The organism is Nitrosomonas communis (assembly GCF_900114745.1).
GTDB lineage: Bacteria > Pseudomonadota > Gammaproteobacteria > Burkholderiales > Nitrosomonadaceae > Nitrosomonas > Nitrosomonas communis_A.
Map to the genome: position 1 here is coordinate 1 of NZ_FOUB01000012.1, position 57,671 is coordinate 57,671.

57 protein-coding genes, 1 tRNA gene and 2 pseudogenes (1 of these 60 running past the window's edge) are annotated in these 57,671 nt (G+C 44.2%); 24 read left to right on the forward strand and 36 right to left on the reverse strand.

All coding sequences use genetic code 11. The features are described from left to right. From BM122_RS06515 to groES, 9 genes are all read right to left on the reverse strand, one after another. On the reverse strand, window positions 1-201 hold a 201-nt coding region (locus tag BM122_RS06515; protein ID WP_143083342.1), incomplete at its 3' end, for a transposase. A 90-nt stretch (window positions 202-291) separates the two neighbouring features. Then, a complete protein-coding gene (lon, locus tag BM122_RS06520) occupies window positions 292-2,712 on the reverse strand; it encodes an endopeptidase La (protein ID WP_074904572.1) in 2,421 nt (806 codons plus the stop codon). Between the two features lie 164 nt (window positions 2,713-2,876). Beyond that, window positions 2,877-4,163 carry an ATP-dependent Clp protease ATP-binding subunit ClpX gene (gene clpX / locus BM122_RS06525; protein WP_074904573.1) on the reverse strand — a complete coding sequence of 429 codons (1,287 nt, stop codon included), beginning with the start codon at window positions 4,161-4,163 and terminating at the stop codon, window positions 2,877-2,879. A 91-nt stretch (window positions 4,164-4,254) separates the two neighbouring features. Continuing rightward, window positions 4,255-4,833: an ATP-dependent Clp endopeptidase proteolytic subunit ClpP gene (gene clpP, locus BM122_RS06530; RefSeq protein ID WP_082110549.1), complete on the reverse strand. Its 579-nt coding sequence runs from the start codon at window positions 4,831-4,833 to the stop codon at window positions 4,255-4,257. A gap of 48 nt (window positions 4,834-4,881) precedes the next feature. Further along, window positions 4,882-6,198, reverse strand: coding sequence for a trigger factor (gene tig, locus BM122_RS06535; protein WP_074904574.1), 1,317 nt, complete (start codon window positions 6,196-6,198; stop codon window positions 4,882-4,884). A gap of 92 nt (window positions 6,199-6,290) precedes the next feature. Then, window positions 6,291-6,376: transfer RNA gene (locus tag BM122_RS06540), tRNA-Leu, on the reverse strand. A 61-nt stretch (window positions 6,377-6,437) separates the two neighbouring features. Beyond that, window positions 6,438-7,196, reverse strand: coding sequence for an SDR family NAD(P)-dependent oxidoreductase (locus tag BM122_RS06545; protein ID WP_074904575.1), 759 nt, complete (start codon window positions 7,194-7,196; stop codon window positions 6,438-6,440). A gap of 248 nt (window positions 7,197-7,444) precedes the next feature. Further along, window positions 7,445-9,091 carry a chaperonin GroEL gene (gene groL, locus BM122_RS06550; protein WP_074904576.1) on the reverse strand — a complete coding sequence of 549 codons (1,647 nt, stop codon included), beginning with the start codon at window positions 9,089-9,091 and terminating at the stop codon, window positions 7,445-7,447. A gap of 55 nt (window positions 9,092-9,146) precedes the next feature. Next, entirely contained in the window at window positions 9,147-9,437 is a 291-nt protein-coding gene (gene groES, locus BM122_RS06555; RefSeq protein WP_074904577.1) for a co-chaperone GroES, read from the reverse strand. Between the two features lie 166 nt (window positions 9,438-9,603). Between groES and bioA the strand changes: the two genes are divergently transcribed. Together bioA and BM122_RS06565 are read left to right on the forward strand one after the other, a co-directional pair. Then, complete coding sequence (bioA, locus tag BM122_RS06560) at window positions 9,604-10,914, forward strand: adenosylmethionine--8-amino-7-oxononanoate transaminase (protein WP_074904578.1); 1,311 nt, start codon at window positions 9,604-9,606, stop codon at window positions 10,912-10,914. 26 nt (window positions 10,915-10,940) lie between these two features. Further along, window positions 10,941-12,344: an MBL fold metallo-hydrolase RNA specificity domain-containing protein gene (locus BM122_RS06565; RefSeq protein WP_074904579.1), complete on the forward strand. Its 1,404-nt coding sequence runs from the start codon at window positions 10,941-10,943 to the stop codon at window positions 12,342-12,344. 237 nt (window positions 12,345-12,581) lie between these two features. Here BM122_RS06565 and BM122_RS06570 read toward each other — a convergent pair whose 3' ends face one another. Together BM122_RS06570 and BM122_RS06575 are read right to left on the reverse strand one after the other, a co-directional pair. Further along, entirely contained in the window at window positions 12,582-13,031 is a 450-nt protein-coding gene (locus BM122_RS06570) for a GNAT family N-acetyltransferase (protein WP_074904580.1), read from the reverse strand. A gap of 18 nt (window positions 13,032-13,049) precedes the next feature. Then, complete coding sequence (locus BM122_RS06575; RefSeq protein ID WP_074904581.1) at window positions 13,050-14,288, reverse strand: NnrS family protein; 1,239 nt, start codon at window positions 14,286-14,288, stop codon at window positions 13,050-13,052. Between the two features lie 152 nt (window positions 14,289-14,440). Between BM122_RS06575 and BM122_RS06580 the strand changes: the two genes are divergently transcribed. The 6 genes from BM122_RS06580 (at window position 14,441) to scpB (ending at window position 19,722) form a co-directional block, all read left to right on the forward strand. Continuing rightward, the gene (locus tag BM122_RS06580) at window positions 14,441-15,295 is read left to right on the forward strand and encodes a 3',5'-nucleoside bisphosphate phosphatase (protein WP_074904582.1); all 855 of its coding nucleotides are present in this window, start codon (window positions 14,441-14,443) and stop codon (window positions 15,293-15,295) included. 72 nt (window positions 15,296-15,367) lie between these two features. Beyond that, entirely contained in the window at window positions 15,368-16,000 is a 633-nt protein-coding gene (locus BM122_RS06585; protein ID WP_074904583.1) for an L-threonylcarbamoyladenylate synthase, read from the forward strand. Further along, entirely contained in the window at window positions 15,993-16,667 is a 675-nt protein-coding gene (locus BM122_RS06590) for a site-2 protease family protein (RefSeq protein WP_074904584.1), read from the forward strand. The genes BM122_RS06585 and BM122_RS06590 overlap by 8 nt, the downstream gene beginning before the upstream one ends. Before the next feature lie 103 nt (window positions 16,668-16,770). Then, the gene (locus BM122_RS06595) at window positions 16,771-17,973 is read left to right on the forward strand and encodes a tryptophan--tRNA ligase (RefSeq protein ID WP_074904585.1); all 1,203 of its coding nucleotides are present in this window, start codon (window positions 16,771-16,773) and stop codon (window positions 17,971-17,973) included. A gap of 272 nt (window positions 17,974-18,245) precedes the next feature. Next, window positions 18,246-19,055, forward strand: coding sequence for a segregation and condensation protein A (locus tag BM122_RS06600; protein ID WP_074904586.1), 810 nt, complete (start codon window positions 18,246-18,248; stop codon window positions 19,053-19,055). Continuing rightward, on the forward strand, window positions 19,021-19,722 hold the full coding sequence (scpB, locus tag BM122_RS06605; protein ID WP_083398368.1) for an SMC-Scp complex subunit ScpB: 702 nt from the start codon (window positions 19,021-19,023) through the stop codon (window positions 19,720-19,722). The genes BM122_RS06600 and scpB overlap by 35 nt, the downstream gene beginning before the upstream one ends. Window positions 19,723-19,871: 149 nt before the next feature. Here the strand turns inward: scpB and BM122_RS06610 are convergent, their stop codons facing one another. The 10 genes and pseudogenes from BM122_RS06610 to BM122_RS06645 all read right to left on the reverse strand — a co-directional run bounded on the left by BM122_RS06610 (window position 19,872) and on the right by BM122_RS06645 (window position 26,841). Next, entirely contained in the window at window positions 19,872-20,081 is a 210-nt protein-coding gene (locus BM122_RS06610; protein ID WP_074904587.1) for a restriction endonuclease subunit S domain-containing protein, read from the reverse strand. Further along, window positions 20,082-20,291, reverse strand: a complete 210-nt coding sequence (locus BM122_RS06615; protein ID WP_074904588.1) for a hypothetical protein — start codon at window positions 20,289-20,291, stop codon at window positions 20,082-20,084. 224 nt (window positions 20,292-20,515) lie between these two features. Then, entirely contained in the window at window positions 20,516-21,067 is a 552-nt protein-coding gene (locus BM122_RS06620; RefSeq protein ID WP_218152020.1) for a restriction endonuclease subunit S, read from the reverse strand. Between the two features lie 9 nt (window positions 21,068-21,076). Then, the gene (locus BM122_RS06625) at window positions 21,077-21,358 is read right to left on the reverse strand and encodes a hypothetical protein (protein ID WP_074904590.1); all 282 of its coding nucleotides are present in this window, start codon (window positions 21,356-21,358) and stop codon (window positions 21,077-21,079) included. Beyond that, entirely contained in the window at window positions 21,355-22,104 is a 750-nt protein-coding gene (locus tag BM122_RS06630) for a transposase (protein WP_074904591.1), read from the reverse strand. Before BM122_RS06630 ends, BM122_RS06625 begins: the two co-directional genes overlap by 4 nt. Continuing rightward, window positions 22,101-22,649 (reverse strand): N-6 DNA methylase, encoded by a 549-nt coding sequence (locus BM122_RS24895; RefSeq protein ID WP_256211925.1) that lies wholly within the window; start codon window positions 22,647-22,649, stop codon window positions 22,101-22,103. The genes BM122_RS06630 and BM122_RS24895 overlap by 4 nt, the downstream gene beginning before the upstream one ends. Next, window positions 22,640-23,422 carry a class I SAM-dependent DNA methyltransferase gene (locus BM122_RS24900; protein WP_371264898.1) on the reverse strand — a complete coding sequence of 261 codons (783 nt, stop codon included), beginning with the start codon at window positions 23,420-23,422 and terminating at the stop codon, window positions 22,640-22,642. Before BM122_RS24900 ends, BM122_RS24895 begins: the two co-directional genes overlap by 10 nt. After that, window positions 23,323-23,556 carry a type I restriction-modification system subunit M N-terminal domain-containing protein gene (locus BM122_RS24905; protein WP_371264899.1) on the reverse strand — a complete coding sequence of 78 codons (234 nt, stop codon included), beginning with the start codon at window positions 23,554-23,556 and terminating at the stop codon, window positions 23,323-23,325. Before BM122_RS24905 ends, BM122_RS24900 begins: the two co-directional genes overlap by 100 nt. 62 nt (window positions 23,557-23,618) lie before the next feature. Next, a pseudogene (gene hsdR, locus BM122_RS06640) lies at window positions 23,619-25,988 on the reverse strand (EcoAI/FtnUII family type I restriction enzme subunit R). Window positions 25,989-26,025: 37 nt separating this feature from the next. After that, complete coding sequence (locus BM122_RS06645) at window positions 26,026-26,841, reverse strand: inositol monophosphatase family protein (protein ID WP_074904592.1); 816 nt, start codon at window positions 26,839-26,841, stop codon at window positions 26,026-26,028. Window positions 26,842-26,888: 47 nt separating this feature from the next. Between BM122_RS06645 and BM122_RS06650 the strand changes: the two genes are divergently transcribed. Then, window positions 26,889-27,626, forward strand: coding sequence for an RNA methyltransferase (locus tag BM122_RS06650; protein WP_074904593.1), 738 nt, complete (start codon window positions 26,889-26,891; stop codon window positions 27,624-27,626). A 179-nt stretch (window positions 27,627-27,805) separates the two neighbouring features. Continuing rightward, window positions 27,806-28,549, forward strand: a complete 744-nt coding sequence (locus BM122_RS06655) for a 4-aminobenzoate synthase (protein ID WP_074904594.1) — start codon at window positions 27,806-27,808, stop codon at window positions 28,547-28,549. Window positions 28,550-28,615: 66 nt separating this feature from the next. On the opposite strand, the gene BM122_RS24910 is transcribed toward BM122_RS06655, so the two are convergent. The 3 genes from BM122_RS24910 to BM122_RS24920 form a co-directional block, all read right to left on the reverse strand. Next, a complete protein-coding gene (locus tag BM122_RS24910) occupies window positions 28,616-28,984 on the reverse strand; it encodes a LysR substrate-binding domain-containing protein (protein ID WP_256211926.1) in 369 nt (122 codons plus the stop codon). 109 nt (window positions 28,985-29,093) lie between these two features. Further along, entirely contained in the window at window positions 29,094-29,357 is a 264-nt protein-coding gene (locus tag BM122_RS24915) for a LysR substrate-binding domain-containing protein (protein ID WP_256211927.1), read from the reverse strand. 18 nt (window positions 29,358-29,375) lie between these two features. Next, window positions 29,376-29,528, reverse strand: a complete 153-nt coding sequence (locus BM122_RS24920; RefSeq protein ID WP_256211928.1) for a helix-turn-helix domain-containing protein — start codon at window positions 29,526-29,528, stop codon at window positions 29,376-29,378. 166 nt (window positions 29,529-29,694) lie between these two features. Between BM122_RS24920 and BM122_RS24925 the strand changes: the two are divergent. The 3 genes and pseudogenes from BM122_RS24925 to BM122_RS06670 all read left to right on the forward strand — a co-directional run bounded on the left by BM122_RS24925 (window position 29,695) and on the right by BM122_RS06670 (window position 32,561). Beyond that, window positions 29,695-30,551, forward strand: a pseudogene (locus BM122_RS24925) (hypothetical protein). A 230-nt stretch (window positions 30,552-30,781) separates the two neighbouring features. After that, window positions 30,782-31,924: a 5-methyltetrahydropteroyltriglutamate--homocysteine S-methyltransferase gene (gene metE, locus BM122_RS24930; protein WP_256211929.1), complete on the forward strand. Its 1,143-nt coding sequence runs from the start codon at window positions 30,782-30,784 to the stop codon at window positions 31,922-31,924. A 217-nt stretch (window positions 31,925-32,141) separates the two neighbouring features. Continuing rightward, entirely contained in the window at window positions 32,142-32,561 is a 420-nt protein-coding gene (locus tag BM122_RS06670; RefSeq protein ID WP_074904595.1) for a YqaA family protein, read from the forward strand. Window positions 32,562-32,606: 45 nt separating this feature from the next. On the opposite strand, the gene grxD is transcribed toward BM122_RS06670, so the two are convergent. The 5 genes from grxD to creA form a co-directional block, all read right to left on the reverse strand. Next, on the reverse strand, window positions 32,607-32,915 hold the full coding sequence (grxD, locus tag BM122_RS06675; protein WP_074904596.1) for a Grx4 family monothiol glutaredoxin: 309 nt from the start codon (window positions 32,913-32,915) through the stop codon (window positions 32,607-32,609). Window positions 32,916-33,054: 139 nt separating this feature from the next. After that, window positions 33,055-33,909, reverse strand: coding sequence for a peptide chain release factor N(5)-glutamine methyltransferase (prmC, locus tag BM122_RS06680; protein WP_074904597.1), 855 nt, complete (start codon window positions 33,907-33,909; stop codon window positions 33,055-33,057). Between the two features lie 41 nt (window positions 33,910-33,950). Next, on the reverse strand, window positions 33,951-35,030 hold the full coding sequence (gene prfA, locus BM122_RS06685) for a peptide chain release factor 1 (RefSeq protein WP_074904598.1): 1,080 nt from the start codon (window positions 35,028-35,030) through the stop codon (window positions 33,951-33,953). After that, window positions 35,027-36,280: a glutamyl-tRNA reductase gene (hemA, locus tag BM122_RS06690; RefSeq protein ID WP_074904599.1), complete on the reverse strand. Its 1,254-nt coding sequence runs from the start codon at window positions 36,278-36,280 to the stop codon at window positions 35,027-35,029. Before hemA ends, prfA begins: the two co-directional genes overlap by 4 nt. A 131-nt stretch (window positions 36,281-36,411) precedes the next feature. After that, entirely contained in the window at window positions 36,412-36,906 is a 495-nt protein-coding gene (gene creA / locus BM122_RS06695; RefSeq protein WP_218152021.1) for a protein CreA, read from the reverse strand. Between the two features lie 885 nt (window positions 36,907-37,791). Between creA and BM122_RS06700 the strand changes: the two genes are divergently transcribed. From BM122_RS06700 to mgtE, 4 genes are all read left to right on the forward strand, one after another. Beyond that, window positions 37,792-39,642 (forward strand): ribonuclease catalytic domain-containing protein, encoded by a 1,851-nt coding sequence (locus BM122_RS06700; RefSeq protein WP_074904600.1) that lies wholly within the window; start codon window positions 37,792-37,794, stop codon window positions 39,640-39,642. Between the two features lie 193 nt (window positions 39,643-39,835). Then, window positions 39,836-40,717, forward strand: a complete 882-nt coding sequence (locus BM122_RS06705) for an energy transducer TonB (protein WP_074904652.1) — start codon at window positions 39,836-39,838, stop codon at window positions 40,715-40,717. 83 nt (window positions 40,718-40,800) lie between these two features. Continuing rightward, window positions 40,801-41,625 (forward strand): shikimate dehydrogenase, encoded by an 825-nt coding sequence (gene aroE, locus BM122_RS06710; RefSeq protein WP_074904601.1) that lies wholly within the window; start codon window positions 40,801-40,803, stop codon window positions 41,623-41,625. A gap of 427 nt (window positions 41,626-42,052) precedes the next feature. Further along, window positions 42,053-43,495: a magnesium transporter gene (gene mgtE, locus BM122_RS06720; protein WP_074904603.1), complete on the forward strand. Its 1,443-nt coding sequence runs from the start codon at window positions 42,053-42,055 to the stop codon at window positions 43,493-43,495. Between the two features lie 176 nt (window positions 43,496-43,671). Here the strand turns inward: mgtE and BM122_RS06725 are convergent, their stop codons facing one another. From BM122_RS06725 to BM122_RS06755, 7 genes are all read right to left on the reverse strand, one after another. After that, a complete protein-coding gene (locus BM122_RS06725) occupies window positions 43,672-44,013 on the reverse strand; it encodes a hypothetical protein (protein WP_143083344.1) in 342 nt (113 codons plus the stop codon). Between the two features lie 346 nt (window positions 44,014-44,359). Then, a complete protein-coding gene (locus BM122_RS06730) occupies window positions 44,360-44,998 on the reverse strand; it encodes a hypothetical protein (protein ID WP_074904605.1) in 639 nt (212 codons plus the stop codon). A gap of 412 nt (window positions 44,999-45,410) precedes the next feature. Next, window positions 45,411-48,593 carry an efflux RND transporter permease subunit gene (locus tag BM122_RS06735; protein ID WP_074904606.1) on the reverse strand — a complete coding sequence of 1,061 codons (3,183 nt, stop codon included), beginning with the start codon at window positions 48,591-48,593 and terminating at the stop codon, window positions 45,411-45,413. A gap of 34 nt (window positions 48,594-48,627) precedes the next feature. Further along, window positions 48,628-50,166, reverse strand: a complete 1,539-nt coding sequence (locus BM122_RS06740; protein WP_074904607.1) for an efflux RND transporter periplasmic adaptor subunit — start codon at window positions 50,164-50,166, stop codon at window positions 48,628-48,630. A 9-nt stretch (window positions 50,167-50,175) separates the two neighbouring features. After that, entirely contained in the window at window positions 50,176-51,465 is a 1,290-nt protein-coding gene (locus tag BM122_RS06745) for a TolC family protein (protein WP_256211930.1), read from the reverse strand. A 330-nt stretch (window positions 51,466-51,795) separates the two neighbouring features. Then, window positions 51,796-52,131 carry a hypothetical protein gene (locus tag BM122_RS06750; RefSeq protein WP_256211937.1) on the reverse strand — a complete coding sequence of 112 codons (336 nt, stop codon included), beginning with the start codon at window positions 52,129-52,131 and terminating at the stop codon, window positions 51,796-51,798. A gap of 146 nt (window positions 52,132-52,277) precedes the next feature. Continuing rightward, window positions 52,278-52,874, reverse strand: coding sequence for a Maf family nucleotide pyrophosphatase (locus tag BM122_RS06755; protein WP_074904610.1), 597 nt, complete (start codon window positions 52,872-52,874; stop codon window positions 52,278-52,280). A 63-nt stretch (window positions 52,875-52,937) separates the two neighbouring features. On the opposite strand from BM122_RS06755, the gene BM122_RS06760 reads away from it, so the two are divergent. The 7 genes from BM122_RS06760 to acpP all read left to right on the forward strand — a co-directional run. Continuing rightward, window positions 52,938-53,462: a YceD family protein gene (locus tag BM122_RS06760; protein ID WP_256211931.1), complete on the forward strand. Its 525-nt coding sequence runs from the start codon at window positions 52,938-52,940 to the stop codon at window positions 53,460-53,462. Between the two features lie 19 nt (window positions 53,463-53,481). Continuing rightward, complete coding sequence (rpmF, locus tag BM122_RS06765) at window positions 53,482-53,664, forward strand: 50S ribosomal protein L32 (RefSeq protein WP_074904611.1); 183 nt, start codon at window positions 53,482-53,484, stop codon at window positions 53,662-53,664. A gap of 85 nt (window positions 53,665-53,749) precedes the next feature. Next, window positions 53,750-54,796, forward strand: coding sequence for a phosphate acyltransferase PlsX (gene plsX / locus BM122_RS06770; protein ID WP_177198065.1), 1,047 nt, complete (start codon window positions 53,750-53,752; stop codon window positions 54,794-54,796). A gap of 3 nt (window positions 54,797-54,799) precedes the next feature. Beyond that, window positions 54,800-55,756 carry a beta-ketoacyl-ACP synthase III gene (locus tag BM122_RS06775; RefSeq protein ID WP_074904613.1) on the forward strand — a complete coding sequence of 319 codons (957 nt, stop codon included), beginning with the start codon at window positions 54,800-54,802 and terminating at the stop codon, window positions 55,754-55,756. A gap of 3 nt (window positions 55,757-55,759) precedes the next feature. Next, on the forward strand, window positions 55,760-56,698 hold the full coding sequence (gene fabD / locus BM122_RS06780; RefSeq protein WP_074904614.1) for an ACP S-malonyltransferase: 939 nt from the start codon (window positions 55,760-55,762) through the stop codon (window positions 56,696-56,698). Window positions 56,699-56,731: 33 nt separating this feature from the next. Next, a complete protein-coding gene (gene fabG / locus BM122_RS06785) occupies window positions 56,732-57,472 on the forward strand; it encodes a 3-oxoacyl-ACP reductase FabG (protein ID WP_177198066.1) in 741 nt (246 codons plus the stop codon). 182 nt (window positions 57,473-57,654) lie between these two features. After that, on the forward strand, window positions 57,655-57,671 hold the start of the coding sequence (gene acpP, locus BM122_RS06790) for an acyl carrier protein (protein WP_046849580.1). Its footprint extends 229 nt past the window's final position; the window shows 17 of its 246 coding nt (coding positions 1-17); its start codon is at window positions 57,655-57,657; the stop codon falls past the right edge of the window.

The window sequence follows — 57,671 nt, forward strand, 5'->3', positions numbered from 1 at the left end:
TGACCAGGCATTGAATCTTTTATAGATAGAATTCCAGCAGCCGAACACCCTGGGCAGATCGCGCCACGGACAGCCAACCCGCATTCGATACAGTAGGCCTTCTACCGTCATGCGCAGATTGCGCTTGTTATAAATCGATTCTTGAAGCAGAATCTTCTCCAGCTTCGACCAGTACTCATCATTGAGCATCATTCGGGGCATCGCAAACTCGTTTTGTTGGTGGTGTAGGAACCCCAATATTACGAGTTTGTTTCTATCTATGAAATACTTATCTTAAAACGTCAACAGACCCTAGTGTTTGATTATAGTATTAGCGACATTATCTTCGCTCACGGGCGGAAGCGTATTCTGGATAGTTGACGGCATTATTTCAGGTCTATGTTCTAAAGCTAATTCCAAAACTTGATCTATCCATTTTACAGGCTGAATTTTGAGCTTGCTTTTTATATTGATAGGAATTTCATTTAGATCTTTAATATTATCTTCTGGTATTAGCACTGTCTTGATGCCACCACGATGAGCAGCTAATAATTTTTCTTTAAGTCCGCCTATAGGTAATACCTCCCCACGCAGCGTTATCTCACCTGTCATGGCAACAGTAGCGCGAACTGGTATTCCCGTTAACGCAGAAACCATAGCAACGCAAATACCGATACCTGCGCTTGGCCCATCTTTTGGTGTTGCACCCTCTGGCAAGTGAATATGGATATCTTTTTTTAGATAAAAATCTTCTGGGATACCAAGTATCGTGGAACGACTTCTAACTACCGACAAAGCAGCCTGAATGGATTCTTGCATCACTTCGCCTAATTTGCCTGTATTAATTGTCTTTCCTTTACCAGGTAATGCAACTGCCTCAATTGCCAGCAACTCCCCACCCACTTCCGTCCATGCCAGGCCAGTAACTTGCCCAATTTGGTTTTTTTCCTCTGCTCTGCCATAAGCATAACGATGGACGCCCAAGTAATTAACAAGATTGCGTGAATTAATCGTTACTTTCTCTTTATTCGCCTTTTTTATGCTTAATATGACTCTTACAACTTTGCGGCAAATCTTGGAAATTTCACGCTCCATCGCCCGGACACCAGCTTCCCTCGTATAGTGACGTACGATATCTCGTAGAGCAGATTCGGAGATTATTAATTCTCCTTCTTCAAGCCCATGATTTTTCATTTGCTTAGGTAATAGATATCGTCTGGCAATGTTAAGTTTCTCATCTTCTGTATAACCTGATAAGCGTATTACTTCCATACGATCAAGCAATGCTGGAGGAATATTTAATGTATTAGCCGTCGCAACAAACATTACATCTGACAAATCATATTCCACTTCAATGTAATGATCTACAAAAGTGCTATTTTGCTCTGGATCCAGCACTTCTAATAATGCAGATGCTGGATCTCCACGAAAATCCATTCCCATCTTATCGACTTCATCCAATAAGAAGAGCGGATTTTTGACGCCAACTTTAGTCATATTCTGTAGGATTTTACCTGGCATCGATCCTATATAAGTACGACGATGACCTCGTATTTCTGCCTCATCACGTACCCCTCCCAGAGACATCCGTACAAATTTTCGGTTAGTCGCACGAGCTATAGATCTTCCTAGAGAAGTCTTACCGACTCCTGGAGGGCCGACAAGGCAAAGAATGGGTGCTTTTAGTTTACTAACTCTTTGTTGTACCGCTAAATATTCAACAATTCTTTCTTTAATTTTTTCTAATCCGTAATGATCTTGCTCTAACACAGACTCTGCCGCATGAAGATCTTTACAAATTTTGCTTTTTAACTTCCATGGCAGCGAAACTAATGTGTCGATATAATTGCGAACTACCGTTGCCTCAGCAGACATCGGCGACATAAGACGCAATTTCTTTAGCTCTGACTCAACTTTCGCAAGAGCCTCTTTAGGCAATGAGGCAGCTTTAATTCTTTTCTCGATTTCTTCTAGATCAGCGCCCTCCTCGCCTTCTCCCAATTCTTTTTGAATGGCTTTAACTTGTTCATTCAAATAGTAATCTCGTTGACTCTTCTCCATCTGGCGCTTAACTCTTCCACGAATACGCTTTTCTACTTGAAGAATATCAAGCTCCGTTTCCAATAAACCAAGCAAATGCTCCAATCGCTGCTGCACATCAAAAATTTCAAGTATTTCCTGCTTTTTCTCTAATTTCAGCGGCAAATAGGCAGCAATAGTATCAGCCAGTCGTCCAGCTTCATCAATACCTGTAAGCGATGCCAGAATTTCAGGTGGTATTTTCTTATTTAATTTTACAAACTGATCAAATTGAGATATTAAAGCACGCCGAGCGGCCTCTATTTCTGGTGTATTAGTACATTCAATCGAAATCTGAAGTGCCTTTCCTGAAAAATAGGATTCCGAGTCAATAAATTCTAAAATACGTCCCCGATAACTCCCTTCTACCAGCACTTTAACAGTGCCATCAGGAAGCTTAAGCATTTGAAGAATGCTCGAAACACAGCATATGTTATAAAGATCTCGTGGTGCAGGATCATCCTTAGCCGCTGATTTCTGAGCTACTAGTAGAATATTCTTACCAGATTCCATAGCAAGTTCCAATGCCTTAATGGATTTTGGACGTCCGACAAAGAGTGGAATCACCATATGTGGGAAAACAACTACATCACGTAATGGTAATAATGGCAAAATCAATTGATTGGATTCGTTATCGTTAGCTTCCGAAGTCATATTTGTACTTTAAATTAAGCACCACTAGTCTATTATGGTGACATTCAAAAATATGGAATTAGATATATTAGAGTGTAAAGTAGTTCTTTCATGTGCCTTTAAATTTGATGTTTTATACCAACTTCACTCTAAATATATTTTTTTTACTTGGCCATCATCGTTCTTTAAGCTTGTTTTGAATTTTTAGTAATCTTTGGTTGCTCTGAGTAAATCAAAATTGGTTTGATGTCACTATTTACAGAGCCATGATCAATCACAACTTTAGAAACATTCTCAAGAGAAGGTAAATCATACATGATATCGAGTAATATCTCTTCCAAAATTGATCGCAAGCCACGTGCACCTGTTTTACGCATCAATGCTTTCTTAGCTATCGCTTTGAGCGCTTGCTCCCGGAATTCTAATTCAACACCTCCTTCCATGTTAAACAGTTTCCAGTATTGCTTGACTAGAGCATTCTTAGGTTCAGTTAAAATTTGGATTAGAGCATTCTCATTAAGTTCATCTAATGTTGCAATGACTGGCAAACGTCCAACAAACTCTGGAATCAAACCATACTTAATCAGATCTTCAGGCTCAACAGCTTTTAATACTTCATTAATCTCTTTATGATTATTACGGTTGATTATTTCAGCGCCAAAACCTATACCACCTTTTTCTGATCGCGACCGTATTATTTTATCGATGCCATCAAAGGCTCCCCCACAAATAAATAAGATATTGGTCGTATCTATTTGAATGAATTCTTGATTAGGATGCTTACGTCCACCTTGGGGAGGAACTAAAGCAATTGTTCCTTCTATTAACTTTAACAAAGCTTGCTGCACACCCTCGCCTGAAACATCTCGCGTAATAGAAGGATTATCAGATTTACGCGAAATCTTATCTATTTCATCAATGTAAATAATACCGCGTTGAGCCTTTTCTACATCATAGTTACACTTCTGCAATAATTTCTGAATGATATTCTCAACATCTTCTCCCACATATCCTGCTTCGGTCAGCGTTGTTGCATCTGCAATAATAAATGGCACATCTAATAATCTTGCCAATGTTTGTGCTAGCAGCGTTTTACCGGAACCAGTAGGGCCAATTAAAAGAATATTGCTTTTTGCAAGCTCAATATCATCAGTATCACTGATTTTAGTTAAATTTCTTAAACGCTTATAGTGGTTATAAACAGCTACAGAAAGAATTTTCTTAGCTGATTCTTGACCGATAACATATTGATCAAGAATCTTACATATTTCACGAGGTGTGGGTAAATTAGATTTGACTAATTTGGTAGTTTCATTAAGTTGCATTTCCTCACGAATAATGTCATTACAAAGATCAATACATTCATCACAAATAAATACAGACGGTCCCGCAATGAGCTTCCTCACCTCATGCTGACTTTTGCCACAAAAGGAACAATAGAGAAGTTTATCGCCATCGATTTTTTCAGACATAATTTGACTCCATGACCATTGAGCAATGCCACTTTAATAAAGAAATAAAACTATTCAAATCTAATTACACCTCTTCGGGCATCAGCCCCATTCATTTCTTATAATCTCTACTTGTTAATACAGCGTCTACGAGACCATATTGTACCGATTCTTCAGCGCTAAAAAAATTATCACGATCCGTATCTCTTTCGATAGTCTCTATGGATTGACCAGTATGCTTAGCTAAGATATCGTTCAAACGACTTTTCAGATACAAAATCTCTTTAGCATGGATTTCTATATCCGAGGCTTGCCCCTGAAACCCTCCCATAGGTTGGTGAATCATGACGCGAGAGTTAGGCAAACAAAAGCGCTTACCTTTTGCTCCAGCCGTCAACAACAAAGAACCCATACTTGCTGCCTGACCAATACAAAGGGTGCTGACATCCGGTTTTATAAATTGCATGGTATCGTAAATAGCCAATCCCGCAGAAACCAGACCACCAGGAGAATTGATATAAAGATTAATATCTTTATCCGAACCCTCTGATTCTAAAAACAAAAGCTGAGCTACAATTAAGTTTGCTGACGCTTCAGTAACAGGCCCTACAAGGAAAATAATCCTTTCTTTTAATAATCGGGAATATATATCATAAGCGCGCTCACCTCTCCCACTGGTTTCAATAACCATTGGAACCAAACCTAAACCTCTCGTATCCAAAATAGCTCTCTCTCCTGATTAAGCTGATGCTTGAGAATATCTCATCAAATCTTCAAAAGTCATCTCTTGATCAATTACTTTAACTTGCTCCAATGCCCACGAAACGACATTATCTTCCAATACTAATGACTCAATCTCTTTCAAACGCTCAGGTGATGAATAATGCCACTTAATCACCTGTTCAGGATTTTCATAACTCTGAGCATAATACTCTACATATTTCTTTGTCTGTTCCGGTTTAACATTCAAATTATGGAGTTTTACAATTTCAGCTAAAATTAAACCCAATTTCACTCGTCGCTCAGCTCTTTCAAAAAATATTTCAGGAGAGAGAGGAATATCCTTACCAGCTATCCCTTTTGTTGCAAGACTGTTTTTAGTATCCTGAATCAAATAGTTTACTTCTTGCTCAACTAAAATTCTGGGTACATTACATACCGTCGTATCGAGTAAGCCTTGCATGATTTGTTCCTTCAGTTTTGCTCGTGTCCTTTGCAAAACTTCACGCTCAAGACTTAATTGAATTTCCTCATACATTTTCTGTATGTCGCCATCTTCGACACCAAGTAATTTGGCAAATTCATTATCAATATCAGCCAATATAGGCACCTCAACCTTGTTAAGCTTGATATCAAATGTAACGGATTTTCCTGCAATTTCCTTATCGTGATAATCAGCTGGAAAATTCATCTGAAATGATTTGTCATCTCCTGCGCTCATACCGATAATAGCATCTTCAAAATCTTTTAAAATGTTTCCATCACCTAGAATCAAAGTAAAATCTTTTGCCGTGCCGCCATCAAATTCAACCCCATTGATCAAGCCTTTATAATCGATATTAACTCGATCACCCAGTGCTGCAGGTTGATCAGTCAATTCATATTTGGCTCTCTGTTTTTGCAAGATATGTAATGTTTTTTCAACTTCTTGATCACCAATTTTTACGACGGGCTTACTTACATTAAGTGCACTCAGATCCCCAAGCGTTATATCCGGATAGACCTCAAATGTTGCACTAAATTCATAATGAGCATTATTTTCTTCAGACTGCTTAGCCTTAAAATGCGGGGCGCCTACAATTCGTAAATTTTGCTGCTGAATCGCTTCTTGAAAGTGCTTTTGCAACATTTCCCCCAGCACTTCCTGGCGCAATTGCGCACCAAATTGTTGAGCCACTATTTTTAGCGGCACTTTACCGGGACGAAAACCCTGTATTTTTACTTTCCCAGCCAAGCGCTTCAGACGATCATCTAATTCCACTTGAATTTTTTCTTGAGAAATAGAAATATCAATATTTCTTTCCAGAGGATTGGGATTTTCAACGTTTGATTGCATTAAATCTTCCTAAATAACCGCTACTATAATTGCAAGACGAATAAATCGTTTTTATGTAGTTTAAACAGAAATGGACTCAATTTTGATTTATCTGGTGCGAAAGGGGGGACTCGAACCCCCACACCTCATCGGCGCCAGAACCTAAATCTGGTGCGTCTACCAATTCCGCCACTTTCGCGCATTACTCTGCTTCTTGTACTTTTTAATTATACCTTGTTATTCATAATATCACAGCCGGACTATTTTGCTTCTTGACAAGATATTATTTTACCGCTTACTCCCTTACTATCAGATCCCATGAAGAATAGATAAGCTCTCATCAAATCCTGAGGCTGAAGCAGTAGATGTTTTGTCTCACCCGGATGAGTTTTCATGCGCTGAGGTGAATGAACAGGGCCAGGAATGAGTGTATTAATACGTAAATTTGGCCATAATTCCCATTCTTCGGCTTGAATTTTAACTAATGCTTCTATACCCGCTTTAGCAACTGCAAATCCACCCCAGTAAGCAGAAGGTTCATGACCATGTGTATCTGATGTCATAATAACGCTAGCATCAGAAGATGCTTTAAGCAATGGCAAGCAAGCTCGAGTAAGCGTAGCAGGTGCAAGTAAATTAACTTGCATGATTACTTGCCATTGCTCAAGCGTATGGTTCTCCAATGGCATTGGGCCAAAAGTAAAAGCCGCATTATGCAATATTCCATCCAATCTCCCCAGTTGTGATTCAATTGCATCAGCAATGGCTTGAAAATCTTTCTCGGCCGCTTTCTCAAAATCAAAAGGGAAAATGACTGCCTCTTCTCTACCTAGTGCTTGGATGTCATCGTAGACATGTTCTAGTTTCTCAACTTTACGACCATGCAAAATTACCGTAGCACCATAAGCTGCGTAAGCTATCGCAGCAGCACGTCCAATCCCTTGCCCAGCTCCGGTAACTAAAATGACTCGCTTGCTAAGCAAATCTTTCTCGGCTTGATAATCCTTTAAATTATTCATTAAAAATGAGCAATAACTTGGAAAATGATTTATTTTATAACCATTTATGCAAAATTAATTGCAATACCCTGCTATTGTTTGTTAGACAGAAAGAGAAAAAGGTCAATTAATTCTGAAAAAGTTCTTTAATGCCGGACGAACAAATAATATATGAAGAGCTAATGTTTAAAAATTAAACGCTACAGCACCAGATTACTAAAGCAAAATCTGTCGCTGTAGCGATCCTATCACAAGCAGAAAGAATAGAGTTACATTTCCATACCACCCATACCGCCCATACCGCCCATACCAGGAGCGCCATGACCAGCAGCTTCTTCTTTCGGCATTTCCGCCACCATAGCATCAGTCGTCAGAATGAGACCAGCAACAGAAGCCGCGTTTTGCAACGCTGAACGTGTCACTTTGGTAGGATCCAACACCCCCATAGCAACCATATCCCCATATTCTCCTGTGGCAGCGTTGTAACCAAAGTTGCCGCTACCTTCTTTCACTTTATTTGCTACCACCGAAGGCTCATCACCACTGTTAGCCACAATCTGACGCAATGGTTCTTCTAATGCACGTAAAACTATTTTAATACCTGCATCTTGATCGTGATTTTCACCTTTCATTTCACTTATGGTGCCAATAACTCGCAATAATGCAACACCCCCTCCAGGGATGATTCCTTCTTCAACTGCTGCACGTGTAGCATGCAACGCATCTTCGACACGAGCTTTTTTCTCTTTCATTTCTACTTCGGTCGCAGCGCCTACTTTAATGACTGCTACCCCACCCGCCAATTTTGCCACCCGCTCCTGGAGTTTTTCCTTATCATAATCGCTCGTAGCTTCTTCGGTTTGAGTACGAATCTGGGCCACGCGTGCCTCAATATTTTTAGCACTACCTGCACCATCGATAATGGTAGTATTCTCTTTTCCGATCTCGATGCGTTTAGCTTGCCCCAAATCTTCCAGTTTAGCCTTTTCGAGTGACAGCCCAACTTCCTCAGCAATCACTGTGCCGCCTGTGAGGATAGCAATATCTTCCAACATTGCTTTACGACGATCACCAAAACCTGGTGCTTTAACTGCGCAGGTTTTAAGTATCCCACGTATATTGTTCACTACCAGTGTGGCCAGTGCTTCACCATCCACATCCTCAGCAATAATCAATAACGGTTTACCTGATTTGGCTACTTGTTCCAGCACTGGCAACAAATCACGAATATTGGAAATTTTTTTGTCATGCAACAAAATATAAGGATTTTCCAGCAGTGCGATTTGTTTTTCCGCACTACTAATAAAATAAGGAGAAAGATAGCCACGATCAAATTGCATACCTTCGACTACTTCAAGCTCATTTTGCAACCCTGAGCCATCTTCAACCGTAATGACCCCTTCTTTACCAACTTTTTCCATTGCCTCGGCAATGATCTTGCCTATTTCTGTATCAGAATTGGCTGAAATACTACCAACCTGCGCAATTTCCTTACTGGTGGAACATGGCTTGGAAAGTTTTTTCAAATCTTCAATGGTTACTGCAACCGCTTTATCGATACCGCGTTTTAAATCCATCGGATTCATACCAGCTGCGACATAACGCATCCCTTCTTTTACGATGGATTGCGCCAATACTGTCGCTGTAGTGGTGCCATCACCGGCCACATCAGATGTTTTGCTCGCGACTTCTTTGACCATCTGGGCACCCATATTTTCAAATTTATCTTTCAGCTCGATCTCTTTCGCTACTGAAACGCCATCTTTGGTGATCGTGGGCGCGCCATAAGAACGCTCCAACACCACATTACGTCCCTTTGGACCCAAAGTAACTTTAACCGCATCTGCTAGAATGTTAACCCCATTGACCAAATTATGACGGGCCACATCACCAAATCTTACTTCCTTTGCTGCCATAATCTTTCTCCTAATTTACAATTAATTATCTAATCGCTAGTAATCTTGAATCCAATTAACCTTCGATCACTCCCATGATGTCTTCTTCACGCATTACCAGGTATTCTTCACCTTTTATCTTGACGCTTTGGCCAGCGTATTTTCCAAACAGTACTTTGTCGCCCACTTTTACTTCCAGCGCGCGAATTTTCCCATCATCTCCCACCTTACCTTTTCCTACCGCAATAACCTCACCTTGATCTGGTTTTTCTGCAGCAGTATCGGGAATCACAATTCCAGAAGCAGTCTTGCGTTCTTCTTCCAACCGCTTGACAATAACACGGTCATGTAAAGGGCGAATATTCATAGTAGTTTCTCCTAATAGTGATTAAAAACATGAACATCAGTAAATTGATAATATTGACCTGGACACAGTAAGTCCTATCGAAGTGTTGGCAATAAACATAAGTATTATTAGCACTCATCACCGATGAGTGCTAATAATAGAATCTATTAATGGGAATTTCAAGTCAATGAGTGATAAAAATTTGTCAGATCGTAGTCAGCAAGCTGTTTGGCACCCTTGCACCCAAATGAAACAGCACGAAAATCTTCCACTTATATCTATTATAAAAGGACAAGGAGTCTGGCTATATGATTCCGATGGCAATCGCTATCTCGATGCAATCAGCTCATGGTGGGTCAATCTGTTTGGTCATTGCCATCCCTATATTAATAATGCACTGAATGATCAGCTCAGCAAACTTGAACATGTCATGCTTGCAGGTTTCACCCACGAACCAGTGGTATTATTATCAGAGCGTTTAAGTAAATTATCCCCAGGAGATCTGGGGCATTGCTTTTATGCCAGTGATGGGGCCTCGGCTACTGAGATTGCCTTAAAAATGAGCTTTCATTATTGGCAACAATATGGCTTGACCAAAAAAACTGACTTTATTAGCCTGCAAAATGGCTATCATGGCGAAACACTGGGGGCGCTTTCAGTAACCGATGTTGCCTTTTTTAAACAAATCTACGCCCCATTACTGCGACATACTCAACAAATGCCTTCGCCAGACTGGCGCAATGCATCGCCAAAAGAATCTCCCAAGGATTATGCTTTAAAAGTAGCTAATGAACTAGAAATCTATCTAGCTGAACATCATGAACACACTGCAGCTCTGATTCTTGAGCCACTTATTCAAGGCGCCGCAGGAATGGCCATGTATCATCCCGCTTACCTAAAGCGTGCCCGAGAAATTTGTGATCACTATCAGGTACATCTGATTGCTGACGAAATTGCTGTTGGATTTGGTCGCACGGGAACCCTGTTCGCTTGCGAGCAAGCTAGCATTACTCCTGATTTTTTATGCTTGTCAAAAGGATTGAGCGGCGGTTATTTGCCGCTTTCGGTCGTTTTAACAACGCCAAATGTATTCCAGGCCTTTTATCATGATAAGACTTCACAGGCTTTTCTGCATTCACATTCTCATTCAGGTAATGCTCTGGCGTGTCGCGCGGCTCTAGCAACACTCGATCTACTCGAGCAGAACAATATTATTGAAACCAATCGTGTCAAAGCGAGCTATCTCAACCAATTGTCACAACTGCTGCAATCTCACTCGAAAGTAAAAAACTTCCGCAACTGCGGCATGATTTGGGCATTCGAAGTGATTACTGATGACCCTGCCTTTACCAATACCTTTTTTAAAAAGGCTCTCGACAAACAACTATTACTGCGACCGCTCGGCAATACCGTATACTTCATGCCGCCGTATATCATCAATGAGGAAGAAATGACATGGCTAGTAAAAAGTGTTTCACTCATTCTTGATACATTTTGAATCAAAAAAAGGAAGAAAACTACCGTATGCAACTCACCTTTCTAGGCGGCGTCGGTGAAGTTACTGGTTCAAGCTATTTAATCGAAACAACTCGTACACGCTTTCTTATTGATTTTGGTATGTTCCAGGGAGGGCGTGAGGCAGATCGCAAGAATAGAGCTGCTTTCAATTTTGATCCAGAACAGATTGATTTTGTTTTGCTCACCCATGCTCACATTGATCACTCCGGCCTTCTGCCACGCATCAGTTCTTGGGGATTCAGAGGTCCAGTCTTTGCTACTGAAGCGACTGTCGACTTGCTTAAAGTCATGCTCAAAGATAGTGCCTATATTCAGGAAAAAGAGGTTGAATGGCACAACAAAGCAAAACGACGCAAGCGCCAACTCTCCGGTCACGAGAAAGCCCCGCTTTATACGGTAGCGCAGGCAGAAGCTTTCCTTAGAAAATTGCGTGATGTGAGCTATGATGCCGTCATTTCTCCCCACCCAACAGTACGCTGCAGATTCCGTGATGCAGGCCATATATTGGGTTCTGCCATTATTGAGCTATGGGTAGAATCCGGTAGAAAACAGAAGAAGCTGGTATTTTCGGGTGATCTTGGGCAACCTGGCCATCCTATCGTGCGCGATCCAACGCCCATTCAGCAGACCGATATCCTGCTGATAGAATCAACCTATGGTAATCGCCTTCACAGAACTATGCCGGACGCCATTGATGAGCTGGTGCATGCCATTAATGACACACTGCACCGCAAAGGCGGCAATATCATCGTGCCTGCTTTTGCTGTAGGACGCACACAGGAATTACTCTTTCTACTAGTGGATCTCCACCGTCAAGGCAGTTTAGGAGAAATGGATATCTATGTAGACTCCCCCATGGCACTTGCAGCCACAGATATTACTCTTCAACATATCCATTTACTTGACAAAGAAGCAACCGAAACACTGCAGTGGTTCAACAATAGTGGCCATAAATTAAAGATAAATTTCGTCCAAGAGGTTGAAGATTCGATCATACTCAACACAATACAGCAAGGTGCCATCATCATTTCAGCTAGTGGCATGTGTGAAGCAGGACGTATCAAATATCATCTCAAATATAATCTACCCAGATCTGAATGCACCATACTCATCACGGGTTTTCAGGCAGCGGGAACACTGGGGCGAAGATTGGTTGACGGTGTAAAGCAAATACGTATCTTCAATGAGGAAATACCTGTCCGCGCGAACATCTATACGATTGGAGGTCTTTCTGCGCACGCGGATCAGGCAGGCTTACTACATTGGTTGGAAAATTTCAGCAGCGTGCCAGAAAGAACCTTTATCGTTCATGGTGAACCGAGCAATGCTGCTGCTTTGGCGAAGGCTATCGAACAAAAGCTGAAGTGGCACGCCACCGTGCCAGAACGATTCACCTCAATTTTACTTTAGAACCTTGAGCTAAAATGCCCCATTCCAGGAAATATCGAACTGCCAATGGAATATCAACCATACACTCATGAAGCCAAAGGGTCAAGCGATGCCGCACTCTCGAAGCGTTAGTAAAATGCTTAGGTCGACCACTGCTCTCTAACCAAGCGCCATTTTGATAATATTTCCTTCATTTTTTCGCTTCCAAAGGTTATTTGGTACAGAAAGCAGTCTGGACGCAAAGCATCAGACTGAACGTTAAGGCGGACTACTGTGCGCATATATGTCAGGGTTATGAATCTCCAAGAACCATTCTGGTTTTTGCAATGCGACAAAACCATTTTGTTCATACAGCCCGTGTGCGTCTAGCGTTGCCAGCATCCAACGGCGTAGCCCCTGCAACTCCGGATGTTGAAGAATACAAGAAATCAGCCACTTGCCGAGGCCACGTCCTCTATAATCTGTCACAACAAACACGTCAGCTAAATAGGCAAACGTAGCGTAATCCGTAATGGCACGAGCAAAACCGATCTGTTTCCCATCGTGATACAAGCCGAAGCAAAGCGAATGATTGACTGATTTTTCTACGATCGATCTAGGGATATGCTTTGCCCAGTAAGATGCTTTGCATAAAAAATCATGGACCATTTCTATGTCCAGATCTTCTCGATTATCCGTCACGGTGAATTCATTTTGCTGCCATTTCATTGATTCTTCTCTCTTTAATTAACCAAGTTTGCCATCTACCCTTGGCCGCCAATAGACAGGTGCAAAGCGTGCTGCCCATAGCATAAAACAAATAAGCCATACCGCTGCTGCAAATAGATAAAACACCGGCGCAAGCGCGGAAGCAGCCGGCATGATGTCAGGCATTATTCTAAACAAGGTAGTGATCTGAAAACCAAGAAAAAGCAGCCAGGTAAAATGATCCAACACCAGTGGGCGACCTGAGTGCCCTAACGTCACACGAGAAGCCATACCCAACACCATACTGGCAAAATAACCAATCACCAGCGCATGAAGGGGTGCAAGTCCAAACCAGATGCGCTCTCCCACGTTCAACCACATCATCAGGCTCTGCGCTGCAAATAGCAACATCGCTACGGTCAGCCAGGCAAATGAGATATGCAGCACCGCCAACAGACTGACACTGAAGCTGCGCAACAATCCCCAGGCCCATGACAAGTAGAGTGCACACCCAGCCAATGGCAGATCCACGCACCATACATATTGCGGCATCCCCATGAGCTGCAATAAGCCATGACCCGCTGTGCAAACAAGCATCAACCAGAGTAATGCATAGGGTCTGACGATCACATAGTTTTCCAGCACCCGGCTAGAGAAAAATGGAATCATGCGGTGCGAAACAGTTAACAGGATCGGCAACAGGAAAAACCAGATGCCTGCCTGGCGCGAAAAATCAAGAAAGAATGAATGATCAGTCAGAAGCCATACAAGATAAGCAACCATACCCAGCCAGCCAAAGATCAATGCGACACTGGCCACTCGCGCATGGCGCTTATCTTGCGCTAGTGTCTGCAACAAGATCCGTAACAGCGCTATAATCGCAATCCCCCATCCTGTCAGCATCGCTGCGATTCCGGTTACCAGTAGAGTTTTACTGATATACAAGCCAACGTAGAACAGAGCCACGCCCCCAGCCATGAAGATGCAAGTTGCCAGATAATAGCGCGGTTTGATTTTTTCCCCACTCATCCAATTTGGGAAGGTAGTAAACAAAAAACCAAAAATGAAGAAAGGAAAAAAACCATATACCATCAAGAAAGCATGTGCCCAGATTGGCGCCATATTCAATATTGGTGCATTGCCAATAACACCATAGCGCCCCATCAGATCAAGCATCCACCATAAGAGGGTAAGTACGCCCTGCAATGCACCTACCAAAAATAAGCTGCGGTGAGGTGCTGCAGACAAATAATGCCAAATAGTTGCTTGTTTATTCATATATTTTCCTTGTCATTTAATTTAATCTCTGTTTTTCTATAGATGAATAACCTTTAAGGTATATCAGCCTTTCTCTCTTATCGTTTTTATCATGCTACATATTTGCTATGATGTGCTCATTATTTGTATAAAGACGCTATTTACCCTATTTAATGCTCAACATTGATTTGCATTGCCACTCCACAGTTTCAGATGGCCTTTTGACGCCTGCTCGCTTGGTAGAGCATGCAGTTTTACGGGGCGTCAACGTACTCGCGTTAACTGATCATGATGACGTAACAGGGCTGGCGGAAGCTCGCATTGCAGCGCGTGGAAAAAATATCATACTTATTAACGGCGTGGAAATCTCTGTCACGTGGCAAAATAGAACCTTACATATTATTGGCCTCAGAATCGATCCCGAATACCCTCCATTGGTGCAAGGTTTGACATCGATCCGGGCAGGACGAGAAGAGCGTGCGCGTAACATTGCTATTCAACTGGAGCGTTGTGGCATTCATGGCAGTCTCGAAGGAGCCCATACTTATGCCGGCGGACGATTGATTGGTCGTACCCATTTTGCACGCTTTCTTGTGGAAAAAGGATATGCTAAAGATGTTCGATCAGTATTCAAGAAATATCTGGTGAAGGGTAAACCAGGTTATGTCCCTCATCAGTGGGCAACCTTAAATGACGCAATCAGCTGGATACGCGGTAGTGGTGGCCAGGCAGTCATCGCCCACCCAGCGCGCTATCAGTTAGGTAAGAACGTTCTCGATGCTTTGTTACACGAATTTCGTGACCTTGGTGGGATAGGTTTGGAAATTATCTCACCCAGCCATACATCCGATCAGATAAAACTGTTTGCACATCATGCCCAACAGATGAATTTATTGGCTTCATGTGGTTCTGATTATCATGGACCAGGCGAAAGCTATTTTGATCTTGGCCAATTACCGCCATTACCAGTTGGATGTATCCCCATCTGGCACGATTGGAATATTGAGCAAGAAATAAATCGTCATTGAGTAACCGAACTAAGCTTGCACTACATTACAATAAAGCATCAAAAGAACAAACGAATTGGATCTCACTAAATCATGGCACAATTTTTCTCTATTCATCCACAAAATCCTCAACCAAGATTGTTACGACAAGCTGTTACGATTCTGCGTGATGGTGGTATCATCGCTTATCCAACAGACTCGTGCTATGCACTCGGCTGTCAGATCGGTAACAAGGATGCCATGGGACGTATACGCGCCATAAGGCAAGTTGATGAGCATCATCATTTCACACTAATCTGCCGGGATCTGGCTGAAATTTCGAACTACGCCAAAGTAGACAATATCCAATACCGCTTACTCAAGGCGAGTACACCGGGTAGTTACACCTTCATACTTAAAGCCAGTCGTGAAGTACCCCGCCGCTTGCAACATCCCAAACGTCACACCATCGGCTTGCGTATTCCGGAGCATCCAGTAGCCCACGGTCTGCTGGCAGAATTGGATGAGCCGTTGTTGAGCTCCACTCTGATCTTGCCTGGGGATGAGCTACCGCTAAATGATGCCGAGGAAATCCGGCAACGCCTGCAACATCAGGTAGAATTGGTGATTGATGCTGGCTCTTGTGGTGTAGAGATGACCACCGTCATTGACTTAACCAGTGATACGCCTGAAATAATTCGCACAGGGAAGGGCAGCCTCGCACCATTTGGGATAGCACATGGATAACTTAGATAGTATCATACTAGGGATCGCCATTTACGCACTTCCCGTCATTTTTGCTATTACCTTACATGAAGCGGCGCATGGTTATGTTGCCAAGCACTATGGTGATTTGACCGCGTACATGGAAGGACGTATCACACTCAATCCAATTAAGCATATCGATCCGATGGGAACCATTATTGTGCCACTGACGCTATTCATCATCAGCAAAGTGACTATGGGCACAGGCTTTCTGTTTGGCTGGGCCAAACCGGTACCCGTTAATTTCAGCCAGTTACGGCACCCTAAGCGCGACATGCTGTGGGTGGCAGCAGCGGGACCCGGCGCCAATCTTTTCATGGCTTGTTGCTGGGCGTTGACCATCAAGCTTGGATTGGCTTTCCCAGAAAACATTTATGCCAAACCAATGATTCTGATGGGTATGGCTGGGATCGAAATCAACCTCGTTCTGATGGTATTGAATCTCTTACCCATACCACCGCTGGATGGTGGACGTATGGCTGTCAGTTTGCTGCCGCATCGTCTTGCTTACCAATTCTCGAAGATTGAGCCTTATGGCTTTATGGTTCTATTGTTATTGTTGATGACTGGCCTATTAGGTGCAATCATCTTGCCATTTATTATCCTTATGAAGCAGCTCATTGTTTCAGTATTTGGATTGTATATCTGATCAGGCCATTTAAAGCCAAAAGGTTTGCCTTTTACACATCAATAAAATGTAAATGCGCTCATTTTATCTCCGACTAACCTTGTATTAATTTAGGATTTGTAGCATGTTTGCTGATCGCGTTTTATCGGGAATGCGCCCGACCGGTAATTTGCATTTAGGGCATTATCATGGTGTGTTGAAAAATTGGGTCACCTTGCAGCAGCAATACGAGTGTTTGTTTTTCGTGGCTGATTGGCATGCGTTGACTACTCACTACGACTCACCCGAATTAATCGAACAGCATACCTGGGACATGATTATTGACTGGCTGGCTGCTGGCGTCGATCCTGCGCACGCAACCCTGTTCATTCAATCGAAGGTCCCCGCCCATGCCGAACTCTATCTGTTGCTTTCGATGATTACACCGTTAGGATGGCTGGAACGCGTCCCCACCTATAAAGACCAACAGGAAAAATTGACCGAAAAAGATTTGAGTACCTATGGCTTTCTGGGATATCCCCTCCTGCAAAGCGCAGATATTCTTATTTACCGTGCCAATTTGGTTCCTGTCGGTGAAGATCAGGCACCCCATCTCGAGTTTACCCGGGAAATCTCGCGTCGCTTCAATCATATTTTTGGTAAAGAACCTGGTTTTGAAGAAAAGGCAGAACTGGCCATCAAAAAGCTTGGCTCCAAAAAATCCAGGCTCTATAGCGAATTACGCACTCGCTTTCAGGAACAGGGCGATGAAGGTGCGTTGGAAGAAGCCAGATCCTTGCTGAATGAACAGCAAAATCTCAGTATGGGTGATCGGGAGCGCTTATTCGGCTACCTGGAAGGAGGCGGCAGAGTGATCTTATCAGAGCCCCAGACCCTCCTTACGCAAGCATCGAGAATGCCGGGGCTGGACGGTCAGAAAATGTCCAAATCCTACAATAACACCATCAGTTTGCGCGAAGACGCTGACAGCATAGTCAAGAAAATCCGCACCATGCCAACTGATCCGGCTCGGATACGGCGCAGCGATCCCGGCGATCCAGCTAAGTGCCCAGTGTGGTCATTTCATACCGTTTATTCCAACGATGAGGTCAGGAATTGGGTGCAATGGGGCTGCAAAAGCGCGGGTATTGGCTGTTTGGAATGCAAACAACCCGTGATTGATGCTATTCTGGCTGAGCAGGCTCCTATTTGCGAACGGGCTAAAATGTATGAGGAAGATCCGGCACTGGTCAGGCATATTATTGAGGATGGTTGTGAAAAAGCAAGCAAACTTGCAGAAGATACCATGCGCGATGTCAGGGAAGTCATGGGGTTGAATAATTCTTAAGGAAGGCCTGAAGAAATGCACCTTTCATTTCTTCCAAGCAGAGAGGATGTGAAGCAATTGCAGCGAGCAGCTCAAACGCAAGGTGGACGGAATGCAAAAACGAGAAAACGAACGGAGTGAGTTTCGCTAAAACGAGCTTGTGAGTTTTGGCGCAGCCACAATCAGGTAGATAGGCCTGGGTCGAATATCGCTCAGCACAGCGATTGGTGCGAACAGTAGATTTATTAGCGAAACTTTGCTTTCACAACCTCTGAAAAAACTTATCTCCGCTCATGAACATATTGAACGATACGGATAATAAGCATCCCATTGCCAAGGTTTGCGGCCAGCCGTTATTGGAAATACCGCGCGATCTTTATATTCCACCCGAGGCGCTGGAAGTCTTTCTCGATACGTTTGAAGGGCCGCTTGATTTATTGCTCTATCTCATTCGCAAACACAATCTCGATATCCTCGATATCCCGATGGCAGAGCTGACCCAGCAGTATATGGCTTATGTGCAAATGATGCGCGCCGATCAATTCGAGCTGGCAGCAGAATACCTGCTCATGACCGCACTGCTGATCGAGATCAAGTCGCGCATGTTGCTGCCATCCCCTGTCACAGAAATCGAAGAGGAAGCTGATCCACGCGCTGAACTGGTGCGCCGTCTGCTGGAATACGAGCAGATGAAAAAGGCCGCCATGCGCCTTGATGAATTACCGCAAGCTAATCGCGATTTCGCGCTTGTACAAGTATCGATCGATCAGGTGGCGGCCAGACCGCTCCCTCATGTCAACGCAGATGATTTACGCCATGCTTGGCTCACGCTGCTCGAACGCGCCAAAGTCAACCGCCATCATCATATCAGCCAGGAACAAATTTCAGTGCGTGCCTGCATGAGCCAAATCCTGCGCACGTTACAGGGCGGCAAGGTAATGCGCTTTGATGAATTATTCAGTCAAACGGCCAGTGTCATGGAAATCATCGCCCATTTTATTGCCCTGCTGGAGCTTGCCAAGGAAACGCTGGTCGCCATCGAACAACCTGAGAGTTTTGCAACGATCTATGTCAAATCAACCCAACCCACTGCTACCCTCTGAAATACTCATCCCCTTCAGCGAGCCTGACATCAGCAAAATCCTGGAAACAGCCCTGCTGACCACACAGGAACCCCTCGCCCTGGCAGAATTGAAACAACTGTTCGAGGGCGAAGTTAGCAGCAAACTGCTGCAAGCGTCACTCGAAAAACTACGCGAAAAGTGGCGTGACAGCGGCATCGAACTAGCTCAGGTCGCCGGTGGCTGGCACTTTCGCAGCAAACCGGAAATGCAGATCTTTCTCGACCGGCTCAATCCGCAGAAACCACCGCGCTATTCGCGCGCGGTACAGGAAACCTTGGCGATCATCGCCTACCGCCAACCCGTGACCCGTGGCGATATTGAAGAGATCCGCGGTGTAGCGGTATCCAGCAACATCCTGAAAACACTGGAAACACGTGGCTGGATCGAAGCCGTCGGCCAACGCAATGTGCCCGGCAGACCTTCTCTCTATGCCACCACACAAAGCTTTCTCAATGACCTTAACCTGCAATCGCTTGAGCAACTGCCGCCATTGGATGAGCTGGCAGCACTCACTGAATTGACTGAACAGCCCGAGCCCCAGGATCAGGGTCAGGAGCCGGCTACCGATTCAGAAATGACGGAAAAGTTGGAGTCCGAGCAAGCAGAATCACCTCAGGACATCACACCTGCGCCATCAGCGCATTAAGCAACGCAGCCTGCTTGTTGGAAGCTTCATCGATTTGGCTTTCCAGCGTATCGCATAAGGCCATAAGCTGGAACAGATTAAAGTAACAAACGCTCTTTCCTAATACTACCTTTTCGGAATTATAAAAAGCAGCATTTCCTATCGTCCCATTAATAGAAAGCAAGAACTGTTCTGTCATTAAGCTCTTTCTTATATTTCTGATATTCATTAGTAGAAACGCGCTTTGTATTCTCTTTTATTTCAATTCTTCCATCATAAAGATTATTGCCATTAATAAAAAAGAATTCACCTATTTCATCGTAAGATGGTGTTCCATGAATACCATCACCTAGTATCGATATAATTTCTCCCAGTTGCACCTATTCCCACCTTTTCGGCACTTCATACGGTACTTCCTCCATTCTAATTGATGGCAGCGGCTTGGCTGTCTTGATTTTCCCTTCCTGCACCAATCGCTGCTTTTCAGCTTCGACCGCTTTGAGCAATTCGCTTGCAGGAGGATCATTCGGATCTTGCGGCACGAGTTTGCCCATCACTGCAAGCTGCAGAATCACTTTACGCAGCTCCACGACATTTTCCTTTACCGAATAAAGCTCACTGAAATGCTGGCTGATGAACTGCTAGGCATGGGCAAAAGCTTCCTCGTCCGCACTCTCTTCAGGCCGTCGCCCCAGCGCAGGCGGGGACCCAGATCATCGGTAAACTCTGGAACATGGAAAGAACTGGATCCCCGCCCGTGCGGGAATGACGAGGCCGCATCGAGCAAGCGCTTGATGGCAGCGGTATGAACAGCTCACTGCCTCTGCTCACGCTCGCTACGCAATTTCTCCAGCTCATCGCAATGCATCATGAGTTGATCAATTTTAGTGATGATACGATGTTGTTCTGAAAATGGTGGTAATGGATGAATGCTCATTATTGCGCCATCACTTCCAAGCCTCGGCATTTTCACACCATACATAAGTGAATTAACGTAGGCTAAGAAAGAGGGACACTTCAGCAACCATTTAAGAAATTCAGAATCTACTCCAATGTACGGAACTATCGGCACAATCTCTGTAGTACACACACCGCCATTGTCCGCAACAATTACTTTGTTCAAATAAGGCCGCAGTTTTCCATATAGAATATCCCCTTTATTGAAAGTAGATTTGGTTGATTTAGATTGTCTTTCTGAATATTTAGCTCTTTTAATCACACGTGATGTATCTTTCTCAATATCCTCAAGATCCAGCAACCATGCGTTAGGAGGAATTTCATCTGATCTTAGGTTTTTTCTACCATTGTAGTTGGTAATCTCTCCTAGTCTCACCCACTCCCACCCCTTAGGCAATTTATAAGGCACTTCCTCCAGCTAAATTGCTGGCAGTGGCTTGGATGCCTTGATTTTGCCTTCCTTAATCAACCGCTGTTTTTCTATTTCGATTTCCTTCAACAATTTACTTGCAGGTAGATCATTCGGATCCTGCCGCACCAGCTTGCCCTGCATCGCGAGCGCCAGTATCAGTTTACGCAGTTTCTTGATGCCATCGGGCGCGGTAAAGGCCGCATCGAAATAGCGCTCCAGCAAACGGGCAGACATTGCCTCCATCTCCGTACTAAGTAGGTTTAAGGCATAATCATGGGGATGATTCATGCCTCACCCCTACCTTGCCTGCACAGCAAATTCAATTGATCCAGTTGCCATTGCAGCGGATTATTGTGGATATATTCGCGGATTTGATCCCAATCCGGTTCGCTGCGGATGATGTGTTCCCAATAATTACGTTGCCATAATTTACCGCCAAACGGCGGCCAACCATGTTGTTTCACGCCGGTGATATACACATGGGTGGTAATCGATTTGAATGCCTGGATAATGCGCCCGACCGTATCGGGCAATGTACCGCGGGGACGGGTATGTATCGCCGGATGGGGTCGAATACGAGATTCGCCCCTACGGTTGATATTCCGCGTTGCGTAGGGGCGATCCTTGTGATCGCCCCCATCGTTCATATTCCCAACCACATGCGGGCGGATACATGATTCAGGGCGAATATAAGATTCACCCCTACGGTTGATATTTCGCATCGTGTAGGGGTGATCCTTGTGATTACCCGTTTTAGAATCACCCTCCTGCAATACCAGTATCCCATGAATATGATTGGGCATGACGACGAATTCATCTAATTCCAGCGTATCAAATCGAACTGGTAATTGATGCCATACGGCATGAATCATCTTGCCTGCCTCATTCAATTGCATTTCGCCGTTAACAATCTCTCCAAACAGGCATACCTTCTGTTGAGTACAGATGGTCGCAAAATACGCCCCCGCCTGTGCATAATCGTATCCCTGTAACCGGATGGAACGGCGATGATGGCTGGTCGTCTCGTCATTCATGTTCCCTTGCTTTCTCCCAGCGCCTTGATCAATTCCTGTTTCAGCGCGGTTTGGGCGGCTTCAAGCCGTTGGACGATCTGCTGATATTCTTGCATCCATTCTTCAGGATCACCGTGGTCAATTGCCACTTCATGTGGATGCTTGCAGTCAAGGTTGTAATTGCGTGCAGCGATCTCGTCCGCAGATACCTTCCAGGCGTGTTCAGTGGTTTTACGGTAGTTCCACCAAGCCTTCTCCCGCTTGAATTCCTGGATGGTCAACGGCTTCGAACGTGAATAGGATTTGTAACCCGGCGGATAAGGATGCTCAAAAAACCAGATGTCCCGAGTTGATCCGCTTCTATTAAAAAACAGAATATTGGTGGCAATGCTGGTGTAGGGGCTGAACACCCCCTTGGGCAGGCGCACCATGGTATGCAGGTTGAACGCTTCTAGCAGCTCCTGTTTGAGTGTAGTCTTCACTCCTTCGCCAAACAAAAAGCCATCGGGCAGCACCACGGCTGCACGGCCAGTGTCGTGCTTGAGCAAATGCATGATCAGCGCCATGAAGAGATTAGCCGTTTCACGCGTCTAGTATTTGCGCGGAAAGTTGTGTCAATGCCGTCTTCTTCCATTCCGCCGAATGGGGGATTGGTGACAACGATATCGACCCGATCCCTGGGGCCGTAATCCTTGAGCGGCCGACTGAGAGTATTATTATGTCGAATGCGCGTGGGTACATCGATGCCGTGCAGCATCATGTTGGTCATCGCCAACATGTGCGGCAGCGGTTTCTTTTCCACACCGTGGATACTCGCCTGCAAGGTTCTAAGATCGTCAGCGTTGTTGACCTGCTGCTTGAGATGCTCAATGGCGCAGGTAAGAAAACCGCCGGTACCACAGGCCGAATCGAGAATGAGTTCGCCCAGTTGCGGGTTGAGCACATCCACCATGAGCTGGGTCACCGCGCGCGGGGTGTAGTATTCCCCTGCATTACCGGCAGATTGCAGATCAGACAGGATTTTTTCATAGATATCATTGAACAGATGACGATCCGTGGAAGAATTGAAATCCACATCCGCTTCGATCGTGTTGATCACCTGCCGCAGCAAGGTTCTGGATTTCATGTAGTTATAGGCATCCTCGAACACTGAGCCGACCACCTTGCCATGCGGCGGTACGCCTGCGGCAGTGGCCAGTTTCTTGAGCGAGGGAAACAGCTCATTATTGACGAAATCGATCAGATCCTCCCCTGTAATACCCTCCGCGTCTTTCGCCCAGTTTGTCCAGCGCAGTCGGCTTGGCAGCGGCGATTGATATCCTGGCACGGCAATTGCCATTCCTGCTCCTTGTCGTCGAAGATTTTCAGAAAAATCAGCCAGACCATCTGGCTGATGCGCTGCGCGTCACCATCGACGCCTACGTCCTTGCGCATGATGTCCTGGATGGTTTTGACGAGTGTACCGATTGGCATAAGTTTTCGCGTTCCCCGTCATTCCTGCCTGCGCGGGAATGACGGTTGTTTATACTTATTTTTCATATACTATAAAGCGCCTGTTCCAGCTCTTGCACTGCCTGCTGATAATGTTCCAGCTCACCGAAGGCGCGAATGATCTCGATCGGTGTGCCGAATTGGATAAAGGGCAAGACCGTGAGAATCTGCATTTCTTCAATTTGTGTGACGCCTTCATCCGCGTATTTATCCAGCAGCGCCTCCAGCACGCGTCGCGCCTGCTCGCCATAGCGAGTAAAGTAGTCGCGCTTCTTGACTTGCTCTGCACGTTCCCGGCGTGTCAGCGGAGGTTTACCCCAGGCAATATGGCAAATCAAGTCGAACGGATCACACTCCCTACTGATTTCCTCGGCCAGTGCATCAAAGAAGATGCCTTCGTTAGCCAGTTCTTCGATAACCGCCTGTTTCTTTGCCGCGCTGTTCCAGCGGCGCAGAAAATCATCCATTGAGGCGAACGAATGGGCCAGCGTCTTACGCGTGTAATCCTTGAGTGATTCGGTGATCAGCTTACCGTTCGTGTCGAAATACTGCACCCACTCGGCAGCGACCTTGACTTCAACACTGGCCACCACATAACGGAGGATACTCTCCCCTTCTTCTCCCTCATTAATTCCAGCCCAAGTTTGATCAGATCTTGCTTGCGCGTATTTGAAATCATTTTCCAGCATAGCACCATCGGGTAACTCTGGCGGTACCGGTGATTCTCCGGCTTGAGGGATGTAAATTTGTACGGGATCACCATCGAAATCCGGGTCGGCAAACAGTTCGATGACCTTCTTGAAATCGATAATGGTGAAGTAGTATTGCCATAATCTTCATTGATGCGTGTGCCACGCCTGATGATCTGCTTGAACTCGGTCATCGACTGTATGCGCTGATCGAGCACGATCAGCTTGCAGGTCTGGGCATCCACGCCGGTACTCATCAGTTTGGACGTGGTCGCGATCACCGGGTACTTCGATTCAGGAAAAATAAAGTCATCGAGCTAGTTCTTGACCTTCTTCGCTGTCCCCAGTAATACGCATGACGTATTTGCTATTTTGTGTCATCAGATCGGCATTCTCATTGACCAGTGCCTGACGCATGCGCTCGGCATGATCGATATTTTCGCAGAAAACGATGGTTTTATCGAAACGGTTAGTCTGTTTCAAGAATTCGGTGATCTTCCTGGCCACCAACTGGGTGCGCTGTTCCAGTACCAGCGTTCGGTCAAAATCCCGTTGGTTATAAATGCGGTATTCGATTTCATACCCGTGCTTGTCCACCATGCCTTTGTCGGGCCGCCAGCCGGCCAGGTCACGGTCAAGATCGATGCGCACCACCTTGTATGGCGCAAGAAAGCTATCTTCGATACCCTGTCGCAGCGAATAAGTGTAAATCGGTTCGCCAAAATAATCGATGTTAGAGGCTTCTTTTGTCTCCTTGGGGGTTGCGGTCAAGCCAATCTGGGTCGCTGCGGAAAAAAATTCCAGTATCTGGCGCCAGGCGGAATCTTCCGCTGCGCTGCCGCGATGACGTTCATCCACGACAATTAAGTCAAAAAAATCTGGACTGAACTGCTTGTAGATATTTCGCTCTTCCTCCGTGCTTGTCACGGCCTGATAGAGGGAAAGGTAGATTTCATGAGACTTGTTGGCCTGCCGTTTCTGGATTTTGGTCCTGGCTGCGCCAAACGGCTTGAAATCATTAGTCATGGTCTGATCGACCAGAATATTACGGTCGGCCAGAAACAAAATGCGCTTCCTGGCCTTGGCTTTCCACAAACGCCAGTGATCTGAAAGGCTGTGAAGGTCTTACCGGTACCGGTTGCCATGACCAGCAGAATGCGCTGCTTGCCTTGCGCAATCGCCTCGATAGTGCGGTTGATGGCGAGCAACTGATAGTAACGCGGGGTTTTATTGCTGCCGTCACTGTAATAATCCTGCGTGATCAGAGCATGCTGCTGCCCGTGGATATGAATGCCCTTATGCGTCAGCCACTCCTGCCACAGCATTTCGGCAGATGGAAATTCATGTAAGTCCAGCTCGCGTTCGATCAGGCCATCGGCCGTAATTTTGTTATGAAACAAAAAGCCATCGCCGTTCGAACTGAAGACAAAAGGCGCCTGCAGCAGCTCAGCATAATTGAGTCCCTGTTGCATGCCAGCGCCGATGGCGTAATTGTTGTCCTTGGCTTCGATCACGGCAATCGGTATATTGGGCTTGTAGAACAACACATAATCAGCCCGCTTGTGCTGCGCGCGCGTGCAAGCGACCACGCACAATGATACGCCCTTTAGTCAGCAGAAATTCTTCCCGCACCTGGCTCGCGATACCCCACCCTGCCTGTTGCAAGGCGAGCATGATGAATTGGGTGCAGATATCGCGTTCAGAGAGTTGCTTTGTATGCATCATTCAACTCCCTTGCTTCTTTTCCCCGCGATAATGTTGCTTATTTGTTAGCCGCTATCAGTTGAGGGGTTAAGTGTGGCGCGATAATTTGCAGCAACTGAACGAAAATCTTGGGGTTGCCTGCAACAATCTGTCCACTTTTCAAGTAATTCTCATTGCCTTCCAGATCGCTGACCAGCCCGCCTGCTTCGAGAATAAGCAGACAGCCTGCGGCGATATCCCAGGGGGACAAACCGATTTCCCAAAAACCGTCATAACGCCCGGCGGCAACATAGGCCAGATCAAGCGCAGCGGAGCCCGGGCGGCGGATGCCAGCCGTTTTGGGAATAATGTCCTTGAACATGGCGAGGTAAGCTTCCAGAAAGGACAGATCTCGGAACGGAATACCCGTCCCGATCAAAGAATCAGCCAGCAGGCCGCGCTTACTGACGCGGATGCGTTGATCGTTAAGATAAGCGCCGCGCCCACGGCTGGCGGTGAATAATTCATTGCTGACTGGATCGTACACGACCGCTTGGGATAACACCCCTCGATGCAATAAGGCAATCGATACCGCATATTTGGGGAAACCATGCAGAAAATTGGTCGTACCATCCAGCGGATCGATGATCCATTGGTATTCTGATTTTTTGGCGTCTCCGCGATTACCGCTTTCTTCTGCTAGAATCGAATGGGTAGGGTAAGCATCCATCAATACTTTAATGATGGCTTCTTCAGCCGCACTATCTACTTCACTGACAAAATCACTGTGCGATTTGCGTGAAACAGTCAGAATATCGAGGTTTCGTGAAGCCTGATTGATAATACTGCCTGCACGGCGCGCGGCTTTTACCGCGATGGTTAGCATTGGATGCATTTTATAAGACCAAGAAATAAAAAAATTGAGAAAAGGCTAATTTTAATATGAATCGTTGCTGTCCGCTCGCCAATGTCCGTATCGTATTAAGCCATACCAGTCACCCCGGCAATATCGGCGCAACTGCAAGAGCGATGAAAACAATGGGGCTAAGCACGCTCTACCTGGTCAACCCTAAATCCTTTCCGGACCATGAGGCGGACGTGCGTGCCAGCAACGCACGAGACATCCTCGAGCAAGCCAGCGTGGTGAGCAACTTAGAAGAAGCGCTGCATGATACCGTGCTCACTGTAGCGATGACTGCCCGCCTACGCAATCTCTCTCACCGCATTCTTGATGCTAGGCAGGCTGCGAAGGCGCTACTTGAGCATGCATCCAACTCTCCAGTAGCGCTGGTTTTTGGCAGAGAGAGCTCGGGTCTGACTACAGTTGAAATCAGCAAGTGCCAGCTCACGGTACATATTCCGACCAATCCCGATTATTCTTCACTCAATCTGGCCGCTGCTGTGCAAATCATGGCTTATGAACTGCGCATGGCGTTGACTGAAACAACGCTGATACCTCCTCAGCAGCCAGCTTATCAGCTCGCTAACTTCCAAGAAATTGAGTTGTTTTATCGCCACTTGGAGCAGGCCATGATCGACAGCGGGTTTCTTGACCCCAAACAGCCTAAACGACTCATGCAACGGCTGCATCGTATGTTCGCGCGTACCCAACTGGAAAAAGAAGAAGTAAACATATTGCGCGGTATACTCAGTGCATTGGAAAAGCATCGTTCAGCATAAGTTATGTTGTTTGGATTGATTGTTTGGATTGACTTAACTAGCTTATTTAGCGATGATTGCAACTGATACTTCTTCAACCACCTTTTGAGATAGTAAGTAAACTGATTATCCAGACCGATTATCTAGTCCGTATCGTTAGTTATTTCACAAACTCACTGATTACAATAAAAGGAATGACCATGACAACCAATACAATCTTTAAACACAAAGTTAATGCCATTATCAGCAGCAGACACTTATTAAAACATCCTTTTTATATGGCTTGGACCGAAGGCAAGCTGACTAAAGATCAGTTGCGCCACTATGCGGAACAATATTTTTATAATGTCCTGGCTGAACCGACCTATCTGAGTGCAGTGCATTTCAATACACCTCATATTCATGCTGAAACGAATAGCGGTGATATTAGTGTGCGTCAGGAAATACTCAAAAATTTAATTGATGAAGAACATGGTGACGGTAATCACCCTGCTTTATGGAAAGCATTTGCTTTTGCTCTGGGTGCAGATGATAAAAGCCTGGCCAATGCCCCTGCTCTGCCTGAAACAGAAAATCTGGTTTCTACCTTCCGTGATATTTGCCTAAATCAGCCTTTTTATGCTGGCTTGGCTGCACTTCATGCATTTGAGTCACAAGTCCCAGATATCGCCGCAGTGAAAATTGATGGGCTGGCCAACTTCTACGGCATGAATAATCCGAAAGATTACGCATTCTTCTCGGTTCATCAGCAAGCGGACATTTACCATTCACAAGCAGAGTGGGCCATCATTGAGCGTTTTGCTGACACGCCAGAAAAACAAGCTGAAGTGCTCGCGGCTACTCAACGCGCTTGCGATGCACTCTGGAAGTTCCTGGATGGTATTCATGAAACTTATTGCACGAATCTGATCTGCGATCAAAAAGCGGCTGTGACACTGCATTAATTGAGCCTACACGGGTGGATAGGTATCTATCCACCCAACATCATTAGCATTCCTTTTTTCCTGCCTTCATTCCAAAGGAATGACACCTTCTAAAGTAGCAAAGCATTGATCCCGGCTGGTAGTCAGAAAATCCCGCAAGTACGTAAGGAAAGCATCCTCTTTACGTGCTGATATGAATAAATCGCTCCATAGCCCATTGGCGCCGATGCGCCGCGCAATGACGTAATCGTGATCGACATAGTTTTTGATCCCCCAATTGGGCAAGGCAGCGATTCCTCGACCGCTTGCCACCAATTGCAAAATAGCCACGGTCAGCTCCGCTGTGCGCCGCTTGCAGGATATGCCCGCAGGCAGCAATACCTTGCTGATCAGATCAATACGCTCTTCTGGCACGGGGTAAGTGATCAGCGTCGTATCGGCAAAATCGGTCGCCATTAGCATTCTTTTTTAGCCAGCTCATGACCGGGCGCAAGCATCGCCAGAATTTCGAAACGAAACAAGGAATAGTGAACAATGTCTCGCTGTGGTTTGTTTTCTGAACTAATCACAATTCCGCCTCCCCGCGCTTGAGGAGCTTGATAGGATCGGCGTGAAATCCAGAAGCCACATCCAGTTCTACTTCTGGCCAATGCTTACGAAAACTATCCATGATAGGCATCAACCAGTCAAAACAGGTATGGCATTCCAGCGCAATACGTAAATTTCCGCTTGTTCTCTGGGCGATTCTAGCGAGATCGCGCTCGGCCGCCTGCACTTCCTTGATAACTTTTTCTGCTAACTGGACAAGACGTTCTCCTGCATCAGTCAACTAGATAGCGTGTCCCTGTCATTCAATCAGCGATATCTGATAATAGTCCTGTAATGCCTTAATCTGATGGGAAAGTGCTGATTGCGTAAGATACACGCGCTTGGCGGCGAGCGATAAACTGCCAGTGTCCTGGAGCGCAGTCAAAGTTCGAAGATGACGTAATTCGAGCATATGAAGTTATGAATATATGAATTATATTCATAAGTCTAATACATTTTTTCATTTGATTCATAGCTCAATCTGCCACACAATGAGTACTCTTTTAATCCCATAAGAGAAGAGCAATTATGGCTTTAACACACAATCTAGGATTCCCCGCATAGGTGCACAGCGGGAATTGAAGCAAGCGCTTGAAGCATACTGGCGCAAGGATATCGACGTGCAGCAATTACAAGATCAGGCAAAAGCCATTCGGAAAAAAACTGGCTGCTACAAGAGGAAGCAGGTCTAAATCTGCTACCTGTTGGCGATTTTGCCTTGTATGACCACATGCTCAATATGACTGTATTACTGGGTGCAATACCTGAGCGTTTCAATTCGAGTCAGCATGACACGATGGTCGATCTGTATTTTGCCATGGCACGGGGGACACCCAATCAATCGGCGATGAAGATGACCAAGTGGTTCAATACCAACTATCATTATATCGTTCCGGAATTTAACAGACAGACCCATTTTCAGATCACCTCAGAGCAGTTGTTTGGCGAGATCAAGGAAGCCCAGGCATTGGGTATTTCTCCCAAGGTGGTATTGATTGGGCCGCTGACGTATTTATTTATGGGCAAGGAAACAGAAGTGGGTCTTAATCGCTTGGAGTTATTGCCCCGTTTGCTGCCCGCTTATCACAACATTCTATCTAGAATGGCAGCATCGGGCGTCCAGTGGGGACAGATGTATGAGCCCTGCCTGGCATTTGAGCTAGAAGAAATCTGGTTAGAAAAGCGAAGTGAAGTCTATACAACCTTACAAGGAAGCGGCCCACAATTGTTGCTGATGACCTATTTTGATGCCATTGATGAACATGCGTCAAGACTCAAAGCTTTACCCGACCCGTCGATGGCCTGCATATTGATTTATGTCGCGCACCGCATTAACTCGATGCATTTCTTGCCGATTATCCGGTCAATAAAGTACTTTCACTGGGTATCATCGATGGGCGCAGCGTGTAGCGCGCTGATCTTTCCCAAGCATTAGCAACTTTGTCAAAAGTACAATCTTTCCTTGGTGAACGATTATGGATTGCACCCAGCTGCTCGTTATTGCACTGCCCAGTCGATCTCGAACTGGAAACTAGGCTGATGGTGAAATTAAAAACTGGCTGGCTTTTTCATCCCAAAAACTCAACGAAATTGTCATTCTGGGACGTGGATTAAATCAGGGAAAAGCATCAATCCAAACTTTTCTGCAAGAGTCCGCTGAAAAGCTTGGCAGGCAAGGCAGCAATCCAAACGGATACATCATCCGGTGTGGTACAAGAACGAGTGAAAAGATTAACACAGTGCGATTGTCAGCGTCACCATCCCTTTGCGCAACGGCAGTCTTTGCAACAGCAATATTTTCAGTTACCACTACTACTAACCACCACCATCGGATCATTCCCTCAAACAACCGAAATTCGCAAAGTCAGAGCCGCTTTCAAAAAATGGGAGCTCAGTCATATGGACTATCTTGAGGCAATGCGTGCTGAAATCCAGAATGTCATCCATCAACAGGAAGAAATAGGGCTTGATGTGCTCGTACATGGCGAAGCCGAGCGCAATGATATGGTTGAATATTTTGCAGAGCAGTTATGGGGTTATGCTTTTACCGAAAATGGCTGGGTGCAAAGCTATGGTTCGCGCTGTGTTAAATCATCTATTCTCTATGGTGATATTTACCGCCCGGAGGCAATGACAGTCAACTGGATCAGCCACGCTCAGAGCCTGACCAGCAAACCGGTCAAGGGTATACTGATAGGTCCGGTGACCATGTTGATGTGGTCATTCGTACGCAATGATCAACCATATTCTGAAACAGCGCTGCAGCTTGCTCTTGCCATCCGTAACAAAGTAAAAGATTTGGAGCAAGCAGGGATTAGTATGATTCAGATCGATGAACCCGCTTTTCGCGAAGGGCTTCCGCCGAAAAAATCAGCTTGGTCTGAATACCTGCAGTGGGCAGTTAAGGCATTTCGCATTGCTAGTTCAGGTGTAAAGGATGAAACACAGATTCATACCCATATGTGTTATTCGAAATTTAACGATATCTTACCAGCAATTGCCGAAATGGACGCAGATGTCATTACCATTGAGACCTCACGCTCCCGCATGGAATTACTGGATGCATTCGTGCAGTTTGCTTATCCTAATGAAATCGGCCCAGGGGTATATGACATTCACTCTCCACGCATTCCGGATACGGGTGAAATGCTGGCATTATTGAAAAAAGCACTCCGACACATCCCACCCCAACAATTATGGGTCAATCCCGATTGCGGCCTAAAAACCAGGGATTGGGCTGAGACTCATGTCGCATTGAAGAAAATGGTCAGTGCGGCACCTATCCTGCGTAATAGGTTAGCTGTATGATGTCATCTATGGGAAGAGCAGCACCATTCATGCACTGAAAAAGTTTGAGCGGTTGCATATGCATTACCAACTATAATTACAATTAACCTAAAAGCCGCTATAAGGTTGATTGTATGAGTGGCTTAAAAACCTCCGAATCAATCTAAAAAACTACTTATTCCGCTCTCTGTCAAATTCAACAGCATAAACAAGTTATTCCTCAATTTTTAGCATTATCATGGATGAACAATCAAGTCTGCTAGCATTGTTTACTAGCAGTTTTCTGTCTGCCACTCTTCTGCCAGGGGGCTCAGAGGCGGTATTAGCAGGCGTGCTCATGGCTTATCCTGAACTTTACAGTTCAGCCTTGAGCGTCGCAACACTTGGCAATACACTGGGCGGAATGAGTTCTTATGTGATTGGCCGTTTATTGCCAGATGAAAAAGCGATGCGTAGCAAAATTGGTAACAAAAATCGTGGATTAGAATGGGTGCACCATCATGGCGCGCCGATTCTCTTTCTTTCCTGGTTACCCTTGATCGGTGACGTATTGTGTGTCGCTGCAGGCTGGTTGCGCATTCACTGGCTTTGGGCCGTTATATTCATTGCTGCAGGAAAATTTGCACGTTACTGGGTCATTGCTACCGCAATTAGTTAGTCCCCAGAGACTGGGGACCAGCTAATCATTAGTTAATCTAATCTATTATTTCTCAAGTAATTTCTTTAACTCTCCACTCTGATACATCTCGCTCATGATATCTGAACCACCGATAAACTCACCGTTTATATAAAGCTGTGGAATAGTCGGCCAATTAGAATACTCTTTAATTCCCTGACGAACTTCCGGATCAGCGAGTACATCAACCGAGAATAAATCTTTAACGCCACATGCATTGAGTATCTTAACGGCATTGGCAGAAAACCCACATTGGGGTTGCTCAGGTGTACCTTTCATATAAAGCACTACGGGATGAGTAGTAATTTGCTGCTCAATCACCTCATTAGCATTCACGTCTCGATATCCTCCTTAAATGATTATTTCGAAAGCTAATTTTATTATTAGATTACTAGAATAACATTATGGTTCTATTTCTTATTAGTAATTATTGTGATATCTCACCATTCCGCAAGCATACCGCATTAATTATATTCTAGTAGTGAGCTTTTGTTGCCAGCGCACGCTCATCACGTTGCCCGCCACTCACGCGTAGTATCCCTGCCAGATCGGGACAGGAGAATATGTTAATAAAATTGCATTCTGCCAGCAATTGCCGGCAAATATTGGCTTGATCATAACCATGCTCTAGTAGCAGCTCACCCCCTGCAGTCAAAAAATCTGGTGCATTGGCAATAATTTGACGAATACATGCCAAGCCATCATTCAGTGCCATCAGTGCGATATGAGGCTCAAAACGTAGATCACCTTGGTTCAGATGGGGATCTCCCTCGGCCACATAAGGTGGATTCGAGATAATCAGATTAAATTCATTATAATCCAATCCATCAAACCAGTTCCCTGCACATATCTGCACATTATGGATACCCAGTCTTTGTGCATTCAACCGAGCAATTGACAATGCATCGGGTGAGAGATCGACTGCCGTAACATGAGCTAATGGCCGATGTTTGCCAATGGTGAGTGCAATTGCGCCACTTCCTGTGCCTAAATCAAGCACATTACAGGTTTGATTAAGCGGAATACGTGATAAAGCCAGTTCTACCAGTAATTCTGTTTCCGGTCGAGGAATTAAAACAGCAGGCGTAACCTTAAAAGTCAAATCATAGAATTCACGTTCACCGACAAGATAGGCAACTGGCTCACCTGCAGCTCTCCTCGTTACCAGCAATTGGAAAGTATCCAATTGCTCGTGATTCAATACATCATCTGAGTGAGCAGCAAGAAAGGCAGCATCTACATTTAACGCATATTGAAGCAATAGGCGTGCCTCTATATAATCTATAAGGCGATGTGCATCTTGTAGTGCCTGTGCTATCGTGACCTGCATACTTGCGCAGCTATTTTAAAGTGATTACTTCTCTAGAGCCGTCATTTTTCCATCAGAGATGCCAACTGCTCTGCTTGATGTTCAGCCATCAATGCTGAACACAGCTCATCAAGATCGCCATCCATAATTTGGTCCATCTTATAAAGCGTGAGATTAATGCGATGATCTGTCACTCGCCCTTGCGGAAAATTATAGGTGCGAATCCGCTCGGAGCGCTCTCCGCTTCCCACCAGTGATTTGCGCGTCGCCGCCTGCTCTGCCTGCTGCTCACGCATTTGCTTATCGAGAATTCGAGCAGCCAACACACTCATCGCTTGCGCCTTGTTTTTATGCTGAGAACGCCCTTCCTGACATTCGACGACGATACCCGTGGGCAAATGGGTAATACGAACGGCTGAATCTGTTTTATTGATATGCTGACCGCCTGCACCGGATGCCCGGAAGGTATCGATTCTTAACTCAGCCGGATTCAGTTCAACACCGGTTATTTCATCTACTTCTGGAATAACCGCAACGGTACAGGTAGAGGTATGTACTCTTCCTTGAGTTTCTGTTGCTGGCACACGTTGCACACGATGGGCACCTGATTCAAACTTGAGCCGAGAATAAGCCCCATAACCGATAATCCTGGCGATGATTTCCTTGTATCCACCTACATCAGAAGGGCTTTGTGAAATGATCTCGACTTGCCAGCGCTGACGCTCAGCATAGCGTGCATACATACGAAACAGATTACCCGCAAACAATGCAGATTCATCCCCACCCGTGCCTGCACGAATTTCCAAAAAAATATTACGCTCATCATTGGGATCTTTGGGCAGTAACTGTTTAAGCAGCTCAGCTTCGATTTTCTGGAGTTTCTCTTTTCCAGCGACAATTTCGGCTTCAGCAAACTCCCGCATGTGGGGTTCGGCGATCATCTCTCGGGCTGTTTGAATATCCAGCTCAGTTTGCTTATAAGCCTGATAAAGCTCAACCACTGGGACAATCTCCGCCCGCTCACGCGTAAGCTTGCGATATTTATCCAGATCGGCTGTAATTTTCTCGCTGCTCAATAGCTGGTTCAATTCCTCCAGCCGCACACTCAGACGAGTGAGCCGGTCTGCAATACTTTTATTCATTGTGGGTAATGTAATTGATATAACCGATTGATCAGCTCGACCAGCTTATCCCGCTCATCATCGGCTGCATGATTCAGCATACTGGAAGGAAGGTGTAAGAATTTGTTGGTCAATCCATTACTGAGCGATTCGAGTATCTTTTCCGGATTTTCACCTTTTGCCAACAACTTTTGCGCACGTGTAAGCTCATGCCTTCGAAAGCGCTCCGCCTGATCTCGCAATGCTCTGATGGTCGGAACGAGTTCGCGTGTTGCCAGCCAGCGCATAAAATCAATTACATTGGTTTCAATGATGGTCTCAGCTTGGGCAACTGCGCTGAGGCGAGAGTCCAGTCCCTCTTTGACTATATCTGCCAAATCATCAACATAATAAAGAAATACATCATCCAGCTCTGAGACTTCCAGTTCGACATCTCGAGGGACTGCCAAATCGACAATAAAAATGGGGCGATGTTTACGGATCTTGGTGGCACGTTCCAACATGCCCTTACCCAAGATCGGTAAGGGACTTGCAGTACAGGTCACCACGATATCGTGCAACGCTAGCTGTTCAGGTAATTCACTAAGTGGAATAGCTCGCGCATTGAAGCGTCGCGCTAATGCTTCGGCCCGTTCCGTAGTGCGATTGGCAACTGTAATCCGCTTGGGGCGCCTGGCAACAAAGTGGCTAGCACAAAGCTCGATCATCTCACCCGCACCAATAAATAGGACATTCTGTTCACTAATATCGCCAAAGATCCGCTCCGCTAAGCGCGCAGCGGCAGCAGCCATTGATACGGAACAAGCACCAATCTCAGTAGATGTTCGGACTTCCTTAGCCACAAAAAAAGTATGTTGAAACAACTTGTGCAGCAATAATCCCAGCGTACCAGCATTCTGCGCTGACTTGATCGCATTCTTCATCTGACCGAGTATCTGTGGTTCACCCAGCACCATAGAATCCAGCCCGCTGGCAACCCGAAAAGCATGCTTGACTGCCTGCTCTCGTGGCAATCGATAAAGATAAGGATCTAATTCGCGTTCGAGCAAATGATGAAATTTTGTGAGCCAATGTATCGCCGCGTCTGGTTTATCAGTGTTACAGTAAATTTCTGTACGATTACATGTCGAAACAATGGCAGCTTCTTTAACTGCATGATTTCCCACCAAATCATGCAAAGCATGCTCCATTGTATTTTCATTAAATGTAACCTGCTCACGTATGTTTAGCGGTGCTGTATTGTGATTGATACCAAAGGCAAATAGTTGCATGAAAGGTGATCTTTAAATAACTAAAAATCGGAAATGCATCATTATAGCGGAAGTTTAAGCGCTATCAATGAAAGTAATAGGCTCGCCTTACACACTTCTTCTAACTACCTCATAGATTTTAAGTGATTAAATTAGCGCCACGGCATAATTGGAATAGTAGAGATACTGTTTTTAGGTGATCCCTCAATAATTCTATCGCTATAGGTTAGATAAATCAGTACATTGCGTTTAGGGTCATAAAAACGCACCACCTGTAATGTCTTAAATAGCAACGAGGTACTTTTCTTAAATACTTCCTCACCATCTTCCTTGCCATTTTTCACATTCTCGGGTAGTTCGATTGGACCTACCTGACGACAAGCTATTGAAGCATCAGAAGTATCCTCAGCCACTCCCACCGTACCCTTAATACCGCCTGTTTTTGCCCGACTGAGATAACAGGTCGCTCCCGCAATATCCGGATCATCAAATGCCTCAACGACAATTTTATCATTAGCACCCCAAAACTTGAATTTAGTAGATACACTACCAATTTGTTCAGCCATTAAAGGGGAAGAAAACAATAAGACTAAAATCAATATTAAGAACTTGATTTGCTGGGGAATATTTAACAAATAATTCATCATATGGTTTCTCCATTTCATCATACTCTATGCTCTATCATTACTTAGTTAGATTTTTAATCAAAATCTCGTTGAACACTTAGCTTAGATGACATAAATCGACAAATGTTTAATTGCACTTATGGACGGCTAGTATAAAACTGCCCCATCAATTCAAGGCATTGTCAAGCTTGTGTCATTGCACAAGCGCGAAATTGGGATATCCCCATGAATGGACGAAAATTTTAACTTGCATCTCCTAACGATAAAAGTGTTTTATTATTAAATTCCCACTAATCCCCAAATGCCATGTAAAACCATAACCTTTTATTACATGCAAGAAAAATTGACGCAAATTTACTTTAGCCCACCAATGAAACTCATTTCATCTCCCAATAGCATGAAAAAATGTTAAACATTCAAACTTTATCGCAAAGTATTTGTCTTAATAACATGATAATAAAAATTATCTATCATTATCCGTGTACTTCATACTGTGAAGAGAAAAGCAACCAAGTATTGCCAAAAAATCACGAATCCAAAAATGAGTAGAGAAAATAATATTTAACACATTCTGCGCGAAGAATCTGAGCATATCAAACTAAAAGATGGAAGCTAAGAATCCTGGAATACCAAAGAATAGCTGCCATACGAGATATTCACATTTTCCTTAGTTTTCAGTCTCTATACTTGCTTTACTCCATTTAGTCGTTTTTATTTTGTAGTACCATTAAATTACGTATACAGAAAAGGCCATTCAGGCTTGGAAGATTATATTTAATAATCATATTGTTAAATATGATAACATTTACTATGAGTCTAACTCGATTAACGAATAAAATTCTGGCGATCTTTGCGTCAAGGGTTCTTGTCAACAATTCCTCGATTTTCGTCTGAAAGGATCATGCCGTGAACGTTTTTTACGAAGAATCCGGTATTTTTAAGGTTGGCGCCGTTCTTGCTGACAATACGACTTCTTTACAAGTAGAAGCATCACACGGTAAACGCTCCAAAATCAAAGCTTCCGCAGTATTGTTAAGGTTTGAGATGCCACCTTTATATGAATTTATGTATCAGGCACAGCAGATTGCTGCTGATCTGGATACTGATTTTCTCTGGGAATGCTGCGCGAATAGCGAAGAATTTTCGAGCCATACTTTAGCTGCTGAATATTTTGGACGTTCACCTAGTCCAGTAGAAGTAGCTGCAATCATGATTCTTCTGAATAGTGCGCCAATGTATTTTTACAGAAAAGGACAAGGGCGTTATAAAGCCGCTCCAGCTGAAGCTTTACGAGCAGCGCTTGCCAGTCAGGAAAAGAAACGGCTGGAAGCAGAACAGCAAGCTCGTTATAAGCAACAACTGAGCACCTTCATTCTTCCTGAAGAATTCAAGTTACAATTGGATGACCTGCTTTATAAACCAAATAAAAATACCATTGAGTGGAAAGCGCTCGAATCAGTCTGTACTGCAACTAAGCTCAGTGTCCCCAAATTATTGGAAAGATGTGGTGCTATATCCTCCACCCACGATTATCACTTTAATCAATTTCTGAGAGAGCATTTTCCGGAAGGTATCGACTTCAATCTACCTGAAGTAGATGATATATCTCGTGATTTTGAAAATTTACCGATAGCAGAGGTAGTAGCTTTTAGTATTGACGATGCTACCACCACTGAAATTGATGATGCTTTCTCAGTTACACCGCTCGCTCTGGGAAGCTTTCGTATTGGTATCCATATAGCGGCACCGGCCTTAGGAATTACCCCTGGTTCTTTTTTGGATAAAGTGGCTGCAAAACGCCTTTCGACTGTTTATTTACCCGGGCAGAAAATTACCATGCTGCCTGAAAAAACGATCGATTTTTATACTCTCAGCGAAACGCGATTATGTCCAGCCATTTCGCTTTATCTGGATGTAGCAGACGATTTTACCGTAACAGCTTCTCAAAGCCGGATAGAAAAAATCAGAATCGTCGCTAATTTACGTCACGATACCTTGGAACAACAGTTTAATGAAGATACACTGAGAAAAAATCTCACAAATTACCCTTTTGCGAATGAGCTGAGTCTACTTTGGAATTTTTCCCGCAAAATGGAAATGTTCCGAGGCAAGGAAAATGACATCAATAATGAAAAAATTGATTATAGTTTTTTTGTTGAGCAGGATCGCATCTCTATTCAAGAGCGTCGGCGCGGCTCACCAATCGACAGAGTCGTTTCTGAATTAATGATTTATGCGAATACTGAATGGGGCAAACAACTTGCCGATGCGAGAATCGCAGGTATTTATCGCAGCCAAAATGGGGGAAAAGTAAAAATGAGTCTTTCTCCAGCCCCTCATCAGGGACTTGGTGTAGCCCAGTATGCTTGGAGCAGCTCTCCAATGCGCCGTTATGTAGACTTAATTAATCAGCGGCAGCTTATCGCATTACTCACGGATGCACTACCACCCTATACTAAAGAGAGCGATGAATTGTTGATATCAATGCGGGATTTCGAACAAGCTTATAGTATATATGGTGATTTCCAACGCGCTATGGAGCGTTATTGGTGTTTGCGTTGGCTGCTTCAGGAAAACATTGAAGTAACAGGGGCACAAGTCATAAAAGAAAACCTGGTAAAGCTCGATCGCATTCCTTTGATCGTGCGAGTGCCTTCATTACCAGACCTCTTACCGGGCACAGTGGTTAAGTTAGAATTATCCCAAATTGACTTGATTGAATGTACCTTGAATTCACGATTTTTATATAAAGAATAAGTGAGAAAGTATATTTTTTATTTATGAGATACTTTTCACTTATCGCTGATTATTCCAAATGGCTAAGCGAGAAATAAGTGTTCGTCGGTCCAGCTAGCGGGACGTATCGTAGATTTGCTCACAAGCGCTCATATGAGTTGGTTAACTTTATCTAGCCGTTATTTGCTCTAAGATGTTAGATCACAGCCTTTCGATGCCCTATCCTGGGTCATCTTATCGACCAAAACGCTTCTATGTCGCCATACTGATTTCACTGCTCCTACATGCAGTCATCCTATGGGGGATCACTTTTAAGGTACCGCAACCTGCCGTCAATAATGTTGCAAAATCGCTGGAGGTCATTTTGGTCAATGGTAAATCTGAGCAAAAATCCATCGAGACGAATATATTGGCACAAGCCAATTTGGAGGGAGGTGGTAATATTGATGAAGATCGGCGTGCTAAATCGCCTTCTCCAGTATTACCCCAAACCAAACCATTAATTAATCTTGCTCAAGCAACCAAAAAAACAAGACAACTAGAAAACGAAGTCAAGAAACTCATGACTGCTGTTGAAAGCAAACCCCGTATCATTGAAGCCGAACCTCAGACAGAACAATCTGAAGACAAGCCAGTGCCCAAGCTTGATAGTACAAATTTGTTACAGCGTAGCCTTGAAATTGCACGCCTGGAAGCCCAAATCAACAAAGAATACGAAGCATATCAGAAACGTCCCAAGCGCAGATATATCGGTGCACGCACAAAAGAATATCGTTTTGCGCGTTATGTAGAAGACTGGCGACTCAAGGTCGAACGCATCGGTAATTTGAACTACCCGGAAGAAGCCAGGAAACAGCAGCTTTATGGCAATTTGCAGCTAACTGTAGGCATTCGATCAGATGGCAGCCTTGAGTCCATTGGAATTGATCGTTCATCTGGAACCAAGGTTCTCGATGATGCTGCCATTTATATAGTCAGATTAGCGGCTCAGAATGGTTTTGCACCTTTTCCGCCCGATATCAGTCGAGACACGGATATTTTACATATTACCCGTACCTGGGTATTTGCACGTTCAGATGAATTACTCAGCCAATAATCAGTAGAACAAATATCATTTGTTCAGCCTATTGATTGCCAGTTAAAATTTCATATCTCTGCCACGCATTACAAAATAACTTTATGCCTGATTTTTATGCAGTAATTGGCAACCCTATACACCATAGCAAATCACCCATCATCCACAAGCTATTTGCACAAGAGACTCAGCAGGATATGCAGTATGAGGCTATTCTGGCATCCTTGGATGGTTTCGAAGCGGCAGTCAAAGCATTTCAGCAACGGGGAGGTAAGGGTATGAATGTAACCCTTCCGTTCAAGCTTGAAGCTTATGCCCTATCTACTCGTTTAACAGACCGAGCAAATGCCGCTCAAGCCGTCAATACACTCAAATTTAATGGAAACAATGATATTCTAGGTGATAACACGGATGGAACCGCACTGGTTCATGATATCGAGGTTAATCAACATGTTGCCATTGCCGGCAAAAGTATTCTATTAATGGGTGCAGGCGGTGCTGCACGAGGCGCTATTTTGCCACTGCTAAAACTCAAACCACGCATACTTGCCATTGCCAACCGCACTAAAGAGAAGGCGCAAGTGTTACAAAGACAATTTTCTGCTCATGGCAATGTCTTATCGGGACATTATCAGGATTTCTCTGGAGAGAGCTTCGATATCATTATCAATGCTACTTCAGCGAGCCTCCATGATGAGTTACCTTCTTTACCGGGAGGTATCTTTTCTAAAGAATCGCTTGCTTATGACATGATGTATGGTGAAGAGTTGACACCATTTTTAAGGTTTGCTCAGCAGCAAGGAGCTAGTAAGTTAGTTGATGGTATTGGCATGCTTGTTGAACAAGCTGCGGAATCTTTTTTCTTATGGCGTGGCATTCGACCAGAAACGAAAAAAGTAATTGAAATATTAAAGAATAATGGGCACTAAACAGTACTGATGCTATTCATTGTATACGGAATATTAATCCTTATCTCAGCCTTTAATTAACCCTCATTGCCTATCCAATCAAAAGGACGCGAAGGCGATCTGCAGACAGTATCAATCATACGGCAAGGTGAAGCCGACAAAGTCAGGGTTGATTCAGAAATAGAATAAAAGCGGCTTTTAAGCTAAAACTTTCCAGTTTTTACTCGCTGGTACAATGCACCTGACTGAGTTAACATTCATCCCCTTAAAAGTCAGTTCTTTTATTGTAATTTCACAGTTAATAAGTCTGTAAAAATTAACTCCTATTCCTGTGATATAACGGAAAAAGGCAATGCTTATCTCATTCTGTCTTTTGATCAATAGGAATTGAGTTTCTATTTGCTCTTTTTGTTTATTGTGACAACCCTTCCTCCATCGGAAATCTGCCATGACTGAAGATAGCCATTCTCATGAAAATGAAGACTTACAAAGCATACTGGAGCGAATCACTTATTTAATTCGTAAATACAGATTAGTAGAAGGGTTAGTACGCCTGCAAGATTCCCCGCGTCAAGATTTGGTGGGATCGATTATCCAGAAACAAAATTTGGCAATTCTTCAGAATGTACTTGAGAAGCTTCATCCAGCAGACATCGCGCATATTCTGGAAGTATTACCATTGGAAGACCGTCTCTTTATATGGGGTCTGGTCAAGACTGAGAATGATGGAGAGGTGCTACTCAAAGTTTCCGACGCTGTGCGCGAAACACTGATTGCGGATATGGGTAGCAGCGAGTTAGTAGCCGCTGCCGAGCAACTGAATGCAGATGAAATTGCCGATCTGGCACCGGATTTACCCAGCGAAGTCATCGAGGATGTATTCCGGGCTTTGCCGTTGGAAGAGCGCGAGCAGTTACGCGCAGCCATGTCGTATCCTGAAGATTCTGTAGGTGCACTCATGGATTTCGACGTCATTACGATACGTGAAGATGTCAGGCTGGAGGTGGTACTGCGTTATTTACGACGCCTGGGTGAATTACCAGACCATACCGATCAGTTAATTGTAGTTGATCGCAATGAGCATCTCAAAGGTGTTTTGCTACTGAATAAGCTATTAGTAACCGATCCTGACGTCATGGTCAGCGATGCAATGACAGTTAAAATGGTTAAATTCCATCCCTATGACAAAGCACAACAAGCAACCCAGGCTTTTGAACGCTATGATCTTGTTTCCGCTTCGGTGGTTGATGTGGATGGCAAGCTATTAGGGCGAGTAACCGTAAATTCGGTATTAGATTTCATTCGTGAAAAAGCTGAAAGCGAGGCACTTAGCCAAGCAGGTCTGAGTGAAGAAGAGGATTTGTTTGCACCCATCTGGAAAAGTGTCAGGAATCGCTGGGCATGGCTTGCCATTAATTTAGTGACAGCTTTTATTGCCTCACGTGTCATTGGTCTGTTTGAGGGTTCCATCGAGAAATTGGTTGCACTGGCTGCACTGATGCCTATCGTGGCAGGGGTAGGTGGAAATTCCGGGAATCAAACCATTACCATGATCGTTCGTGCCATTGCGCTAGGCCAGGTCAGCACTGACAGTACACTTAAGCTGATCGGTAAGGAAATCGGTGTCAGTCTGGTAAACGGTCTGGTTTGGGGAAGCATCGTTGGATTATTTACTTATCTCATTTATCAGAATATTTCACTTGGCCTCGTCATGGCCCTCGCCATGATTCTGAACCTCCTGTTAGCCGCATTAGTGGGAGTACTTATCCCATTAACCCGAATAAAACTGGGCCGCGACCCAGCCATCGGCTCCAGCGTCATGATCACTGCTGTCACCGATAGTGGCGGTTTTTTTATTTTTCTGGGGCTTGCTACGCTCTTCTTGTTATGAGCCATCCCGAAGCAACTACCGAATAGATTGTGTAGGGCGTAATAGCGAAGCGTATTGCGCCGAATGCTAAACCTTTTTGTCATGGCGGCGCAATACGGCTTCGCCTATTGCGCCCTACGGCACTGATCCTTTATTTTCATGCTATAAAATTAAGAGTGAGAGGAGTAAGCGCAGGGTTATATTTCATGTATAGAAATATTTTTGGAATTATTTTTTGGTTGTTCATTTGTTTTGGGTATTTCTATGGCATTGTTGTTGGGGTTGTTATTTTCACTGTTTTTAGGTAGGGTTGGTCCGATGGTTTCTCCAAAAAGATGACTAATTTCAGACTTTAATCTTTCATTAATAACATCCTTCAAGGATACAACAATCATCATAACTATAATTATTAAAAATGTTCCTGCTTTCTTAAGTGGATTCATTTTTATGAAGAAAGCTATTATTTTTCCCCACCATTTTGGACTAATATATATTGGAGATGAGCTCTCTCCTGTGTAGTGCCTATAAATTCTATCCATTGAACGATCTCTAATGGAATATCCATTGATTCCTCGGTACAACCAATCACGAATCTCTGAAATTATCTTCTTTATATCTTTCATGCCGAAATATGGAAAAAAATAGTGATGCACTCATTAACTAAATGACTGGAATTAACCAACTCAATCCTAAACAAAAGCCGATTTTGTGATGAAACAGAAAAAATTCTAACGACAAAGCTCGCCGGCACAGATATTGTAGGGCGTAATAGCGAAGCGTATTGCGCCGAATACTAAACCTTGTCATGACGGTGTAATACGGCTTCGCCTATTGCGACCTACAGCACTATCAAATAGCAATTAAAAGCAGTAGCTCGGGTTAACACTACTTAATTTTTTCGTCTTCATCATTGTCACCTGGCCAATCTGGGGAGTATGGGTCAGGATTATCTTCGTCATATACGGGTGACGTAGAATAATGAGCTGATGCGTAGCGATCTGAGTTGAGCTTATTCTCCAATTCATCAAAGTAACTATCATGTTCCTCTTTGAGACGAAACTCATTTTCTGATAACCGTATTCTATTCAAGATTTTGTTACTATAATGATAAACACCTGTTCCGTCACATTTATCACACATGTCATAGGATATTATTGGTGGCTGATCCATATCAGCGCCCTGTTCCCAAGTTTCATATTTTCCTCCACAATTACAAGTAGTACATTGGACGCCGATTACAAAGCTCTTGACCGTGATTTCGCAAGTATCCTCGCCATATTCGTCAGGTCTACCCCAATCGATGACGTAATAGCCAATCTGGTTAATTTTTAGTCTTTCGTAACGCAGAAATTTAGCAGGAGTCATTGCCATCCAAAGCAGATCACTCTCTTTTCCTGATATATTGAAATAGGATGATAACAGCCTGATTTGTTGTTCTTTTAGTTGATTAATTTGCACTTGAGATAAGGATTTAAATTGAGGTTCATCAATCGATTGATTCGATTCAAAATATTTATAGCTCAAATAACCGTAACATTGAGATACCAGATTGGATGCCTGTTCTCTTCTAAGCTTTAACGTACTATTTTTTTAATATATTGATAAAGCCTGTTTGCTACAGAATCGATGATGTCTGAGTTCGGAAAGTTAACTCTCATGTATGTCTCCAATTTCCTCGATGGTTTCTATCTCAGGAATATGCTCCCATCTACTCCATAACCATCAGGTTAACTGGAAAAGTTTTTTATCTATGACTAGATATTGGATGCCAAACGGCTAGCTGCGGTGAAGAACCCTGGGAGCAGCATGATCCCAACAAACCGTGCCGCTAGTATAGGTTGCAGAACTACAACAATTCAAGATATCAACCAATCTAAGATTTTTGCGAACGTATCATGGGATCAGACTCAGAGTTATATTAGACTAGATCCACTAATCATAATGGGCTCCGAACCATCATCGTCTCCATTGTTTTCTTTTTATAAATCCATTGGTAGAGCACTGGCAAAACCAGTAGCGTTAGCGCCGTGGAGGATAGAATACCCCCAATCACCACGGTAGCAAGCGGCCGCTGCACCTCCGCGCCAGTACCGGTAGCCAGCGCCATCGGCACAAAACCAATCGCCGCGACCAACGCTGTCATCAGCACAGGTCGCAAGCGGGTGAGCGCGCCTTGCTGAACGGCATCATCCAAATCCAGCCCTTGTTCTCGTAAATTTCGAATAAAGGCCAGCATCACCAAGCCATTCAATACCGCCACACCGGAGAGCGCAATAAAACCCACTCCCGCAGAAATGGACAATGGAATATCGCGCAGCCATAATGCCACTACGCCCCCCGTCAACGCAAATGGAACACCGGTAAACATCAATAGTCCGTCACGAAAATTACCAAACATGGTATAAAGCAAAATCAGAATCAATCCCAGTGCAACTGGGATCACTATCTGCAAGCGTTGCGCTGCGGAAATCATTTGTTCAAACTGCCCACCCCATGTCAGCCAGTAGCCGGTGGGGATTTGTATTTTTTCAGCTATCAATGCTTCGGCTTCATTGACGAAAGAGCCTAGATCACGGCCGCGCACATTCGCGGTCACAACCACTCTTCGTTTGCCATTCTCACGACTGACTTGGTTGGGGCCTTGAACGATATAAATGTCAGCCACTTCGCCCAGTGTCACGTACCCAGGAGCAACGGCTGCTTGGGGTATATTTGCAGTCCCTCCCATATTTACGACAGGTATACCGATTGGCAAACGTTTGAGCGCCTCAATATCACCACGCAAATGCTCTGGCATCCTTACTTGCAGATCAAAACGGCGGTCACCCTCAAAAATAAGTCCTGCACTACGTCCGCCTACCGCAATCGCTGCAACGTCCTGTATATCCGTCACATTCAATCCAAATCGCGCCATTTTTTCTCGATCCATTAGGATGGATAGTACAGGCAAGCCGGTAACTTGCTCAACCCTGACATCCGATGCTCCTGGCACAGTATTCAGTAGCTTCTCAATCTGTTCAGCTGTCTCGAACAGTGTGTCCATATCGTCACCAAACACCTTCACCGCAACATCCGCACGTACACCGGATAATAGCTCGTTAAAGCGCATTTGTATCGGCTGGGTAAACTCATAGTTGTTACCGGGGACTTCCAGTACTTTCTTCTCAATCGCGGCGATTAATTCTGCTTTAGTACGATAAGGGCCATCCCATTCTGATTGCGGCTTAAGCATGACGAAGGTATCCGCCACGCTTGGTGGCATGGGATCCGTGGCAATTTCGGCAGTTCCAATTTTGGAAAATACTCTATCGACTTCAGGAAATGTCTTAATGGTTTTTTCTAATTCATTTTGCATTTCAACTGCTGTGGTAAGGCTGGTACCCGGAATACGGATGGCATGCAGCGCAATGTCCCCTTCGTTGAGACTCGGTACAAATTCGCTTCCTATGCGCGTTGTCAGCAACCCTGAAAGCACTACGATGACCACAGCAATGGTAACTGTAAGTTCCCGGTTGCGCATCGCTGCACTCAGCATAGGCATATAAACTCGCTTCGCCCATATCACAACTGAACTCTCTTTCTCTGTGACTTTCCCTGAAAGAAAAAGCGCGACAGCTGCCGGAACAAAAGTGATGGAGAAAATCATTGCTCCTACCAGTGCTGTCACCACGGTAAAAGCCATGGGGTGAAACATTTTCCCTTCCACACCGGTTAACGCAAAAATAGGAAGATAGACGATGATGATGATTAGCTCACCATAAATCAGTACCCGGCGTGCTTCACTGGTGGCATCAAATACCACTTCAAGGCGTTCAGTAAGCGTTAGCGCCCGCCCCAGTCGTGCTTGTTCATGGGCTAAACGACGGATGCTATTCTCAACAATGACAATCGCCCCATCCACGATAATACCAAAATCAAGCGCCCCCAGACTCATCAGATTAGCACTGACATGATTTGCTACCATCCCACTAAAGGTAAACAACATCGAAAGCGGAATAACAAATGCAGCGATCAGGGCTGCGCGCAAATTTCCCAAGAACAGAATCAGCACCACAATTACCAATGCTGCGCCTTCTACTAGATTGGTAGCCACCGTGTGAATAGTTCTATCCACTAATGTAGTTCGGTCATAAACAGGGATAGCTACGACGCCTTCAGGCAGGTTGCGATTAATCTCAGCTAATTTCTTGGCCGCTGCTTGCGAAACAATCCGGCTATTCTCTCCGATCAGCATAAATACCGTACCTATCACCACTTCGTGACCGTTTTGCGTGGCAGCACCCGTGCGCAATTCCTTGCCAATCAAAACATCGGCCACATCCTTAATGCGTATCGGGACATCCTGCCGAGAACCGAGCGTAATATTGCTAATTTCATTCAGATTATCAACCTGACCTGGTAAACGTACCAGGTACTGTTCACCGCTTTTTTCAATATAGCCCGCACCCACATTGAGATTGTTACGCACTAACGCAGTTACCACATCCTGAATAGTCAGACCATAAGCAATCAGTTTCTCCGGATAAGGTGCCACATGGAATTGTTTGACGAATCCACCAATTGAATTCACTTCGGTCACACCTGGAACCATGCGTAGTTGGGGTCGAATAATCCAATCCTGAATTTCACGTAAATCAGTGGCTGTATAGGCTGTACCATCCGGTTTGTGGGCACCTTCCTCGACATCGACCGTCCACATGAAGATTTCACCCAACCCAGTAGAAATAGGCCCCATCGCAGGTTCGACTCCCATAGGCAGCCGGCCTTTAGCCTCTTGAATTCGCTGACTGACTAATTGGCGCGCAAAATAGATATCTGTTCCGTCCTTGAATACCACTGTCACTTGAGACAAGCCGTAGCGGGAGAGCGAACGGGTATAATCAAGATTAGGTAACCCCGCCATGATGGTCTCAACCGGGAAAGTGATACGTTGCTCCACCTCAACCGGTGAATAACCAGGCGCTGCCGTATTAATTTGCACCTGAATATTCGTAATGTCAGGTACGGCATCAATCGGCAGCATTTGGTAGCTATAAACTCCTACTATAGCAACCATCAGCACCGCTGCGAGTATCAAGCCGCGATGAAGGATAGAAATCTGTAAAATACGTTCTAACATGATTAAAAGCTCCGCTTAGATGATGCTGGTAAAGCTAGTGATCGTGGGTTGCACCCGCTTTACCCAGCTCAGCTTTGATGGCAAAGCTATTACCTGCCGCATATTGATCCCCGGCAGACAGTCCCTTGAGTACTTCAACCATCGTGCCGTCGCTGCGGCCAAGCTCCAGTGGCCGCGCCTCAAAATAGTTTCCATAACGGCCAAACACGACGGACCAATCACGCCATGTTTGAATTGCTTCTACCAACACCGCAACAGGCACTTGGATTTCTTCGGCCACCAGCTCAGCCGTAACAAACATGCCCGGACGCCATCTCCCCGCCTGGTTATCCAGCTCAACCCGCGCAGTAGCAGCTCGAGTAGGTCCACCAATCAAGGTAGTGATATACGTGACAGTCCCTTCCCCTTCCAAATCAAACGCAGTCGCTTTAATCCTTGCTTCCTGTCCAACTTTAACCACATTTAAATCCTTTGGATAAACCGTGATCGCTGCCCATACTGTCGAGACATCAGCAACGGTATAAACCGCTGTGTCTTCTTTGACTGACTCCCCAAGGACGATGGCTTTGGCAGTAATAATGCCCGGAATAGGGGTGCGAATTTCATAACGGGAAAGATTTTTTTCAGAAAGACTGGATTCAGGGCTTACCCCAAGCGCATGCAGCCTCTCTGACGCAAGCTGCAGGGCAATTTTGGCTTCATCCCATTGCTGCTGGGCCGTGAGATATTCCTGCTTAGCTGTAATCTTTTCTTCCCATAATTGTTTTTCACGTTCATAAGTAGTTTGCGCTAGCACCAGCCTTCTCTTGGCAACCAGATATTGACTACGCAAATCAGCCAGCATGGGACTTTCAATGACTGCCAGAACATCCCCTTTTTGAACATGTTGACCATGGTGACCCATAACGGCTGTAACCATACCGGGAATACGAGGCACAACCTTTAAGATGGTGTGTTCATTAAAAATGATCTCACCAGGTAAGTTGAGTGTTGGTTTTATAATTGCGGGGATAACAGTAGCAATTTGAATGCCAGAACTTTTCAGCGTCTCATCCGATATTTCTACCCGAGCTTCAACCTGGCTATACCCCCAGTGATAAGCTCTGCCCTTCCAATCAGCGACAATCGCCACGTCAAAAGAGTGCGGCTCTTCTACCTCTTGATCACCAATCAGATAATCGCCTTCAGGCGTAAATCGGAATAATTGCGCGGACGCTCCCAATCGCGTCAAGGTAATACTGACCTTAGCTTCAGTAGGTGAAATCAACCTGCCTTTATGGTAAAGATAAAGGCGAAATTGGGGAGGAACCCCTTTTTCAAAAATTGTCACCTCCACACTAAAATCATCTGTCGTAAAAAGCTTTCCTCCCCTGGGACCTTTAGCCGATTCAACCTGACCACTCCTTTCCTTCTCCCCAGATGCAGAATTGATAGCAGATACTTCCTTCCCCTCACTCGTTGTTTCATCTGCCGAACCAGGTACAGTGGGTTTTCCCAAGGTCAGTATGAGCCCACCCAGAACAATACCAATGACGATCACGATCATAATAGGCATCCATCGTGTTTTATCCATTTCCTACTCCTAATATTCCTCGTTATTGCCAGAATGAGGTATGCTGGCTGTAGCCGAAAGCTCATCGATTGGGGCTGCGATCACGCGCTCGATTTCATTGACGAGACGCTGATAATTAGCGAGCGCACGCACGTACAAAATTTGGTTCTGAAAAAGAATACGCTGAGAATCAAGTAGCTCCAGGAATCCAAATCTTCCCAATTCATATCCTTTCTTTGTAACTTCAAAAGCACTTCTAGCTCCAGGCAATATTTCATCACGCAAGATGTTGATTTCATTCCAAACTGCTGATAAAGGTTCATATGCTTGTGCAAGCTCGGTTTTTAATCGCAACTCAGTTGCCGCCTTTTCATCAATGGCTTTATTAACACGCTGATGCGCTTCTTTGAGGTTACCCTGATTGCGATCAAATAATGGTAGCGGTATTGCTAAGCCAGCTACCGCAGTATTGCCCCCGAGTTGCGCATGATGAACAACACCTGCATTAACAATAAGATTAGGTATACGACGTGTTTGCTCTACTTCCAGTAATGCTTTACGCTGCTCAATATTCTTTAAAGCACGAAGAGCTGCTGGGTTTTCTAGAACACGCTCCTCCAGCTTTTCTATACTTGGCAAAGGAACCAGTGATTCAAGATTCCCTAAAGCTTGATTAAATTGCGGAGAATGATCTCCCCACAGCAAAGCAAGACGTTTACGCGCTGCCACCAAATCTCGCTGCGCTTGCTCACGTTCAATTTGCGTCGTAGAGAACCCGACCTTAGCCCTCGTTTCTTCAATAGGTGGCACTTTGCCAGCTTGCACACGCTTGACGACTGCGTTCACTACATTCTCTGCAAGTTGCATGGTTGCTTCTGCAAGCCTTAATCGCTCCTGTCCTGCAAGTACATCAGTGTATGCATTTGCAACCCTCGCAACGATCTCTATTCGTTTAGTTTCATAATCTTTACTTGCTAACTCTTCGTTAAGTAATGCAGCAGCAGTTCGTGCAGCACGTTTTCCACCCAACTCGAATAATTGACTAATCCGAATCGTTGTAACCTGCTGCACTACCTCCTGCGCAACTGCTTCAGGTGAATTAATATCTCCTGAAAGTTTATTAATATTTCCAGCATTTTCAACATTCACGGATAACTCTGGATTTCTAAACAATCCAGCTTGCTGTGTTGCTCCCTCCAACGCATTCATTTCCTTAGCAAAAGCTGCTAATTCAGGGTTATGTTGCAATACAAGATTTACTGCCTCTCGCAAGGTCAAATCCTTTTTTTCCAAAGAACGCAATGATGTTTGATAATTCAATGGCTTGCCATCATTCAAATATACTGAATCAGAGCTTGCTATTAGTTGGAATGGATAATACAAAGAAACCAGAAGCAGGATTAAGATTTGTGTTTTAAACAACAAAAAAAACCGTAACTGCTTGTACTGTAATTTAAATTTCATAGCATCCTCTGCAAAAGCATTCAATACTTACAGCTTCTACTCACAATGATGAGCAGATTACCAGCATAGTTAAATTGAGCTAGATCTATAAGGTCTATAGCGCAGATACTGCTTGCTTGAAGAATGACGAGCTTGTCACTTCCAAACGAAAATGTGCACTACAACTCAAGCATGCTAGAGATCCAACTAACTAGATAGGATGCCGAAATTTTTTGGAGGGCGGAAAAGAGAATCCGGAATAGATTCAGGAATATTCTTATGAACAAATACTGTCAAAGCTTCTGCTTCAGTAACCGGAGCTATTATCAAAAAGGATTCATTCACAAAAAAAGGCTGATATTGACCGGCAGCATGAAGAAATAAATGTGTAATTGCATCCAGCTCACCGTCGTCACCTAGGGCGTGATGAAGATCAAGATGTTTTTGTGGATCATCTAAAAATAGAGCTCCATGGTAGTGATGATCCAATTCATGAGCAAAAACCTTATCATTAAAAGATAAACCTAATGTATTCGTGAGCATGCTCACGAAAAATATCAGGATAATGGAATTAATGGTTAATCGCTTATGCATATTAGAAATCAATCATTGCTCATTACACTGCTTACGAATTCATGTGAGATAAAAGAGTTAGGCTAATTGATCTTCTGGTGGCTGTAAAGAAAAAATTAAATTATTTCTACCCCTTCTGCTAGCAACATGTCCACTAATGCAATAAGCGGCAGTCCGATTAAAGCATTGGGATCATCCCCCCTCATCCGTTCGATCAAAGCAATCCCAAGCCCTTCAGACTTGGCACTCCCCGCACAATGATAAGGTTGCTCCTTGGAAAGATAATGCTCAATTTGTTGATCGCTTAACTCGCGAAATTTAATAAAATAGGGAACCACGCGGGTTTGCAGTCGATTAGTACGACTATTCAGTACGCATAACGCTGTATAAAAAATAACTTCTTTACCTCGCATTAAACGTAATTGCTTAACTGCATTAGCATAATTCAGAGGTTTACCTAATTGAATGCCTTCCATTACAGCGACCTGATCTGCAGCTATGATGAGCACATCATGATAAATTGCAGCAACAGCATGAGCTTTATTTGCAGCTAATCTAAGTGCAGTGGCCTCGGGCATTTCATCTCGCAAAGGCGTTTCATCTATAGCTGGATTGGCTGTTTCAAAAGGTAGTTTTAAACGCTGGAAAAGTTCGCGGCGATATAATGAACTGGATCCCAAAATAAGTCTTGGGTGAACATACTGTGTTTTCAAAATGTTATAATGTTTATAATAGATTTTGACACTTAACTATAAAAAATATAGCATGCAAAAATTATGATGCATAAACGTTTTATCATAGATTCTCTTAATTTCGTCCGCAATAGCGAGGTACATCATGGTAAAATCCTGCCCGCTGAATTGGAACGTTTAGGAGAATATTTGTCTGATCGCTCTGGAGAGATCATTTACTCGATAAGTGGAATTTTTGACGAAAAAGATAGACCAACACTCAAAATAATGATCACAGGAATGATTAGTCTTTGTTGCCAACGCTGCCTCGGTAAACTGGAACATATCTTGAATATAGAAGCGAGCTTGCTGTTAGCAAGAAATCAGGATGAATTCTCATATTATGATGAAGATATCTCGGTCGATGCCATTCTAGCATCTCCTGATATGGATACACTAACGCTCATTGAAGATGAGATCATTCTGAGTTTGCCGATTTCTCCCCGTCATGAGGAAGATCAATGTTCATTCAGCAAAAATACTGTTAATACTTCAGAAATAACAAAAGTAGTTAAGAAATATCCATTTGTTACCCTGAAGTCATTAAAAAACAAGCACACTAAAGTTTAATTTTTGGAGTCAACATAATATGGCTGTTCAGCAAAATAAAAAATCCCCATCCAAACGTGGAATGCATCGTTCTCACGATTTTCTAACCAATCCACCTTTAGCTATAGAGCCTACTACCGGGGAAATACACTTACGCCACCATATCAGCCCGAATGGATACTACCGCGGCAGGAAAATTATCAAAACTAAAAACGACGAATAGATTTCCTCTCACTATATCTACTTCTTTGATTTCGCCAAATACCGCCTAGAACTGTCATAGCGCACTATTTTAAGAGTAACCTAAAGTGAACATCACTATGGCGATTGATTGTATGGGCGGTGATTATGGCCCACATGTTACAGTCCCATCGGCAGTCAAATACCTACACAGCGATCCTGAGGTCGACATCATTTTGGTCGGGATCCCTGATGTGATCGAAGCGGAATTACGCGCCCTCGATATGCCTCTTAGCTCTAGAATGAGACTACATGCTGCAAGCGAAGTCGTGGGTATGGATGAACCCCCGGCACTAGCTTTGCGAAATAAAAAAGACTCTTCTATGCGCGTTGCGATTAATTTGGTTAAAAATGGTGAAGCTCAGGCATGTATCAGCGCTGGTAATACTGGAGCATTGTTAGCGACCTCGCGTTTTGTTCTAAAAACTATCCATGGTATTGATAGACCAGCACTTGCAGTTGTTTTGCCTACTATAAAAGGACACACTTACATATTAGATTTAGGTGCCAACGTCAATTGCACTGCTGAACATTTACTACAATTTGGTATGATGGGCGCTATGCTAGTTTCTTCTGTTGAAAATAAGAAAGATCCTAGCATTGGTTTGCTCAATATAGGCGAAGAAGACATAAAAGGTAATGAAGTAGTTAAGCAAGCCGCAGAACTACTACGAGATAGCGGATTAAATTTCTATGGAAATATCGAAGGTAATGATATTTATAAAGGGACAACAGATGTTGTAGTCTGTGACGGCTTTGTGGGTAATGTTGCCTTGAAAACATCAGAAGGTGTGGCCCAAATGCTCGCTACTTTTTTGCGCCAGGAATTTAAGCGCAACATATTTACGAAATTTGCAGGATTTGTAGCTTTACCTGTTATCAACGCATTCAAACGACGTGTTGATCATCGCGAATACAATGGCGCTAGTTTGCTTGGGTTACGTGGCATTGTTATAAAAAGTCATGGATCTGCTGATAAACATGCATTCTGTGCTGCTATCAAACGAGGTGCAGAAGAAGTGCGCGGCGGGATGCTATGCCATATCAGCAAGCATATAGCAGAATTACAACATAATACTCAAAAAAGTAAATTTAATTCAGCAACTGTGGAATAAAACATGTATTCAAAAATCATTGGAACAGGTAGTTATTTGCCTGAAAAAATTTTGACTAATCATGACCTCGAACGCATGGTAGATACCAGTGATGAATGGATACGTACTCGCACGGGTATTATTCAACGCCATATTGCAGCTGATGGCCAAATGGCCAGTGATCTCGCACTTGAAGCAAGCCGCAGAGCCATAAGTGCAGCTGGCATTCAAGCTCAAGACATTGATCTGATCATTCTGGCTACGACAACCCCGGATATGATTTTTCCAAGTACGGCTTGTATCTTGCAGGATAAACTGGGTATTAGTGGTGGTCCTGCATTTGATGTACAAGCGGTATGCAGTGGTTTTATTTACGCGCTAGCTACGGCCGATATGTTTGTAAGTTCTGGCAAGTGCCGGAATGCATTGGTTGTAGGAACCGAAGTTTATTCACGTATTCTTGACTGGACTGACCGTACCACTTGTGTTTTGTTTGGCGATGGCGCTGGCGCTGTCGTGTTGACGCAAAGTAGTCAACCTGGAATACTCTCAAGCCATTTGCATGCAAAAGGAAGTTATAACAAAGTGCTGGCTGCACCAGGAAATATCTGTGGGGGTAAAATACAAGGATCGCCCTTCATTACTATGGAAGGTAATACCGTGTTCAAATTTGCAGTTAAGGTTCTAGAAGAAGCTGTATCTGAGGCCATCACAGCTAATAATTTACAAGTATCGGATATTGATTGGTTAATTCCTCATCAAGCTAATATCCGGATTATAAAATCCACCGCCCAGAAACTTGAAATCCCAATGGAAAAGGTGGTTATTACTGTTGATCAGCACGGTAACACATCTGCCGCTTCTGTACCGTTAGCTTTAGATATTGCTGCGCGTGATGGACGCATTAAATCTGATCATTGCGTCTTACTAGAAGGGGTAGGCGGTGGTTTCACTTGGGGTTCAGTACTACTACGCTGGTGATATATGAAAATTGCATTCGTTTTCCCTGGGCAGGGTTCACAATCAGTCGGCATGATGAAAGGTTATGCAGATCTACCATTGGTGCATGAAACATTTTCTGAAGCCGGCGATATCTTAAAAAAAGATTTGTGGTCATTGGTTAATCAAGGACCAGTTGAAGATCTCAACTTAACAGTCAATACACAGCCGGCCATGCTTACAGCTGGGATTGCAGTTTATCGTGCATGGGAAAACCTGGGAGGGAAGAAACCGAATTACTTAGCGGGTCACAGCTTAGCAGAATATACAGCACTCGTCATATCAGGAGCTTTAGCTTTCTCTGATGCATTAAATCTGGTTAGCTATCGCGCAAAAATCATGCAAGAGTGCGTTCCAGAAGGGGTGGGCGTTATGGCAGCGATAGTGGGATTAGATGATGATGAGGTGCGAGCAATTTGTGTTGAAATTATGAGCAGTTGTGACGGAATGTCCCTAGAGCCCGCTAATTTCAATTCACCTAGCCAAGTCGTGATCGCAGGCCACAAAAATGCGGTCCAATATGCAATGGAGCTATCCAAAGCAAAAGGAGCAAAATTAGCCATATTATTACCAATGAGCATTCCATCGCATTGCTCACTCATGAGGCCAGCGGCTGAGAAGATGCGTCAATTACTTGAGAAAATCTCGTTTGAGTCACCCACCATTCCAATTATGCACAATGTGGATGTTCAACAACATCATGATGCCGCTTCTATCAGAGAAATATTGGCAAAGCAACTCTATAGTCCGGTGCGATGGACAGAAACCATTCGCGCTTTTGCATCAGCAGGCGTAGATCATGTTGTCGAATGTGGGCCAGGCAAGGTATTAACTGGCTTGACTAAGCGTATCGATGGAAAATTAAAAAGCTTATCATTGACAGATAGTAATGCTCTCAGACAAACAATAGATATATTGAAATAAATGGCATCCAATATATTCCTAAACGGAGAAATAATGTTAAGCACCCAAGTGGCCTTAGTGACTGGCGCCAGTCGAGGAATTGGCCAAGCTATCGCTTCTGAATTAGGTAAGCATGGCGCTATTGTAATAGGGACGGCTACCACTCAGAATGGCGCAGAAATCATCAATCAATATCTAAAAGAAGCCCAAATAAAAGGATTGGGCTTGGCAATGAATGTCAACGATATTGCACAGATTAATAATGCCATTGAAATTATACGCGAAACATTTGGTGAGATTAGCATATTGGTCAATAATGCAGGCATCACTCGCGACAATTTATTGGCTAGAATGAAAGATGAAGAATGGGATGAAATTATGGAGACCAATCTCAAATCGGTATTCTTTCTAAGCCGTGCTGTTTTGCGCTCCATGATGAAAGCACGTGCAGGACGTATTATTAATATTTCGTCTGTAGTCGGAGTAACAGGTAATCCTGGACAAACAAATTATGCCGCAGCCAAAGCTGGTATGATCGGTTTTAGTAAATCGCTTGCGCGTGAGGTAGGAAGTCGAAATATCACAATTAATTGTATTGCCCCTGGATTTATCGATACTGATATGACGCGATCTCTTACTGCTGAGCAGCAGCAAAATCTAATCAAGCATATCCCATTGGGAAGATTGGGGCATCCGATAGATATAGCATCAGCAGTAGTCTTTCTAGCTTCTCCAGCAGCAAGTTACATTACAGGCACGACTTTACACGTGAATGGTGGAATGTATATGGATTAATTGAAATTAAAAATTTTTGGGAAAAATCTTTTCAAATTACGGTATTAATCTTTATCTCAAATGATTTTATTAATAAATAGCTTTTAAAATAACCCAAATGCAGTAAAGGTGTTGGTTTTGTTAGTATAGGAAATTTGTTAAAATTGTTTAGTTTTTCTCACGTAGAAAGGAAGGGTTCATAGATGGAAAATACAGATAT

Coding starts and splice junctions, on each gene's coding strand:
- lon (WP_074904572.1), bottom strand. CDS start 2,712: ATGACTTCGGAAGCTAACGATAACGAATCCAATCAATTGATTTTGCCA.
- clpX (WP_074904573.1), bottom strand. CDS start 4,163: ATGTCTGAAAAAATCGATGGCGATAAACTTCTCTATTGTTCCTTTTGT.
- clpP (WP_082110549.1), bottom strand. CDS start 4,833: ATGGTTATTGAAACCAGTGGGAGAGGTGAGCGCGCTTATGATATATAT.
- tig (WP_074904574.1), bottom strand. CDS start 6,198: ATGCAATCAAACGTTGAAAATCCCAATCCTCTGGAAAGAAATATTGAT.
- BM122_RS06545 (WP_074904575.1), bottom strand. CDS start 7,196: ATGAATAATTTAAAGGATTATCAAGCCGAGAAAGATTTGCTTAGCAAG.
- groL (WP_074904576.1), bottom strand. CDS start 9,091: ATGGCAGCAAAGGAAGTAAGATTTGGTGATGTGGCCCGTCATAATTTG.
- groES (WP_074904577.1), bottom strand. CDS start 9,437: ATGAATATTCGCCCTTTACATGACCGTGTTATTGTCAAGCGGTTGGAA.
- bioA (WP_074904578.1), top strand. CDS start 9,604: ATGAGTGATAAAAATTTGTCAGATCGTAGTCAGCAAGCTGTTTGGCAC.
- BM122_RS06565 (WP_074904579.1), top strand. CDS start 10,941: ATGCAACTCACCTTTCTAGGCGGCGTCGGTGAAGTTACTGGTTCAAGC.
- BM122_RS06570 (WP_074904580.1), bottom strand. CDS start 13,031: ATGAAATGGCAGCAAAATGAATTCACCGTGACGGATAATCGAGAAGAT.
- BM122_RS06575 (WP_074904581.1), bottom strand. CDS start 14,288: ATGAATAAACAAGCAACTATTTGGCATTATTTGTCTGCAGCACCTCAC.
- BM122_RS06580 (WP_074904582.1), top strand. CDS start 14,441: ATGCTCAACATTGATTTGCATTGCCACTCCACAGTTTCAGATGGCCTT.
- BM122_RS06585 (WP_074904583.1), top strand. CDS start 15,368: ATGGCACAATTTTTCTCTATTCATCCACAAAATCCTCAACCAAGATTG.
- BM122_RS06590 (WP_074904584.1), top strand. CDS start 15,993: ATGGATAACTTAGATAGTATCATACTAGGGATCGCCATTTACGCACTT.
- BM122_RS06595 (WP_074904585.1), top strand. CDS start 16,771: ATGTTTGCTGATCGCGTTTTATCGGGAATGCGCCCGACCGGTAATTTG.
- BM122_RS06600 (WP_074904586.1), top strand. CDS start 18,246: ATGAACATATTGAACGATACGGATAATAAGCATCCCATTGCCAAGGTT.
- scpB (WP_083398368.1), top strand. CDS start 19,021: ATGTCAAATCAACCCAACCCACTGCTACCCTCTGAAATACTCATCCCC.
- BM122_RS06625 (WP_074904590.1), bottom strand. CDS start 21,358: ATGAATCATCCCCATGATTATGCCTTAAACCTACTTAGTACGGAGATG.
- BM122_RS06630 (WP_074904591.1), bottom strand. CDS start 22,104: ATGAATGACGAGACGACCAGCCATCATCGCCGTTCCATCCGGTTACAG.
- BM122_RS24895 (WP_256211925.1), bottom strand. CDS start 22,649: ATGGCGCTGATCATGCATTTGCTCAAGCACGACACTGGCCGTGCAGCC.
- BM122_RS24900 (WP_371264898.1), bottom strand. CDS start 23,422: ATGGCAATTGCCGTGCCAGGATATCAATCGCCGCTGCCAAGCCGACTG.
- BM122_RS24905 (WP_371264899.1), bottom strand. CDS start 23,556: ATGCCAATCGGTACACTCGTCAAAACCATCCAGGACATCATGCGCAAG.
- BM122_RS06645 (WP_074904592.1), bottom strand. CDS start 26,841: ATGCATCCAATGCTAACCATCGCGGTAAAAGCCGCGCGCCGTGCAGGC.
- BM122_RS06650 (WP_074904593.1), top strand. CDS start 26,889: ATGAATCGTTGCTGTCCGCTCGCCAATGTCCGTATCGTATTAAGCCAT.
- BM122_RS06655 (WP_074904594.1), top strand. CDS start 27,806: ATGACAACCAATACAATCTTTAAACACAAAGTTAATGCCATTATCAGC.
- BM122_RS24910 (WP_256211926.1), bottom strand. CDS start 28,984: ATGGCGACCGATTTTGCCGATACGACGCTGATCACTTACCCCGTGCCA.
- BM122_RS24920 (WP_256211928.1), bottom strand. CDS start 29,528: ATGCTCGAATTACGTCATCTTCGAACTTTGACTGCGCTCCAGGACACT.
- BM122_RS06670 (WP_074904595.1), top strand. CDS start 32,142: ATGGATGAACAATCAAGTCTGCTAGCATTGTTTACTAGCAGTTTTCTG.
- prmC (WP_074904597.1), bottom strand. CDS start 33,909: ATGCAGGTCACGATAGCACAGGCACTACAAGATGCACATCGCCTTATA.
- prfA (WP_074904598.1), bottom strand. CDS start 35,030: ATGAATAAAAGTATTGCAGACCGGCTCACTCGTCTGAGTGTGCGGCTG.
- hemA (WP_074904599.1), bottom strand. CDS start 36,280: ATGCAACTATTTGCCTTTGGTATCAATCACAATACAGCACCGCTAAAC.
- creA (WP_218152021.1), bottom strand. CDS start 36,906: ATGATGAATTATTTGTTAAATATTCCCCAGCAAATCAAGTTCTTAATA.
- BM122_RS06705 (WP_074904652.1), top strand. CDS start 39,836: ATGCCCTATCCTGGGTCATCTTATCGACCAAAACGCTTCTATGTCGCC.
- aroE (WP_074904601.1), top strand. CDS start 40,801: ATGCCTGATTTTTATGCAGTAATTGGCAACCCTATACACCATAGCAAA.
- mgtE (WP_074904603.1), top strand. CDS start 42,053: ATGACTGAAGATAGCCATTCTCATGAAAATGAAGACTTACAAAGCATA.
- BM122_RS06725 (WP_143083344.1), bottom strand. CDS start 44,013: ATGGATAGAATTTATAGGCACTACACAGGAGAGAGCTCATCTCCAATA.
- BM122_RS06735 (WP_074904606.1), bottom strand. CDS start 48,593: ATGTTAGAACGTATTTTACAGATTTCTATCCTTCATCGCGGCTTGATA.
- BM122_RS06740 (WP_074904607.1), bottom strand. CDS start 50,166: ATGGATAAAACACGATGGATGCCTATTATGATCGTGATCGTCATTGGT.
- BM122_RS06750 (WP_256211937.1), bottom strand. CDS start 52,131: ATGCTCACGAATACATTAGGTTTATCTTTTAATGATAAGGTTTTTGCT.
- BM122_RS06760 (WP_256211931.1), top strand. CDS start 52,938: ATGATGCATAAACGTTTTATCATAGATTCTCTTAATTTCGTCCGCAAT.
- rpmF (WP_074904611.1), top strand. CDS start 53,482: ATGGCTGTTCAGCAAAATAAAAAATCCCCATCCAAACGTGGAATGCAT.
- BM122_RS06775 (WP_074904613.1), top strand. CDS start 54,800: ATGTATTCAAAAATCATTGGAACAGGTAGTTATTTGCCTGAAAAAATT.
- fabD (WP_074904614.1), top strand. CDS start 55,760: ATGAAAATTGCATTCGTTTTCCCTGGGCAGGGTTCACAATCAGTCGGC.
- fabG (WP_177198066.1), top strand. CDS start 56,732: ATGTTAAGCACCCAAGTGGCCTTAGTGACTGGCGCCAGTCGAGGAATT.